54 protein-coding genes and 1 pseudogene (1 of these 55 cut by a window edge) are annotated in these 57,298 nt (G+C 53.6%); 43 read left to right on the top strand and 12 right to left on the bottom strand.

The window, feature by feature from the left end; all coding sequences use genetic code 11:
* Positions 1–1,705, top strand: the 3' portion of a protein-coding gene (hrpB, locus tag A6R74_RS07115) for an ATP-dependent helicase HrpB (RefSeq protein ID WP_064233809.1). The gene continues 749 nt to the left of window position 1, outside the view; only the last 1,705 of its 2,454 coding nucleotides appear in the window; its start codon lies off the left edge, out of view; its stop codon occupies positions 1,703–1,705.
* A gap of 41 nt (positions 1,706–1,746) precedes the next feature.
* Here the strand turns inward: hrpB and A6R74_RS07110 are convergent, their stop codons facing one another.
* Positions 1,747–1,962 (bottom strand): hypothetical protein, encoded by a 216-nt coding sequence (locus A6R74_RS07110; protein WP_064233806.1) that lies wholly within the window; start codon positions 1,960–1,962, stop codon positions 1,747–1,749.
* A gap of 204 nt (positions 1,963–2,166) precedes the next feature.
* Here A6R74_RS07110 and A6R74_RS22250 point away from each other — a divergent pair, with 204 nt between their 5' ends.
* The 5 genes from A6R74_RS22250 (at position 2,167) to A6R74_RS07090 (ending at position 6,811) form a co-directional block, all read left to right on the top strand.
* A complete protein-coding gene (locus tag A6R74_RS22250; protein ID WP_082906612.1) occupies positions 2,167–2,340 on the top strand; it encodes a DUF2970 domain-containing protein in 174 nt (57 codons plus the stop codon).
* A 124-nt stretch (positions 2,341–2,464) separates the two neighbouring features.
* Positions 2,465–3,580 (top strand): cytochrome c oxidase subunit II, encoded by a 1,116-nt coding sequence (gene coxB / locus A6R74_RS07105; protein ID WP_064233804.1) that lies wholly within the window; start codon positions 2,465–2,467, stop codon positions 3,578–3,580.
* A gap of 48 nt (positions 3,581–3,628) precedes the next feature.
* Positions 3,629–5,263: a cytochrome c oxidase subunit I gene (ctaD, locus tag A6R74_RS07100; protein WP_064233802.1), complete on the top strand. Its 1,635-nt coding sequence runs from the start codon at positions 3,629–3,631 to the stop codon at positions 5,261–5,263.
* A 40-nt stretch (positions 5,264–5,303) separates the two neighbouring features.
* Complete coding sequence (locus A6R74_RS07095) at positions 5,304–5,954, top strand: cytochrome c oxidase assembly protein (protein ID WP_064233799.1); 651 nt, start codon at positions 5,304–5,306, stop codon at positions 5,952–5,954.
* Positions 5,951–6,811: a cytochrome c oxidase subunit 3 gene (locus A6R74_RS07090; RefSeq protein WP_064233796.1), complete on the top strand. Its 861-nt coding sequence runs from the start codon at positions 5,951–5,953 to the stop codon at positions 6,809–6,811. Before A6R74_RS07095 ends, A6R74_RS07090 begins: the two co-directional genes overlap by 4 nt.
* A gap of 4 nt (positions 6,812–6,815) precedes the next feature.
* On the opposite strand, the gene A6R74_RS07085 is transcribed toward A6R74_RS07090, so the two are convergent.
* Positions 6,816–7,007 carry a DUF2909 domain-containing protein gene (locus A6R74_RS07085; protein ID WP_064233794.1) on the bottom strand — a complete coding sequence of 64 codons (192 nt, stop codon included), beginning with the start codon at positions 7,005–7,007 and terminating at the stop codon, positions 6,816–6,818.
* 40 nt (positions 7,008–7,047) lie between these two features.
* Here A6R74_RS07085 and A6R74_RS07080 point away from each other — a divergent pair, with 40 nt between their 5' ends.
* From A6R74_RS07080 to A6R74_RS07020, 13 genes are all read left to right on the top strand, one after another.
* A complete protein-coding gene (locus tag A6R74_RS07080; RefSeq protein ID WP_306460302.1) occupies positions 7,048–7,719 on the top strand; it encodes an SURF1 family protein in 672 nt (223 codons plus the stop codon).
* 10 nt (positions 7,720–7,729) lie between these two features.
* Entirely contained in the window at positions 7,730–8,329 is a 600-nt protein-coding gene (locus tag A6R74_RS07075; protein ID WP_064233790.1) for a hypothetical protein, read from the top strand.
* A gap of 34 nt (positions 8,330–8,363) precedes the next feature.
* Positions 8,364–9,416: a COX15/CtaA family protein gene (locus tag A6R74_RS07070; RefSeq protein ID WP_064233787.1), complete on the top strand. Its 1,053-nt coding sequence runs from the start codon at positions 8,364–8,366 to the stop codon at positions 9,414–9,416.
* 14 nt (positions 9,417–9,430) lie between these two features.
* Positions 9,431–10,348, top strand: coding sequence for a heme o synthase (cyoE, locus tag A6R74_RS07065; protein WP_064233785.1), 918 nt, complete (start codon positions 9,431–9,433; stop codon positions 10,346–10,348).
* Positions 10,349–10,480: 132 nt separating this feature from the next.
* Positions 10,481–10,948: a DUF2489 domain-containing protein gene (locus tag A6R74_RS07060; protein WP_064233783.1), complete on the top strand. Its 468-nt coding sequence runs from the start codon at positions 10,481–10,483 to the stop codon at positions 10,946–10,948.
* A 334-nt stretch (positions 10,949–11,282) separates the two neighbouring features.
* Complete coding sequence (locus tag A6R74_RS07055) at positions 11,283–12,152, top strand: OmpA family protein (protein ID WP_064233781.1); 870 nt, start codon at positions 11,283–11,285, stop codon at positions 12,150–12,152.
* A gap of 220 nt (positions 12,153–12,372) precedes the next feature.
* Entirely contained in the window at positions 12,373–14,295 is a 1,923-nt protein-coding gene (thrS, locus tag A6R74_RS07050) for a threonine--tRNA ligase (RefSeq protein ID WP_064233779.1), read from the top strand.
* A 60-nt stretch (positions 14,296–14,355) separates the two neighbouring features.
* Complete coding sequence (infC, locus tag A6R74_RS07045) at positions 14,356–14,847, top strand: translation initiation factor IF-3 (protein WP_009287797.1); 492 nt, start codon at positions 14,356–14,358, stop codon at positions 14,845–14,847.
* Positions 14,848–14,929: 82 nt separating this feature from the next.
* The gene (gene rpmI, locus A6R74_RS07040; RefSeq protein WP_027959586.1) at positions 14,930–15,124 is read left to right on the top strand and encodes a 50S ribosomal protein L35; all 195 of its coding nucleotides are present in this window, start codon (positions 14,930–14,932) and stop codon (positions 15,122–15,124) included.
* 64 nt (positions 15,125–15,188) lie between these two features.
* The gene (gene rplT / locus A6R74_RS07035; protein ID WP_007114344.1) at positions 15,189–15,542 is read left to right on the top strand and encodes a 50S ribosomal protein L20; all 354 of its coding nucleotides are present in this window, start codon (positions 15,189–15,191) and stop codon (positions 15,540–15,542) included.
* Between the two features lie 159 nt (positions 15,543–15,701).
* On the top strand, positions 15,702–16,721 hold the full coding sequence (gene pheS, locus A6R74_RS07030) for a phenylalanine--tRNA ligase subunit alpha (protein WP_064233776.1): 1,020 nt from the start codon (positions 15,702–15,704) through the stop codon (positions 16,719–16,721).
* Between the two features lie 26 nt (positions 16,722–16,747).
* Entirely contained in the window at positions 16,748–19,129 is a 2,382-nt protein-coding gene (gene pheT / locus A6R74_RS07025; RefSeq protein ID WP_064233773.1) for a phenylalanine--tRNA ligase subunit beta, read from the top strand.
* Positions 19,130–19,266: 137 nt separating this feature from the next.
* A complete protein-coding gene (locus A6R74_RS07020) occupies positions 19,267–19,566 on the top strand; it encodes an integration host factor subunit alpha (protein ID WP_035579533.1) in 300 nt (99 codons plus the stop codon).
* 184 nt (positions 19,567–19,750) lie between these two features.
* On the opposite strand, the gene A6R74_RS07015 is transcribed toward A6R74_RS07020, so the two are convergent.
* Positions 19,751–19,957: a DUF2788 domain-containing protein gene (locus tag A6R74_RS07015; protein ID WP_064233771.1), complete on the bottom strand. Its 207-nt coding sequence runs from the start codon at positions 19,955–19,957 to the stop codon at positions 19,751–19,753.
* Between the two features lie 143 nt (positions 19,958–20,100).
* On the opposite strand from A6R74_RS07015, the gene A6R74_RS07010 reads away from it, so the two are divergent.
* The 8 genes from A6R74_RS07010 to A6R74_RS06975 all read left to right on the top strand — a co-directional run bounded on the left by A6R74_RS07010 (position 20,101) and on the right by A6R74_RS06975 (position 29,791).
* Complete coding sequence (locus A6R74_RS07010; protein ID WP_064233769.1) at positions 20,101–20,565, top strand: flavodoxin; 465 nt, start codon at positions 20,101–20,103, stop codon at positions 20,563–20,565.
* A gap of 3 nt (positions 20,566–20,568) precedes the next feature.
* On the top strand, positions 20,569–20,946 hold the full coding sequence (locus A6R74_RS07005; protein ID WP_064233766.1) for a hypothetical protein: 378 nt from the start codon (positions 20,569–20,571) through the stop codon (positions 20,944–20,946).
* 278 nt (positions 20,947–21,224) lie between these two features.
* Complete coding sequence (gene tig, locus A6R74_RS07000; RefSeq protein WP_064233764.1) at positions 21,225–22,577, top strand: trigger factor; 1,353 nt, start codon at positions 21,225–21,227, stop codon at positions 22,575–22,577.
* A 68-nt stretch (positions 22,578–22,645) separates the two neighbouring features.
* The gene (gene clpP, locus A6R74_RS06995; RefSeq protein WP_007114336.1) at positions 22,646–23,263 is read left to right on the top strand and encodes an ATP-dependent Clp endopeptidase proteolytic subunit ClpP; all 618 of its coding nucleotides are present in this window, start codon (positions 22,646–22,648) and stop codon (positions 23,261–23,263) included.
* A 74-nt stretch (positions 23,264–23,337) separates the two neighbouring features.
* Positions 23,338–24,618 carry an ATP-dependent Clp protease ATP-binding subunit ClpX gene (gene clpX, locus A6R74_RS06990; protein WP_064233761.1) on the top strand — a complete coding sequence of 427 codons (1,281 nt, stop codon included), beginning with the start codon at positions 23,338–23,340 and terminating at the stop codon, positions 24,616–24,618.
* A gap of 347 nt (positions 24,619–24,965) precedes the next feature.
* Complete coding sequence (gene lon / locus A6R74_RS06985) at positions 24,966–27,377, top strand: endopeptidase La (protein ID WP_064233759.1); 2,412 nt, start codon at positions 24,966–24,968, stop codon at positions 27,375–27,377.
* A 194-nt stretch (positions 27,378–27,571) separates the two neighbouring features.
* The gene (locus tag A6R74_RS06980; RefSeq protein WP_035579518.1) at positions 27,572–27,844 is read left to right on the top strand and encodes an HU family DNA-binding protein; all 273 of its coding nucleotides are present in this window, start codon (positions 27,572–27,574) and stop codon (positions 27,842–27,844) included.
* Positions 27,845–27,970: 126 nt separating this feature from the next.
* Entirely contained in the window at positions 27,971–29,791 is a 1,821-nt protein-coding gene (locus tag A6R74_RS06975) for a SurA N-terminal domain-containing protein (protein ID WP_064233757.1), read from the top strand.
* Positions 29,792–29,885: 94 nt separating this feature from the next.
* On the opposite strand, the gene A6R74_RS06970 is transcribed toward A6R74_RS06975, so the two are convergent.
* On the bottom strand, positions 29,886–30,659 hold the full coding sequence (locus A6R74_RS06970; protein WP_064233755.1) for a UDP-2,3-diacylglucosamine diphosphatase: 774 nt from the start codon (positions 30,657–30,659) through the stop codon (positions 29,886–29,888).
* 13 nt (positions 30,660–30,672) lie between these two features.
* Positions 30,673–31,173 (bottom strand): peptidylprolyl isomerase, encoded by a 501-nt coding sequence (locus tag A6R74_RS06965; RefSeq protein WP_064233753.1) that lies wholly within the window; start codon positions 31,171–31,173, stop codon positions 30,673–30,675.
* 179 nt (positions 31,174–31,352) lie between these two features.
* On the opposite strand from A6R74_RS06965, the gene A6R74_RS06960 reads away from it, so the two are divergent.
* The 10 genes from A6R74_RS06960 (at position 31,353) to A6R74_RS06915 (ending at position 43,984) form a co-directional block, all read left to right on the top strand.
* On the top strand, positions 31,353–33,032 hold the full coding sequence (locus A6R74_RS06960; RefSeq protein WP_064233751.1) for a glutamine--tRNA ligase/YqeY domain fusion protein: 1,680 nt from the start codon (positions 31,353–31,355) through the stop codon (positions 33,030–33,032).
* A 12-nt stretch (positions 33,033–33,044) separates the two neighbouring features.
* A complete protein-coding gene (gene cysS, locus A6R74_RS06955) occupies positions 33,045–34,445 on the top strand; it encodes a cysteine--tRNA ligase (RefSeq protein ID WP_064233749.1) in 1,401 nt (466 codons plus the stop codon).
* A gap of 92 nt (positions 34,446–34,537) precedes the next feature.
* On the top strand, positions 34,538–35,464 hold the full coding sequence (gene osmF, locus A6R74_RS06950; protein WP_064233746.1) for a glycine betaine ABC transporter substrate-binding protein OsmF: 927 nt from the start codon (positions 34,538–34,540) through the stop codon (positions 35,462–35,464).
* 48 nt (positions 35,465–35,512) lie between these two features.
* On the top strand, positions 35,513–36,712 hold the full coding sequence (locus A6R74_RS06945; RefSeq protein WP_064233744.1) for an ABC transporter permease: 1,200 nt from the start codon (positions 35,513–35,515) through the stop codon (positions 36,710–36,712).
* On the top strand, positions 36,709–37,671 hold the full coding sequence (locus tag A6R74_RS06940) for an ABC transporter ATP-binding protein (protein ID WP_064233742.1): 963 nt from the start codon (positions 36,709–36,711) through the stop codon (positions 37,669–37,671). Before A6R74_RS06945 ends, A6R74_RS06940 begins: the two co-directional genes overlap by 4 nt.
* A complete protein-coding gene (locus A6R74_RS06935) occupies positions 37,652–38,437 on the top strand; it encodes an ABC transporter permease (RefSeq protein WP_064233740.1) in 786 nt (261 codons plus the stop codon). The genes A6R74_RS06940 and A6R74_RS06935 overlap by 20 nt, the downstream gene beginning before the upstream one ends.
* Before the next feature lie 196 nt (positions 38,438–38,633).
* Positions 38,634–39,836 carry a thiamine pyrophosphate-dependent dehydrogenase E1 component subunit alpha gene (locus A6R74_RS06930; RefSeq protein ID WP_064233737.1) on the top strand — a complete coding sequence of 401 codons (1,203 nt, stop codon included), beginning with the start codon at positions 38,634–38,636 and terminating at the stop codon, positions 39,834–39,836.
* Position 39,837: 1 nt separating this feature from the next.
* Positions 39,838–40,815: an alpha-ketoacid dehydrogenase subunit beta gene (locus A6R74_RS06925; RefSeq protein ID WP_007114321.1), complete on the top strand. Its 978-nt coding sequence runs from the start codon at positions 39,838–39,840 to the stop codon at positions 40,813–40,815.
* 38 nt (positions 40,816–40,853) lie between these two features.
* Entirely contained in the window at positions 40,854–42,095 is a 1,242-nt protein-coding gene (locus A6R74_RS06920; protein WP_064233735.1) for a 2-oxo acid dehydrogenase subunit E2, read from the top strand.
* A gap of 41 nt (positions 42,096–42,136) precedes the next feature.
* Complete coding sequence (locus tag A6R74_RS06915; protein WP_064233823.1) at positions 42,137–43,984, top strand: protein kinase domain-containing protein; 1,848 nt, start codon at positions 42,137–42,139, stop codon at positions 43,982–43,984.
* A 9-nt stretch (positions 43,985–43,993) separates the two neighbouring features.
* Here A6R74_RS06915 and A6R74_RS06910 read toward each other — a convergent pair whose 3' ends face one another.
* From A6R74_RS06910 to A6R74_RS06880, 7 genes are all read right to left on the bottom strand, one after another.
* Positions 43,994–44,638, bottom strand: a complete 645-nt coding sequence (locus tag A6R74_RS06910; RefSeq protein WP_064233733.1) for an ABC-type transport auxiliary lipoprotein family protein — start codon at positions 44,636–44,638, stop codon at positions 43,994–43,996.
* On the bottom strand, positions 44,635–45,576 hold the full coding sequence (locus A6R74_RS06905) for an MlaD family protein (protein ID WP_064233731.1): 942 nt from the start codon (positions 45,574–45,576) through the stop codon (positions 44,635–44,637). Before A6R74_RS06905 ends, A6R74_RS06910 begins: the two co-directional genes overlap by 4 nt.
* A gap of 6 nt (positions 45,577–45,582) precedes the next feature.
* Positions 45,583–46,410: an ABC transporter ATP-binding protein gene (locus A6R74_RS06900; protein ID WP_064233729.1), complete on the bottom strand. Its 828-nt coding sequence runs from the start codon at positions 46,408–46,410 to the stop codon at positions 45,583–45,585.
* Positions 46,407–47,525: an MlaE family ABC transporter permease gene (locus A6R74_RS06895; protein WP_064233727.1), complete on the bottom strand. Its 1,119-nt coding sequence runs from the start codon at positions 47,523–47,525 to the stop codon at positions 46,407–46,409. The genes A6R74_RS06900 and A6R74_RS06895 overlap by 4 nt, the downstream gene beginning before the upstream one ends.
* Positions 47,526–47,618: 93 nt before the next feature.
* Positions 47,619–48,440: an IclR family transcriptional regulator gene (locus A6R74_RS06890; RefSeq protein ID WP_064233724.1), complete on the bottom strand. Its 822-nt coding sequence runs from the start codon at positions 48,438–48,440 to the stop codon at positions 47,619–47,621.
* A 103-nt stretch (positions 48,441–48,543) separates the two neighbouring features.
* Positions 48,544–49,752, bottom strand: a complete 1,209-nt coding sequence (locus tag A6R74_RS06885; RefSeq protein ID WP_064233722.1) for a 3-oxoadipyl-CoA thiolase — start codon at positions 49,750–49,752, stop codon at positions 48,544–48,546.
* A gap of 30 nt (positions 49,753–49,782) precedes the next feature.
* A complete protein-coding gene (locus A6R74_RS06880; protein ID WP_064233720.1) occupies positions 49,783–51,306 on the bottom strand; it encodes a 3-hydroxyacyl-CoA dehydrogenase in 1,524 nt (507 codons plus the stop codon).
* A gap of 220 nt (positions 51,307–51,526) precedes the next feature.
* Between A6R74_RS06880 and A6R74_RS06875 the strand changes: the two genes are divergently transcribed.
* The 6 genes and pseudogenes from A6R74_RS06875 to A6R74_RS06850 all read left to right on the top strand — a co-directional run.
* Positions 51,527–52,678 (top strand): acyl-CoA dehydrogenase family protein, encoded by a 1,152-nt coding sequence (locus tag A6R74_RS06875; protein ID WP_064233717.1) that lies wholly within the window; start codon positions 51,527–51,529, stop codon positions 52,676–52,678.
* Positions 52,678–54,279: a class I adenylate-forming enzyme family protein gene (locus tag A6R74_RS06870; protein WP_064233715.1), complete on the top strand. Its 1,602-nt coding sequence runs from the start codon at positions 52,678–52,680 to the stop codon at positions 54,277–54,279. The genes A6R74_RS06875 and A6R74_RS06870 overlap by 1 nt, the downstream gene beginning before the upstream one ends.
* A complete protein-coding gene (locus A6R74_RS06865; protein WP_064233713.1) occupies positions 54,276–54,746 on the top strand; it encodes a PaaI family thioesterase in 471 nt (156 codons plus the stop codon). The genes A6R74_RS06870 and A6R74_RS06865 overlap by 4 nt, the downstream gene beginning before the upstream one ends.
* Entirely contained in the window at positions 54,743–56,131 is a 1,389-nt protein-coding gene (locus A6R74_RS06860; RefSeq protein ID WP_064233711.1) for a hypothetical protein, read from the top strand. The genes A6R74_RS06865 and A6R74_RS06860 overlap by 4 nt, the downstream gene beginning before the upstream one ends.
* Before the next feature lie 142 nt (positions 56,132–56,273).
* Positions 56,274–57,023, top strand: coding sequence for an electron transfer flavoprotein subunit beta/FixA family protein (locus A6R74_RS06855; protein WP_064233708.1), 750 nt, complete (start codon positions 56,274–56,276; stop codon positions 57,021–57,023).
* A gap of 29 nt (positions 57,024–57,052) precedes the next feature.
* A pseudogene (locus A6R74_RS06850) lies at positions 57,053–57,298 on the top strand (electron transfer flavoprotein subunit alpha/FixB family protein); the annotation flags it as partial.

The following is a 57,298-nucleotide window of genomic DNA, read 5'->3' as shown; positions in this document are numbered from 1 at the left end:
AATGAGCATCGCTGAGCAGCAGGCCGCCTTGGCGGCGAATACATCAAAACAACGCATTATTGTTTCCACCGCCATTACCGAATCGAGTATCACCGTTGATGGCGTAAATGTGGTGATTGACGGTGGCCTGGAGCGAGTGCCGCTTTTTCAATCGCGTACCGGGTTAACCCGATTAACGACCCGGCGAATTAATCGCGCCAGCGCTGATCAGCGGCGGGGGCGTGCAGGGCGTCAGCGGGAGGGCCGCTGTTTTCGGCTTTGGGCCCAGGAGCAGACCTTGGCGCCTTACGGTGAACCGGAAATCCAGCAGGCGGATCTCTCATCGCTAGTGCTCGAGCTAGCGTGCTGGGGCGTCGCAGCGCCACAAGCGCTAAGCTGGGTAACGCCGCCGCCGGAGGGCGCCTGGCGAAGTGGCCAAGCACTGCTGGTGCAACTGGGGGTATTAGACGAGCACCACAAGCTAACCCCTTTGGGCAGCCGATGTGCCCGTTGGCCAGTTGAGCCGAGAATTGCCGTGATGCTGGAGCGAGCGGCTAACTTCAATGCTGTGCCTTTGGCTTGCGGGGTCGCGGCTCTGCTAGAGGAGCGTGACAGCAATGAGCGCTCGCTGCACGATGCGTTAGCCCTGCGGCTTCGACAGCCAAAGCGGTTCCCCAGTTGGCAGCGCGAAGCGCTTAGGCTAGCAAAAAGAGCAGGGGTAGCGCTTAGTGACGCCGCGCTAGAACCGCTTGGGCCACTCTTAGCACTGGCTTACCCAGAACGCATTGGCCAGCAAGTAAGCCCTGGCAACTTTCGGCTTGCCAATGGCAAAACCGCTACTTTGCCGTTGAACGATACGCTGGCGCATCAGCCCTATTTAGTCGCCGTGGCGTTAAATATTACGGCGGGTGGGCAGGCACGTGTTACCGCAGGCGAGCCGCTGTCAATCGCGTCGCTGCTTTCGCTATACCCCAGTATTCAGCAATGGCAGCCGCGGGTAAGGTGGTCGCAAGAAGAGGGGCGTCTGGCCGGTGAAGAGGTACAGGCGCATGGTAGCCTCATCATTGCCAAACGGCCTTTAGCGGATATGCCGGAAAAGGCGGTAAAAGAGGCGCTATTGGGCGCCTTACGTCAGCAGCCTGAAAAGCTTTTCGGCGATAAGTTATTTGGCGAAAAGCTACAGCAGTTGCGTGGGCGAATGGCGCTGCTTCGTGAGTATCAGGGAGAGGCGTGGCCTGACTGGTCTGAGGAGGCATTGCTAGCCTCGTTAGATCATTGGCTAGCTCCCTACTTGATCGGGATCAGTCGGCTGAGCCAAATTGAGAAATTGCCCTTAGAGCGCTATCTGCTCAATTCACTGCACTGGGAGGCGCAACGTGAATTTGAGCAGTTAGCGCCACTAACGCTTGAGGTGCCGAGCGGCAAGCAGGTTGGCTTAGATTACCTGCCGTGTCTGTCTCAGCGCCCACCTGTTTTAGCCTTGAAACTGCAGGAGGCTTTCGGCTGGCGGATAACCCCTACCGTTGTGAATGGCGCTGTTGCTGTGATGATTCATCTGCTTTCACCTGCGCGTCGGCCGCTGCAAGTTACACAGGATTTAGTTAGCTTTTGGCAAAATGGCTACCCTGAAGTGCGCAAAGAGATGCGCGGTCGCTATCCCAAACACCCCTGGCCAGAAGACCCTCTAACGGCACCTGCCACTGCGCACACCAAGCGGAAGGTATGACTGTTTTGACACTCTTTGCGCATATACAAACTGCAGGATAGTTACTCGCTGCGCTTTTCCGGGATTTCGTCAGGAATGCGGTAGCGCACGCCGTCTATCCGCTCTTCTTCGTAGCGTTGATTCTCTTCCTCAGGCACAACGCCGATGACGGTTTCCTGAGAGCCGTCCGGCCATGTATAAGTCGTACAACCGGTTAACAGCAGCGGAACAATAACAAATAGCGCATTGATGGGTAATGCGAGGCGGCGCTTGAGCATAAGGCACTCCATTGGTTGGCGCTGATCCTGAGAATAAGTTGAGTATCTCACATTGAGAAACTTTAGGTAGTCATTTGCCTGACTGTAAATGCTTAGATTTCGTCTCTTTACCCTGACTTAATGCTTATGTATGCCTATGATAATAGTAGTTAACTCATTCAGGGCTGAATAAATGCGTGAGTGTCAATTCCCCTCGGAGGTTCTATGTGGTCGGTGGTGAAGTCAGTTTTGGCGGCCTTGATAGGCGTTCAGAGTAACCAAAAAAGGGAGGAGGACTTTAGCAGTGGCAGGCCAGCAGCCTATCTTGCCACCGGGGTAGTGGTTACATTGCTATTTGTTTTGCTGCTTATTTTTTTGGCCATGATGGCGGCCCGCTGAAAAGCGTTGATAGCGTTAAATAAGCAAAGCGTGACGAATCGCACATATTTTCTATACTGCTAATATCTCATTTAACCCTGTCCTAATCTAACGATAAGTAATAACAATAAAATTGGAGGTCTCTATGCGTTCACGGTGGTGGTGGCTAATAGCCATAGTCCTAGCTGCAAGTGAGTCTCAGGCTCAGTCCAACGGTTGGAACATGCCCGTTGGGGTAACAGATGTGAGCAGCGATATTTATGGCTTGCACATGACCATTTTTTGGATATGTGTCGTGATTGGCGTGGTGGTATTTGGGGCAATGTTCTACTCATTGTTTCGTTATCGCCACTCCAAAGGAGCAAAGGCAGCTCACTTTCACGAACATACCAGTGTGGAAGTGTTATGGACTGCCATCCCCATTCTTATCCTGGTCGGTATGGCAGTACCTGCTACCGCCACGTTAAAAAATATGTACGACTCATCAAACGCCGAGTTGGACGTCATGATTACTGGCCAGCAGTGGCGTTGGCGCTACGAGTATCTTGGTGAAGATGTAGCATTTACTTCCAATATGAGTACTCCGAGAGCACAAATCAGTGGCGAAGAAGCCCGCGGTGAGCATTACTTATTAGAGGTCGACGAACCACTGGTACTGCCAATTAACCGTAAAGTGCGTTTTCTAATGACCTCGGACGACGTTATTCACTCATGGTGGGTGCCGGACTTGGCGGTCAAGCAGGATACGATTCCCGGCTTTATTAATGAGAACTGGGTAAAAATCAATGAACCGGGGATTTATCGTGGTCAATGTGCGGAGCTGTGCGGTATCGATCATGGCTTTATGCCGGTGGTGGTGCATGCCGTAGAGGAAGAAGAGTTTGAAACTTGGTTGGCCGAGCGGAAAGAGGCCGCTGAACAGGAGGCAATGGGCGTTGATCGTGAATGGGAAATGGCGGAGCTACTAGAGCGCGGTGAATCCGTTTATCAAGCTATCTGCTCCTCTTGTCATCAAGCTGAAGGCCAGGGAGCGCCACCTGCGTTTCCGGCTCTGGCCAATAACGAACAGCTATTAAGCGATGTGGATTGGCACCTTGATAAGGTGATCAACGGTGTCTCGGGTGCGGCAATGCCCGCTTTTCGTAGCACCTTGAATCCGGTTGAATTGGCCGCTGTGGTCACCTATACGCGTAATGCTTGGGGTAATGAGACGGGAGATGTGGTGCAACCTTCTGAAGTGGCTGAATTAATTGCCCAATGATCCTAGTTTGCCACCAAATCGGACAACAACAATATTTCGGAGAGTCACATGGCACCAAAATTGCCCCCTCAGCCACCACTACAACATAGCTCTACAGCCGTCGCCGACGGGCAGTCGCATGGACATGCTGCGCCGCCCAAAGGTATTTTGCGTTGGTTATTGACCACCAACCATAAAGAGATCGGCTCTCTATACCTGATTTTTTCGCTGACGATGTTTTTTATCGGCGGAATATTTGCCCTAGTGGTCAGGGCCGAGCTTTTTCAGCCCGGCTTACAGTTGGTCGAACCTGAGTTTTTTAACCAGATGACCACCATGCATGGCTTGATAATGGTATTCGCCGCGGTAATGCCGGCTTTTACCGGTCTAGCCAACTGGATGATACCGCTGCAGATTGGCGCACCGGATATGGCGTTACCGCGGTTAAATAACTTCAGTTTTTGGCTGCTGCCGGTGGCTTTTACGTTGCTACTTTCAACACTGTTTATGCCCGGTGGCGGCCCTAACTTTGGCTGGACTTTTTATGCACCGCTGTCGACTACTTATGCACCGCCTTCTACGACCTTCTTTATTTTAGCGCTGCATATCGCGGGTATTAGCTCCATTCTCGGTGCCATCAACATTATCGCGACCATTCTAAATATGCGTGCGCCGGGTATGCGTTTAATGGATATGCCGTTATTTGTTTGGACATGGCTGATTACAGCCTTCCTGCTTATCGCGGTGATGCCGGTACTGGCTGGGGTTATCACCATGATGCTCATGGATATTAATTTTGGCACCAGTTTCTTTGACGCAGCAGGTGGTGGTGATCCGGTGTTGTTTCAGCATCTGTTCTGGTTTTTCGGTCATCCCGAAGTTTACATCATGATTCTGCCCGCCTTTGGGATTGTCTCGGCGATCATCCCTACCTTTGCGCGTAAGCCTCTATTTGGCTACGCATCCATGGTGTATGCCACGGCCGCCATTGCATTGCTGTCGTTTTTAGTCTGGGCTCACCATATGTTTATCGTGGGGCTTCCCCTGGTGGCAGAGCTGTTTTTTATGTACTCCACTATGCTGATCGCCGTGCCTACTGGGGTTAAGGTGTTTAACTGGGTGACTACACTGTTTCGCGGCTCAATCAGTTTTGAATCGCCGATGCTATTTTCCCTAGCCTTCGTGGTGCTATTTACCATCGGTGGCTTCTCCGGTCTGATGTTGGCTATCGCGCCAGCGGATTTTCAGTATCACGATACCTACTTCGTCGTAGCCCACTTCCACTATGTGCTAGTACCAGGGGCGATCTTCGCCATTATGGCGGGTGTGTATTACTGGCTACCGAAATGGACGGGGCACTATCCCAATGAGCGGCTGGCTCAATGGCATTTTTGGTTCTCGATTATTGGCGTCAACTTAACCTTCTTCCCCATGCACTTCGCTGGCTTGGCGGGGATGCCACGGCGAATCCCTGACTACGCTCTCCAGTTTGCTGATTTTAACTTGCTTTCAAGTATCGGTGCTTTCTTCTTCGGTGCGTCGCAACTGCTGTTTGTATTAGGCGTTATCCTATGCATACGTGGTGGTAAAAAAGCGCCCGCCAAAGCATGGGAAGGTGCGGTTGACCTGGAGTGGACGGTGCCTAGTCCAGCGCCACTGCATACATTTGAAACGCCGCCAGTGTTTCACCGCACGTCTCACTAAAAATACATAAACCACACGGGTCGCTGGCCTAAGAGGTGTTATGAATAGTCAAGAGCAGACGCAAGTGGGGGTGCGCCGCACGGTCATTAGGACAGTCGCCGTACTGGTCGGCATGTTTGGGTTTGCCTTTGCATTAGTGCCGCTTTATGACGTTTTTTGTCGGATCACGGGTCTTAACGGCAAAGTGGATGCCACTGCGCAAAGCATTGTGCATGAAGAGGTGGATGAATCGCGCTATATCAATGTGCAATTTATCACTCGTGGCAGCCCCGGGCTGCCGTGGCAAATGAGTGTTGAAATGCGCCAAATGAGCGTCCACCCCGGGCAAATGGCGGAAGTCGATTTTACCTTTACCAATAATAGCCATAGCGAAAGCTGGGGGAGAGCAGTGCCTAGTGTGTCTCCCTCTGCTGCTACGACGCATCTACGTAAAATCAGCTGCTTCTGCTTTCAAGAGCAACTGTTGAAGGGCGAGGAGCGACTAACCATACCGCTGGTATTCCAGCTGGCGCGTGACCTGCCTGCAGATATTAATACCATTACGCTGGTGTATACCTTGTATCCAGTAGAGCATGCGATTCGGAATGCTTCACTAAATAGCGCTAAAAGCGACCTAGAGAATGAGAACGACCCCAATAATAATCTGAGTATAGACCCCAAAAACAATAAAGCGGCGGGAGAAGCGATATGAGCAGTGGTAGCTATTATGTTCCGGCGAGTAGTCGGTGGCCTGTTCTAGGATCATTGGCTGTGGGCGCCATGATGGTTGGGGCCGGTATTAAACTCGTCTACGACACTGGATTGCCATTGGTGTTAATCGGGGTGTTGGGCGTTATTGCGGTGATGGGGCTCTGGTTCCGTGACGTGATTAGCGAGTCCCGGGGTGGGCTATATGATGCTCAAATGGATCGCTCATTTCGCTGGGGTATGGGCTGGTTTATTTTTTCGGAAGTGATGTTTTTCGCCGCCTTTTTTGGCGCATTGTTTTACGTACGTATGTTTGCTATCCCATGGTTAGGGGGGGAAGGGGCAAAAGGCGTTTCTGCACTGCTATGGCCTGACTTTGTAGCCACATGGCCGCTGCTGAACCCGCCAGACTCAGCTATCGCTGGCCCCCAACAAGTCTTTAGCCCTTGGCAACTGCCTCTCGTCAATACGCTGATTTTGATTACTTCTAGCATCACACTCACCGTTGCCCACGAAGCCTTAAAAGTGGGTGACCGTAAAACATGTCGCAACTGGCTGACGGGCACTGTGCTGTTAGGTTGTTGCTTTATCATGATTCAGGGCATTGAGTATTACGAGGCCTACGCCCATTACGGAATCACCTTAGAAGCTGGGATCTTTGGTGCAACGTTCTTTATTTTGACGGGTTTCCATGGGGTTCACGTCATTATCGGCACGCTGATTTTAGCCACCATGCTGGTGCGTATTTATAAGGGGCACTTCGCTGACGAAAACCATTTTGGTTTTGAGGCCTCTTGCTGGTATTGGCACTTTGTTGATGTGGTCTGGGTGGGGCTATTTATTTTTGTCTATGTCTTATAGGCCATTAGCCTAACTGGCCCGACCAATAGCCATAAATAATAAGGGCCATGAGCAGGCAGGCTAAGCCAATTCTCCATTTGAGCGAGAGCAGCAGGCGGCGTGAAGAGGCGTTATCACGCAGTAAGAAGCCTGCTCCCATGGCCAAGCTGATAACCATCGCAATAAATACGGCGGCAATGAGTAGTTGTAACCACATGATGAGAACCTCTCGGCAATGGCGTTTTTATAGTTGGTGTATGTTTTGGAGTTTGCTGGTCACGCTAGGCGCTTGTTTAGGACTATGGCAGTGGGAGAGGGCAGATGACAAGCGCTTAGCAATGGCCGTTCGCAATGCAGCCCCTGCTTTGGTGCAGCCTACTGAGCAGCCAGACCAAGGCGCCCAGGTGACGTTGCGGGGGGAGTACTTGACTGAGCATACACTTTATTTGGATAACCGAGTTGTGAGTGGAAAAGTGGGTGTGGCGGTGTTAACGCCACTGCGTGATGCTTACGGTCAGATTTGGCTTGTTCAGCGAGGGTTCTTAGCAACTGGGCCTCGTCGTGAGCCACCTCATGCAGCTACACCCAGTGGTATGGTTGAGTTAACCGGCGAGTGGCAGGAGGTTCAAGCGGGCGGGCCGCTATATGGAGAGAATAGAGAAGGTGTGAGGCTGCAACAGCTTAGCCTTGAACCCTGGCACGCTTCACTAGGTTCCTTTAGCTACCCAGGATGGCTACACGCTAATGAAGGCGATGGGGTTTTGATCCCTTGGTGGGAAGCGAATGTCATGCCTCCCAGTCGGCATATGGGTTATGCGTTTCAGTGGTGGGGTCTATCCCTGGCGGCCATGGTGGTCATGTTGATTGGTGGCCAAAGATTGCGTCGCGATAGTGCTCAACAAGAGCCTTTAGGTCATAAAAATAAATAGGGGTGAAAGTATGCAGGACGCCAAACATATACGCCGTCAGCGGCTCAAATTAATCCTTATTTTTGCAATATTTGCGGCGCCCATGGTGGCTGCTTGGGGAATGGTCGAGTTCCGCATAGGTATTCCAGACCAGCATACAGCTCACGGAAAGGTAGATTTGGAATTACCCGTTCTCAATGAATGGCCTTTAGCTCTGTCGAATGAACCTGGGTTAGATGGGCCTGAATTAAGTAGACTTGGGTTAAATGAACCTGGGTTAAATGAACTAGGCTCGACTGAAACTAGGTCGGCTGTTAATGGCCAGGAAGAGTGGATATTGGCGTTTGACTGCACCCAGCAGTGCGAACAGCGTAAGGATGAGTTTTGGAGGCTTCACCGCGCCCTAGGGCGCGAAGCACCGAGGTTAATCCGCCTGCGGATTGGTGGAGATTCAGAACCGCTACCGGGAGAAATGACTAGCGAATGGCGGCACTTTCCTCCATGGCGTGAAGATAACTCAGTGTGGTTGCTTGATCCTATGGGGCGCCCGGCATTGTCATTTGAGGCAAATGTTGCCACCAAGTACGTGCTTGATGATATCCGGCATTTACTGAAAGTGAATCCACAATAAAAAATGCGCTAACCCCTGCTGTTAAGGATACGCCATGCACAATTTATGTGAACGCCGCTTGCGATGGTTAGTGCGATTAACGCTGGCAGGTACTCTGTTTACCGCAGTGGTCATGTTGGTAGGCGCCTGGACACGTTTAGTCGATGCGGGTCTAGGCTGTCCCGATTGGCCTGGTTGCTACGGAAAGCTATTAGTCCCCGATAGTGAACTTGCTACGCTGCGCCATCCTGACGTCCCGTTAGAGCCCTTTAAAGCGTGGGTGGAAATGATTCATCGCTATATTGCGACGCTCTTGGGGCTGCTGGTGCTCAGCGTTGTAGCGTTAGGTTGGCCTTTGCGCCGTCGTCGGGATTATCCGTGGCACCTCAGCTTGATGCTACTCGTCGTTATTTTGCTCCAGGGCGCATTTGGTGCCTTCACTGTTACGCTCAAATTATGGCCTCAAGTCGTTACCCTTCATCTACTTGGCGGGTTGAGTGTATTGCTGTTGTTCTTTTGGTTGCATCTTCGCTTACGCCTCACCGCAACGCCAAAGCCAACAAGTGAGCCGCGGCGTGCTAATGCGTGGTGGGGTATTGCGGCATGTTTGCTGGTTGTGCAACTGGCGCTAGGCGGTTGGGTGTCGAGCAATTATGCCGGTATCGCTTGCCAGGGATTCCCCACTTGCAATGGTCAATGGATACCCGCGATGGACATTAGCGAAGGATTTCATCTTACCCAGACCGTAGGGCCCAATTACCTACATGGGCAGTTGCATGCTGACGCACGTACCGCGATCCAAGTGGCTCATCGCCTGGTAGCATTGTTGCTTGGTGTCGGGCTAATAGCGCTCTGGTGGCGTTATCGGCATTGGCAGAGTGTTGCAAGGCCGTTAGCAATAGTCGTCGGCTTGTATGCGCTGCAAGCCGCTTTGGGGATTGCCAATGTGGTGCTTTGGTTGCCGCTATGGCTGGCGCTACTGCACACAGCTGGTGCCATTGCATTGGCCGCTGGAATCGTTTGGGCATGGTGGCGTTGGCGCTACCAAGAGGCTGGCGTCTACTCAACGACTACTCATTCACCTTATAACAACGTTATCGCTCAATAAAAGGGAAGCATGCCATGCGAAATATAACAATGACGCTACCCACGGCACTGCCTTCTATGGTGTGGGGCTGGAAAGAGCTATTGGGCCTGTGCAAGATTAAAGTGGTGGCCGTTATGTTGGTATGTACGGCCGTAGGGATGGCATTAGCTATCCCGGGCCTACCACCGCTAACGAACGTAATCTTTGGTTTAGCCGGTATCGGCTTGGCCTCTTGCGGTGCGGCCGCTTTTAATCATGTCATTGACCGCCGCTTGGATGCGTTAATGACGCGAACTGCTCGCCGCCCTGTGGCAAGTAAGCGGCTACCTGTGGCGATTGCCTTGGTTTGGGCGTGCATGCTTTCTGCCGCAGGTGTTGCGCTATTGGCCTGGCAGGTTAACCATTTAACAGCTGCGCTAACCTTTGCTTCCCTGATTGGCTATGCGCTGATTTATACCGCTTTTTTAAAGCGGGCGACGCCACAAAATATCGTTATTGGTGGGGTGGCTGGCGCGGCGCCACCACTTTTAGGTTGGGTCGCTATCACCGGGCAAATAACCCCTGAACCGCTGCTGCTGATGCTGATTATTTTTGCCTGGACGCCGCCACATTTTTGGGCGCTGGCCATTCATAAGCGCGATGATTATGCGCGGGCAGGTATCCCTATGCTACCTGTTACTCACGGGATTCCTTTTACACGGCTGCAAATTTGGCTGTATGGGTGGTTAACCGTATTAACCACGTTATTGCCGGTGATGATAGGTATGAGTGGCGTACTCTACCTATTCATCGTGGCGTGTCTTAATGCACGCTTTATGGTCTGGAATTGGCGAGTGTGGCGTGGGCAGGATCCTGCTGCCCCGATTGGCGCATTCTGGTTCTCTATTCGCTATCTATTGGGGGTTTTTGGTGCGCTAATACTCGATCACTACGCTGTGGCACTGGTCTGGTAATGCAGCGCATAAAATGATCCTTGGGCTACTCATTCAGCTAGATGGAACACAAGTCTGGATGCCATTGGCCTAATGGTGGTATAAGGGTGTACAATTTTCGTCAAGTAATTTATTCGCTTAATGAGGAGTTTCATGAGCTCAACGGTAGCGCTGGTATTACTGGCCGTGGCGATTGCAGTGATTATAGGCCTATGCCTCTACGCATGGTCTTTACGTAAAGAAGTCAGTCGTCGAGAAGCTTACCGGCGCGATGAAGATGCTCGCGCTCAGCAAAACAGCTTAGAAAATCTAGATTATGTTGCAAGCGCGCTTGTTCAGGAGCAGGTTGATATTACTGAGGGTGCTTGGCGCTGCAAGGTACTTCTTGAAATCATTGACCCTAGCTTAACGGAACGAGCGGAATTTAAAGCATTTGCTGAGCATTATAGTCGCACTCAACATCTGAATACCCATTCAGCTCGTCAACAATTGTCCGCCCGAGAGCGCATGCAGGAGGACAAAGAACGGCTGATGGCAGAAAATGAGATGCGTGAAGACGTGTTGGAAGCCGCACAAGCAGTGTTAAAATGGCGCTCCAAAGGTAAAAATGCACTGCATTAATCTTGATTTTGAGCGGTTTGAGCCGACAAGATGTATAACAAACTAATTTTTAATGCCTATCGCGGCAATTTTGCTATGCTGAAGGATGTCGGTATTGGCAAGAAGTTGATATCTTGGCATTGTTGCCTTCTCGCGCTTAAGCGTTAATGATAGGCACACCGTTTTGTATTGATCGGGTTCTAGGTGATTAGTACGTTGCTATTTGTACTGGGAGCTTGGAGCGTTAACTGACGATGCAGGACAGGCGAAAAATGGATGCTCTCGCAAATAAGAAGCATTGGACAGATTTGGTCACTTATGACCATTTCAGCATTGGATCAAGAAGGAGTCTTGCATGAAAAAATCAACGACTGGTTTGCTAATCGGTTCTGCGCTGGTAGTTGGCCTCTCTGGCTGTGCCAGCTCGGCCTCTCAGCCTTCCGGCCAATCAAGCGCTAGCAGTGACCGTAGCTGGTACCAGCATCCTGCAGTGTGCGGTTTGGCGGGCGGCTTAATCGGTGGCAGCATTGGCTACGCCACCAGCAGCAGTTCTGATGAAGAGAGCGGTGCTGCTACTGGTGCCGCTGCTGGTGCTGCTATCGGCGGTTTGCTATGTGCTGACCGTACACCGGAGCCGGTTGCACCACAGTGCCCAAGCTACGGCGAAGTTCCTGCTGGTGTTGCTGTTGACGCCCAAGGTTGCCCGCTAGATTCTGATGGCGATGGCGTACCGGACTACCGTGATCAGTGCCCAGGCACACCTGCTGGCGTTGAAGTTAATGCCAACGGTTGCCCGCTTGACTCCGATAACGACGGCGTGCCGGACTACCGTGATCAGTGCCCGAATACCCCTGCTGGCGTAGAAGTTAACGCCCTGGGTTGCCCGGATAGCGTTGTTTTACAGGATGTTAACTTCGAGTTTGATTCTGCTCAGTTGACTTCTAACGCTCAGAATGTACTGAACGGTGTCGCTGAGCGTTTGGTTAGCAACCCTGATGTGCGCGTAAGCATCGAAGGTCACACTGATTCACGTGGTTCTGACGAGTACAACAAAAACTTGTCACAAGAGCGTGCTCAGTCTGTTGCAACTTACCTCGCTAGCCGCGGTGTAGCCTCTAACCGCATGCGTGCGGTTGGCTACGGTGAAGAGCGCCCGATCGCCTCTAACGAGACTGAAGAAGGTCGCTTCCAGAACCGTCGCGTTGAACTGGATGAGTGGAACTAAGTTCACTTGTCGTCTGAGGTTTGCTGATTGCCTTTAAACGGCTAACGGCATCCTACAGGTAAAGAAACGGGAGGCTCATGCCTCCCGTTTTTATTTTAAGCGGCAGGTAAGTCTGCTAGGCTTGCCGCTGTTTTATAGCGGTATATTTTGCACCTCCCAAGACCATTGATAGCGAAATGTGATCCTTGGTATGGATCACCACTGCGCTCAAGGAACCTGAATGCCTATTGTTACTCTGCCCGACGGCAGTCAAAGAACGTTCGAAGCACCACTGACCATTATGCAGCTTGCAGAATCCATTGGCCCTGGTTTGGCCAAGGCGTGCATTGCTGGGAAAATCGATGGTGTGCTGGTCGATGCCGCTGATCTGATTGAGCAAGACGCGAAAGTGGCCATTATTACAGCCCGTGACGAGGAGGGGCTGGAAATTATCCGTCACTCCTGTGCTCATCTCATTGGTCATGCGGTCAAACAGATGTACCCCGAGGCCAAAATGGCGATCGGGCCGGTCATTGATGACGGTTTTTACTACGATATTGAGTTCGGTCAATCTGTTACTCCAGAGGATCTGGAAGCGATAGAAAAGCGTATGCTGTCACTGATTGAGCGCGAGTACGACGTAGTACGCGAATACGTCAATCGCGATCAGGCAATGCTGACCTTCTTGCACCGTGATGAACCCTATAAGCAGGAAATCGTTCGCGACATTCCCGATGATGCGAAGATCCGGCTTTATCATCACGAAGAGTACACCGACATGTGCCGTGGGCCGCATGTGCCGAATACCCGCCATTTAAAGGCCTTCAAACTGACTAAGCTAGCCGGTGCCTATTGGCGTGGCGACGCTGCAAACACCATGCTAACGCGCATCTACGGCACCGCTTGGGGCGATAAAAAACAGCTTAAAGCGTATCTCAAGCGTCTTGAAGAAGCTGAAAAACGTGATCACCGTAAACTCGCCCGCAAAATGGACTTATTCCATATTCAGGAAGAAGCGCCGGGCATGGTGTTTTGGCATCCCAATGGCTGGACAATGTACCAGGCCTTGGAAGAGTACATGCGCAACATTCAGCGCGAACATGGCTACCAGGAAATCAAAACGCCCCAGGTGGTTGACCTCTCTTTGTGGAAAAAATCCGGGCACTGGGGGCATTACAGTGAGCTGATGTTTACCACCGAGTCTGAGAAGCGCGAATACGCGGTCAAGCCGATGAACTGCCCTTGCCATGTGCAAGTGTTTAACCAGGGCCTGAAAAGCTACCGTGACTTGCCGCTGCGTCTGGCCGAGTTCGGCAGTTGCCACCGTAATGAGCCTTCTGGTTCGCTGCATGGTCTGATGCGCGTGCGCGGCTTTACCCAAGATGATGCGCATATTTTCTGTACTGAAGGCCAGATCCAAGCTGAAGCGGAAGATTTTATAGCGCTCACGCTGCAAGTTTATAAGACGCTTGGTTTTGAAGATGTTGAACTGAAGCTTTCAACGCGCCCGGAAGACTTTTTAGGCGAGGCAGAAATGTGGGATCAGGCCGAGCAAGGGCTTGAGGCTGCATTGAATGCGACGGGCCTGGCGTGGGATCTCCAGCCGGGTGAGGGGGCTTTTTATGGCCCTAAAATTGAATTTGCTCTACGCGATTGTCTGAATCGTGTCTGGCAGTGTGGTACGCTACAGCTCGATTTTAACTTGCCAGGGCGTTTAGGGGCTCAGTACGTTGATGAAGATGGCGTACGGAAGACCCCGGTGATGCTTCACCGCGCGATTTTAGGCTCCTTCGAGCGTTTCTTGGGGATTCTGATTGAGCATTATGCGGGCGCTATGCCATTATGGCTGTCGCCACAGCAGGCGGTTGTCATGACTATCACCGATTCACAGCGCGAATATGCGCTTGATTTGGAGAAACGCCTGCAAAAAAGTGGCTTGCGTGTTAAAGCGGACTTGAGGAACGAGAAGATCGGCTTTAAAATTCGTGAGCATACGTTACAGAAAGTTCCCTATCTCCTTGTGGTGGGAGATAAGGAAGTCGAAGCTGACTCACTGGCCGTGCGAACACGCAGCGGCGAAAACCTCGGTACAATGACGGTCAATGAATTTATTGAACGCCATACTGCCGAGAGAGCAGCCCTGGCGACATCGTCAATTGCCTAAGGAGACGGAACGATCAAGAGAAGCAACCAGCGCGGGCGTCCAGCAGACAAACGCCCACCAATGAACGAGCGAATTGTCGAAGAAGAAGTACGTCTTATTGGTAGCGACGGTGAGCAGTTGGGTGTTGTGCCCACCACCGAAGCGCTAGAGCGTGCTGAATCTGAGAGCTTAGATCTCGTGCAAATTTCGAATGCCGACCCCATTGTCTGTAAGATCATGGACTACGGCAAGTTCGTTTTTGAGACCAAGAAGCAGAAAGCGGCTCAAAAGAAGAAGCAGAAGCAAATCCAGGTTAAGGAAGTTAAATTCCGTCCTGGCACCGATGAGGGCGATTATCAGGTCAAGCTTAAAAACCTGACGCGCTTTTTGGAAGGTGGTGACAAGGGCAAAGTCACACTGCGCTTCCGTGGTCGTGAAATGGCGCACCAAGATATCGGCCGAAAACTGATGGAAAGGATCGCGGCAGACCTGGAAGAGATCGGAGTGGTAGAGGCCTTTCCGAAAATGGAAGGCCGCCAGATGATCATGATTATTGCCCCGAAGAAGAAGTGATCCAATGGCGATGTCAACGGGCCACCGTTAAACCGGTGGTCGGCCCTGGGTTTTCTAAAAAATATCGAGCGGAGTTTTCCTCATGCCGAAAATCAAAAGCAACAGCGGCGCTGCCAAGCGCTTCAAGAAGACTGCTAATGGCTTTAAGCACAAGCAGTCTCACCGTAGCCACATCTTGACCAAGAAATCGACCAAGCGTAAGCGTCAACTGCGTGGAATGAAGCAGATCCACGCGTCTGATAAAGCGCTCATCCAGCGTATGCTGCCGAATCTATAAGTCGGGTTTTCGTTTTTCTGAGTGCACAATTTTTTTGCCTCAGCCTTAAAGTCAGGAGTGTGTTATGACTCGAGTTAAACGTGGCGTAGTAGCGCGTCGTCGCCATAAAAAAGTATTGAAGCTTGCCAAAGGTTACTACGGTGCCCGTTCGCGTGTTTTCCGCGTTGCCAAGCAAGCCGTTATCAAAGCGGGCCAGTACGCCTACCGTGACCGTCGCAACCGTAAGCGCCAGTTCCGCGCGCTTTGGATCCAGCGTATTAACGCTGGTGCGCGCGTAAACGGCATGTCTTACAGCCGTTTTGTAGGCGGTCTTAAGAAAGCCGGTATTGAAATCGACCGTAAAGTATTGGCCGATTTGGCGGTACACGAGAAGGCTGCATTTGCTGCCATCGTGGAAAAAGCCAAGGCTGCCCAATAAGGTAGTTTGTACTGGGCTTTTGCCCGTGCAACGTGCCTGAGGTCATTTCAGAGTGACCCATCCAGGGGAAGAGCAGCCGCTCTTCCCCTGTTTTTTTGTCACCTTCAACGTGCCACGCCATCTTCACGGATGGACACCGCTTAATTCGGAGTGAAACGGATGGATCACCTTCCTACTCTGGTCTCTGAGGCGCGCGACGCCATTCAGGCAGCGCAGAGTGTCGCCGCACTAGACGAGTTACGAGTACGCTACTTAGGTAAGAAAGGTGAGGTAACTGCCTTGCTGAAAGGCCTGGGTAAGCTGTCAGCTGAAGAGCGCCCGGCGGCAGGCGAGCGTATTAACCAAGCCAAGCAAACGCTGGCCGACGAAATTGATGCCAAGCGTCAGCAGCTTGAGAGCGCTGCGCTGAATGCCCGTTTGGCCGCTGAAAGTATCGATGTCACCTTGCCGGGGCGTGGCCAGGCCAGTGGAGGGTTGCATCCTGTAACGCGTACTCTCGAACGTATAGAGGGCCTGTTTACACGTATTGGTTATGACGTGGCGGTAGGGCCTGAAATTGAAGACGACTATCACAATTTTGAAGCCCTCAATATTCCCGCGCACCATCCTGCGCGTGGCATGGCCGATACCTTCTATTTTGACGCCACACGCTTGCTACGTACTCACACCTCGCCGGTGCAAGTGCGCACCATGAAAACCAGCGAGCCGCCCATTCGTATCGTCTGCCCTGGGCGTGTCTATCGCAGCGACTCCGATTTGACCCACACGCCGATGTTCCATCAAGTGGAGGGCTTGTTGGTGGATGAAGGGGTTAGTTTTGCTGACCTTAAAGGAACCATTGAAGACTTCTTGCAGGCATTTTTTGAGCGCGACGATCTTTCGGTGCGTTTTCGCCCCTCCTACTTCCCATTCACTGAGCCTTCCGCCGAAGTGGATATTCAGTGCGTGATGTGTAGCGGGGCAGGCTGTCGCGTCTGTTCCCATAGCGGCTGGTTGGAAGTGATGGGCTGCGGCATGGTGCACCCTGAGGTATTTCGTTATTCGGGCATTGATACCGAGCGCTATACCGGATTTGCCTTCGGCATGGGGGCTGAGCGTTTGGCAATGCTGCGCTACGGCGTTAATGATTTGCGCCTGTTCTTTGAAAACGATCTGCGTTTTTTACGTCAATTCGCTTAAGACCGCCGCCGAATACAGGATCAACCATGAAATTTTCAGAACAGTGGCTGCGTGAGTGGGTTTCCCCGCAGCTTGAAACGCAGGCAATGGCCGACCAGATCACCATGGCGGGCTTGGAAGTCGACGCTGTTGAGGCGGTAGCCGCCGCCTTTAGCGGCGTGGTGGTAGCTGAGGTGCTGAGTAAAGAGAAGCACCCTGATGCAGACAAGCTCAATGTCTGCACCGTTAATGACGGTAGTGGCGAACCGGTTCAGGTTGTTTGCGGGGCGCCCAATGTCGATGTTGGCCAGAAAGTACCCTTTGCCCAGGTGGGTGGTGTGCTGCCGGGTGACTTCAAGATCAAAAAAGCCAAGCTGCGCGGCGTTGAATCGCGGGGGATGATCTGTTCAGCCTCCGAGTTGGGGCTTGAAGAGGAGACATCGCCGGGCATTCTGGTGCTGTCGGCTTCAGCGCCAGTGGGGGTCGATTTCCGAGAGTTCATGCACCTTAATGACATGACCATTGAGGTCGATCTGACGCCTAATCGTGGCGATTGCCTAAGTATTGCAGGGATGGCGCGTGAAGTCGGTGTGCTCAACCGTTTGCCGGTTAATGGGCCGGCAATAGCGCCGGTGGAGGCTACCATTGAGGATAGCTTCACGGTTAGTATTGAGGCGCCCGAGCAGTGCCCTCGCTATATTGGCCGCGTAATCAAGGGTGTCAATGTTAAGGCCGAAACACCGCTGTGGATGGTAGAGCGCTTGCGCCGCAGTGGCGTGCGCTCTATTGACCCAGTCGTGGATATTACCAACTACGTCATGCTGGAATTAGGCCAGCCGATGCACGCCTTTGATCGTGACAACCTGCAAGGGGGCATGGTTGTGCGCATGGCCAAGCCAGGCGAGAAGCTAACGCTGCTTGATGGTAATGACGTGGCGCTGCGTCCTGAGACGCTGGTGATCGCCGATCATTCCGGTCCGCTAGCCATGGCAGGGGTGATGGGGGGGGAAAACTCCGGCGTTAATCAAAATACCCAGACTATTTTCCTTGAATCAGCCTTCTTTACCCCGCTTGCCATTGCTGGTCAAGCGCGTTCCTACGGGTTGCACACTGATGCATCACACCGTTTTGAGCGCGGTGTTGATCCGCAGTTGACGCCAGTTGCCGTCGAGCGGGCCACGCAGCTTTTGATTGAGATCTGTGGCGGTCAGGCTGGGCCTGTTGTTGAAACACAAAGTGTTGAGCATATGCCCGCAGAGCGCGCGATTCTCTTGCGCAGTGCGCGTTTAGAACAGGCGCTATCAAAAGCACTCGATAGCGATGATGTGACCGATATCTTGCAGCGCCTAGGGCTTGATGTCCGCGTGCAGGATACCGGTTGGGCAGTCACCGCGCCAAGCTGGCGTTTTGATCTAGCTATCGAAGAGGATCTTATCGAAGAAGTGGCGCGTATCCATGGCTACAATAATTTACCGGTACGACGTCCTGCGGCGCGCTTAGCACTGCGCTCCGCAGACGAGGCAACGCTCACTCAGGCACGGCTGCGCCGTCAGATGGTTGCGCGCGGTTTTCAGGAAGCGATTACCTACAGTTTTGTGGCGCCCGAGCTACAGGCGGCCATTTTGCCTGATGCCGTAAGCCCTGCGCTCGCTAACCCGATCTCGGCTGATCTATCGGTGATGCGCGCTAGCCTGTTTCCCGGCTTGGTACGTGCCATGGAGTACAACCTTAACCGCCAGCAAACCCGTGTGCGACTGTTTGAAACCGGTCTGGTCTTTAACGGTGAGCTGGATGCGCTGTCACAAGTGCCGATGCTCGGCGCCCTGGTATGTGGCCCACGGGAAGCCGAGGGCTGGAGTGATGCGAAAGATCGGGTAGATTTCTATGACCTAAAAGGCGATTTGGAAAGCCTCCTGGTCTTGGGTGGTAACGCTGACGCATGGCGTTTTGAGCCTGCTGAGCATACAGCGCTTCATCCTGGTCAAAGTGCGCAGCTGCTGCACCATGGAGAGCCTGCGGGTTGGATCGGGACTTTGCACCCGCAGGTACGTGCAACGCTCGGCTTAAAAATGGATGCCGTATTGTTTGAAGTGCGCCTGGATGCGCTCAGCAAAGGCCGGATTCCCGCTTTTGAACCACTATCACGTTTTCCTGAGGTGCGGCGTGATTTGGCGTTTATACTCAAGGAAGCGACACCGGTGCAGGCGCTACTAGATTGTGCCAAGCAGCAAGCGGGCGAATACCTGCAAGATATTAAGCTTTTTGATGCCTATGCCGGTAAAGGTGTCGCCGAAGGGTGCAAGAGTATTGCATTGGGCTTGACCTGGCAGCATCCATCGCGCACGCTAAACGACGAGGAAATCAATCAGTTGGTCGATTCAATTGTGACACAAGTGCGTGTCAAGCTCGATGCGGAGCTGCGCGGCTAGGTAAGTAGCTTTAATAGGTACCTACGTACCTGGGCCACGTCACGATGCTTATCACGTTCTTGGCAATGCGTTTGCCACTGTAAGTTTGCTACAGGGCGTTTGTTGCTGTGTTTGCTGCAAGGATAAGGAGAAGCCTTATGGGTGCGTTGACCAAAGCAGAGCTAGCTGAACATTTGCATGCGGAGCTAGCGTTGTCTAAACGAGAAGCGAAGGCCATGGTCGAAGCTTTTTTTGAAGAGATTCGAGCCTGCCTGCGTGAAAACGAACAGGTTAAACTGTCGGGGTTTGGTAACTTTGATCTGCGTGATAAGCGCGAGCGACCAGGAAGGAACCCCAAAACCGGGGAAGAAATTCCTATTTCTGCTCGTCGAGTCGTGACGTTTCGCCCGGGCCAAAAGCTCAAACAGCAGGTTGAGCACTATGTAGGTGGTGAGTAGTCTTTTGGTCTATGTGGGGATCTACTCTGAAGGGCTTGGCTGCGTTCGTAGGCTCTAAATCTCAAGCTTAATAAGACGTATGTCCTTTAAAAGGAGTGCCTTCGGGCGCTCCTTTCCTATTTGTGGTCGGCGTTACGGTGGGGGATGATGAAGACGCCTTTGTAATGATCGGCTGCGGTGCCTATTAAATGCCACCGCCTTCAATCAGCCAAGTAATCACCACTTTAATGACGTAGCCCAGCATGCCAGCGCCTAGCACCACAAACAGCATGATGGTGCCAAATTTGCCTGCGTTCGATTTTTTGGCCAAGTCCCAGATAATAAAGCACATAAAGATGATAAGACCGCCAATCATTAGTGGGGTGATCCAGGTCTCGAAGGTTTGCTGCATAGCCACTCCTGTGTGCTGTATGTGAATCACCCGTTGCAGGTGATGTGTCTCATTCTAACCAGTCATGTTAATATTTGAGCAAATTCATCGGGTATTTGTCGACTTGACGGTTGGCACTGTGACACTTTGACAGGGGAGTGACGATGCCGAAGCTGAATATTTTGGTGGGTACTATGTATGGCGGTGCCCTAGACGTGGCAGAACAGGTGAAGCCACTATTTGAACAGGCAGGTTACGCTGTAACTATTCATGAGCAGCCCTCTGTCGATGATATTGTCGGTGGTGATGCTGATTTGGTGCTATTTTGTGTGTCGACCACGGGCAGCGGTGATTTTCCCGGCAGTTTTGTACCCTTTGTGCGTAATTTGCGCGAGAAAAGCCCCACGCTTACTTCGCTTCGTTATGGGCTCATCGCGCTGGGTGACAGCTCTTACGGCGATACCTTTTGTGGCGCAGGCCGGGCGCTTGATGAATTGTTGGTGGATCATGGCGCGACTCGATTAGGCGAGCGCCTAGAGGTTGATGCCATGGAAACCTTTATGGCCGACGATGCTGCTGTTCCCTGGGTGGAAGAGTGGATCGTTGCCCAGCAATTAGAGGTGGCCTAAGCGATGCAGCGAGCGCCTACCTCGCCTGAGCGCATTAGTGTTGCGCTAGGCTTATGTATCGTTATGTTGGCAACGCTGCCACGCTATATGGCGGGTGGATATGAAACCCGCCAGACGCTAATTATCTTCGCTTTAGCGCTGGTGGCTTTCGCGGCCGTAGTGCAGTGGCGCTTGCTGGCGGTCGAGGCACGTCGCAGACTGCCGCAGTTGTGCAAGCGGTTAGTTATCATGCTGTTATTAGGAATGGCTGTGATGGGCGGCTGGCACGCGCTGTTTACAGACTGGATCAGTTGGCAGGTGTTTATCTCGCATGGTGCAACCCTTGGTGTGTTGCTTCATGCGATAAGCCTTTGGTGGTCAGGTGAGCGTCAAGCCAACTAGTGTTTTACTACAGTGATTGAAAAAGTCGCTGCAAGACGTACAAAGCAGTAGAATGGTACAAATTGCGCAGCGTGGAGCTAATAATTAAGCCGAACACGCCATAAAGCGGTTAATTGCTCGCATATTCCCTTGTTTTTCAAAATCACTGCCCCCATGTTGCGAGCATGGCGCTTGCCACTATGCGTTGGGGTTCTTAAAATTGCCCCTTTGATCTTTTTAGATGCAATCAGCACAATTACATGCAATCAACACAACGCCCAGCCGTTAGAGGACAATTCATGCAAGTTTCTGTCGAGACGACCTCCCAGATCGAACGCCGCATTACCATCCAAGTGCCGGCTGCCGAAATTGACGGGGCCGTAAGTGCTCGCTTGAAAGACACCGCGAAGAACGTTCGCTTGAATGGTTTTCGCCAGGGCCGGGTGCCAATGGCAGTAGTTCAGCAGCGCTACGGTCAAGACGTCCGTAACGAGGTGGTAAGCGAAGTAATGCGCGAGCGCTATGTGCGCGCTATTACCGAAGAAGGCCTGAACCCGGCTGGCTTCCCGCAAATTGAACCATCGGTCAATGAGTCGGGTAAAGATTTAGAGTTCGTTGCGGTAATGGAAATTTACCCGCAGGTTGAGCTGACCTCTATCGAAGGGACAGAGGTTGAGCGTCCGGTGGTTTCCGTCAGCGATGCTGATGTCGACGAAATGATCGATACCTTGCGCAAGCAAAACGCCGCCTGGGAAGAAGTAGACGCTGCTGCCGCCGACGGTGACCAAGTCACTATCGACTTCCAGGGTTACATTGGTGATGAGCCATTTGAAGGCGGTAGCGCCGAAGGTCACTCGCTGGTCATTGGCTCCAATAGCTTTATTCCTGGCTTTGAAGAGCAGTTAATTGGCGCTAAAGCGGGTGAAGAGAAGACGCTGAATGTCACCTTCCCAGAAGATTATCAGGCCGAACATTTGGCTGGCAAAGAAGCCACCTTTAAGGTGACAGTGCATAAAGTCAGCAGCCAGAAATTGCCCGAAGTAGACGCTGAGTTTATCGAGCGCTTTGGCGTTGAAGGCGGCGACCAGGAAAAATTCCGCGCTGAAATCAAGAAGAACATGACCCGTGAAGCGTCGCAAGCCGTTGATAACCGGGTTAAGCAGCAAGTACTTGATGCGCTGAAAAAAGTTAACGAAATTCCTGTGCCTAGCGCACTGGTTCAGCAAGAGACTGACGGCATGAAGCGCCAAGCGGCGCAGCAGTTTGGTCTAGGCGAAGACTTTGATGTCAGTCAGCTACCTAACGAATTGTTCGAAGAGCAGGCCAAGGGTCGCGTTCAGGTCGGTTTGTTGCTAGCGGAGGTGATCAAGGCTAACGAACTTGACGCTGACGATGACGCTATCAAAGCAAAAGTGGCCGAGCTTGCTGAGCAGTATCAAGATCCTGATGAAGTGGTTAGCTACTACATGGGTAATGAGCAACTGAAAACCCAGGTAAAATCTGCCATTCTCGAAGAGAAAGCGGTTGCTAAGCTGCTTGAGCAAACGAAAATTAAAGACGTTGAAATGTCTTACCAACAAGCCCTTGCTGCTGCGCAACAGCAGGCAGAGCAAGATGAGGGTGCTGAAGAAGGCGAGCAAGCTAGCGCCTAACACCCTGGAACGTGGCGCACCTTTATGTCGGTGCGCCTTTCCCTTCCCGGACGCAAGGAATCACCTGAATGAGTGAGTTTGATATTCAAAACGCCGGCGGTTTAGTGCCCATGGTGGTTGAGCAGAGCGCCAAAGGGGAAAGAGCCTACGACATTTACTCACGCCTTTTGAAAGAGCGCGTGATCTTTTTGGTAGGCCCTGTAGAAGACTACATGGCTAATCTGGTTGTCGCCCAGCTGTTGTTCCTGGAATCAGAAAATCCCGATAAAGACATTCACCTGTATATCAACTCGCCAGGTGGTTCTGTCACCGCGGGTATGTCGATTTACGACACTATGCAGTTTGTGAAGCCAGATGTATCTACAGTTTGTATTGGTCAGGCGGCTAGCATGGGCGCACTATTGTTGACAGCAGGCGCTGCTGGCAAACGTTACTGCTTGCCTAACTCGCGGGTGATGATTCATCAGCCGCTGGGTGGTTATCAGGGCCAAGCGTCTGACATTGAAATTCATACCCGTGAAATTTTGGGTATTCGCGAAAAGCTAAATCAAATTCTTGCCCATCATACGGGTCAGGATATTGAAGCAGTCTCGCGTGATACCGACCGGGATAATTTCATGAGCGCCAATACAGCCAAAGAGTATGGTTTGATTGATGCAGTGCTGGATAAGCGGCCTACATCCTGATAGCGTGATAGGATTCTGCTTTTCTAACGAGCTTTTCCGGCGGCGAAAGCCGCCGCAGTGATAGAGGTATGCGAATGGCCGACGGCAAAGGCAAGGACGAAGGTGGCAAACTGCTCTACTGCTCGTTTTGTGGAAAAAATCAAAATGAAGTGCGTAAGCTGATTGCGGGCCCGTCCGTTTATATCTGCGATGAGTGTGTCGACTTATGTAATGACATCATTCGCGAGGAAGTTCTCGAAGCCGATGCCGAGAGCGATGAGGAGCGTTTACCTACGCCTCGCGAAATACGTCATACGCTTGATGACTACGTCATTGGACAGGATCGTGCCAAAATGGTGCTTTCCGTAGCGGTGTATAACCACTACAAGCGTCTGAAAACAGATGTACGTGACGGCGATGTAGAACTAGGTAAATCAAACATACTGCTGATTGGTCCCACTGGTAGTGGTAAAACGCTGCTAGCAGAGACTATGGCGCGGTTACTGAATGTACCTTTTACCATTGCGGATGCAACCACGCTGACGGAAGCCGGCTATGTCGGTGAAGATGTTGAAAACATCATCCAAAAGCTGTTGCAGAAGTGCGATTACGACGTCGAAAAAGCCGAGCGCGGTATTGTTTATATCGATGAAATCGACAAGATTTCACGCAAATCGGATAACCCTTCGATCACTCGCGATGTCTCCGGTGAGGGCGTTCAGCAAGCATTGCTGAAGCTTATTGAAGGAACGACGGCTTCTGTGCCGCCTCAAGGCGGACGCAAACACCCCCAGCAGGAGTTTGTCCAGGTTAACACGGGCAATATTCTGTTTATCGTCGGCGGTGCTTTTGCAGGGCTGGATAAAGTTATTCGTGATCGCGCGGAGAAGGGCGGTATCGGCTTCAATGCGGCGGTGAAGAGCAAGGAGTCCTCCCGTGGGGTGGGTGAGTTGCTGGCCGATGTAGAGCCTGATGACCTGGTTAAATTTGGCTTGATTCCAGAGTTTGTGGGCCGTCTACCGATTATCGCGACACTGATGGAACTCACTGAAGATGCATTAGTGCAGATTCTAACAGAGCCTAAGAATTCGCTGGTCAAGCAGTACGCTAAGCTGTTTGAAATGGAAGATGTGACGCTTGAGTTTAGAGATGAAGCATTACGTGCTGTGGCTGAAAAAGCCATGGAGAGAAAGACTGGTGCACGCGGGCTGCGCTCTATTTTAGAGTCAGTGTTGCTGGATACCATGTACGAAATCCCATCGCTTGAAGGCGTCAGCAAAGTCGTCATCGATGGCTCGGTGATTGCTGGTGAGAGTGAACCTCTGCTGATCTACTCTCAGCAGGAAGAAACACGTGTCGACGGCACTGATGGTTAGTGGTTAGTCGAGTATCGCGGCCCAGCTTCAACCCGCTTGCGCTAAACCAAGGGGTCGCCTAGGCGACCCCTTGTTATTGCAGAGAGCTATTGCAGAGAGCTATTACAGAGAGTTATTACACAGAGTCATTATAGAGAGTTCCTGTAGAGCTCTGTTGTAGAGTGCTCTTATAAAGCGTGTTGTGAAGCCTAGTTATTTAGCTAGAGAGCTACAAAGCCTAATTCGTGAAGTGTTACTGCATAGCGGATTCAATGCTAACGTCTTAAACGCAAGCATCTTGAAAAGTGTGCAGTACTATTCCAAGTACTCTTTTAAGTACTCATCCGATTTGTCGAGGAACGTCTGCGATGCAGCAGAACGCCGAACAGACACAATGTCTACCCCTTTTGCCATTGCGCGATGTGGTTGTTTATCCGCAAATGGTTATCCCTCTTTTTGTAGGTCGTGAAAAGTCTATCCTGGCGCTCGAAGCGGCGATGGAGGCTGATAAGCGTGTGCTACTAGTGGCTCAGCGTGAAGCGTCTCAAGATGAGCCTGACAACGCGGATCTCTACGCTATGGGCACCGTGGCAGACATCATGCAACTGCTTAAGTTGCCCGATGGCACGGTGAAAGTGCTCATTGAGGGTAATTTCCGAGCGGATGTTCTAAATGTCGAAGAGAACGCCGCAGGCTATACTCAAGCGCATTTAACGCCCCGTGAGAGTGAGCCGCTTACCAGCCGTGAGCAAGAAGCACTGGTGCGTGTGCTGCTCAACCAGTTCGAACAGTACGTTAAGCTCTCCAAAAAAGTCCCCAACGAAGTGCTTAACTCACTGTCAGGGATAGAAGATCCAAGCCGCTTGGTGGACACTATTTGTGCCCACTTGTCACTTAAAATTGGTGACAAACAAGAGTTGCTGGAGATGGATCGGGTGCGTGATCGTATTGAGCATCTGATGGCGCTGATTGAGTCTGAAATCGATCTGCTTCAAGTAGAGAAACGCATCCGCTCGCGGGTCAAAGAGCAGATGGAGAAGACCCAGCGCGAGTACTACCTCAACGAACAGATGAAAGCTATCCAGAAAGAGATGGGTGAGCTGGATAATGTGCCCAATGAGGCCGAGAAGTACGAGCTGGCGATTCAAGAGTCTGGTATGCCGAAGGAGGCGTCTGAGAAAGCCACACAAGAGCTCAATAAGCTCAAAATGATGGCCTCAAACTCTGCCGAAGCGACTGTGGTGCGTTCCTACTTGGATTGGTTAGTCGCTGTTCCATGGAAAAAACGTACGCGCGTCAAGCATGATCTCATCAAAGCGCAACAAGTGCTGGATGAAGATCATTACGGCCTGGAAGAGGTCAAAGCGCGTATCCTGGAATATCTTGCCGTACAGAAGCGCGTGCGCAAGATGAAGGGCCCGGTGCTGTGCCTCGTCGGGCCGCCTGGGGTGGGCAAAACGTCGCTTGGCCAGTCCATCGCTCGTGCCACGAATCGAAAGTATGTTCGCTTGGCGCTGGGTGGTGTCCGCGATGAATCGGAAATTCGTGGTCATCGGCGCACCTATATTGGCTCGTTGCCGGGTAAGTTGATGCAGCGGATGAGCAGAGCCGGGGTTAAAAACCCGTTGTTCTTGCTGGATGAGGTCGACAAGCTAGGTATGGATCATCGCGGTGACCCGGCTTCTGCGTTGCTCGAAGTGCTTGATCCTGAACAGAACAATAGCTTTAGTGATCACTATTTGGAGCTCGACTACGATCTCTCTGAGACGTTGTTCATCTGTACCGCTAACTCGATGAATATTCCCAGTGCACTGCTTGACCGCATGGAGATTATTCGTTTGCCGGGTTACACCGAAGATGAGAAGCTGGCTATCGCTAAACGCTACTTATTGCCCAAGCAGCTAGCCGCAAACGGTTTAAAAGGCGATGAGTTAACGCTGGAAGATAGCGCACTTTTAGAGCTTATTCGCTACTACACGCGAGAAGCCGGTGTGCGTGAGTTAGAGCGTCAGATTGCCAAGGTGTCGCGCAAAGTATTGCGTGAACGGCTTGAACAAGAACGTGACCCGCAAGCCGTCCAAGCGGGGCAGAGCTTAACAGCTGAGCAAATTGAGCACTACGCGGGCGTGCGCCGCTACAGTTATGGCTTAGCGGAGCAGGACGACCAGATCGGCCGAGTCACAGGGCTTGCCTGGACATCGGTGGGTGGTGAGCTGCTAAATATCGAGTCAGTGGTGACGCCGGGTAAAGGACGAATTAATAAGACCGGCTCACTTGGCGATGTGATGAAAGAGTCGGTGAGTGCCGCCCACACAGTCGTGCGTGCGAGGGCAGAAGCGTATGGAATTGATCCTGAGCGGTTCGAAAAAGAGGATCTGCATATCCACGTTCCTGAAGGGGCAACACCTAAAGATGGGCCCAGTGCGGGTATTGCCATGGTGACGGCGATTGTTTCCGCTTACACCCAGCGTGCGGTACGCTGCGACGTGGCAATGACCGGTGAAGTCAATCTACGCGGAGAAGTATTGCCGATAGGCGGACTGAAGGAGAAATTGCTGGCAGCCCGCCGCGGTGGTATAAAGACAGTGCTAATTCCTGAAGAAAACCGCCGTGATCTCAAGGAAGTACCTGACAATATCAAAGGTGCATTGGATATTCGTCCGGTACGCTGGATAGATGATGTCTTAGCCGTAGCGCTAGCTGATAAGGTAGAAGACGGTGCGCCATTGAAAAGCACCGAAGCATCGTTTAGTAATAACGTCGTTGCTAGCACTCATTAAGCTGTTAAAGTCCTCGTTGGTCTTTAATTTTACTTAATATTTGCCCGCTGCTTGTGTGGCGGGTATCTCGCGGCATGGTTGCTTGACAGATGTTTCAAGGCATTGCTATAAAACGCAGCTATGCTTTGATCGTCGTATCCATCGGTGACCATGCCGTTCAGAGCCATTTTTTTGAAACAGTCAAGGGGTGAAGAGTGAATAAGTCCGAGCTGATTGAAGCCATTGCCGCGTCTGCAGATATTCCTAAAGCAGCGGCAACCCGCGCATTGGATGCCATGGTGGAGTCTGTCACCGATAGCCTTAAAAAAGGCGAAAGCGTATCTCTGGTAGGTTTTGGTACCTTCGCGATCAAAGAGCGTGCCGCTCGTACTGGCCGTAACCCACAAACGGGTGAGCCAATCCAGATCAGCGCCGCCAAAGTACCCAGCTTCAAAGCAGGTAAAGCGCTGAAAGACGCCGTCAACTAATTTGACCGCGTTTGCTGTAACCTAATGGGCGCATCGCATTGGCGATGCGCCCATGTTATTTTCTAACCCACTATTTTTGTCGGGTTAGCGGGCCGATCTGTTTGGCTGTGACTATCTGAGGCTAGCATGCTGCAAAGTATTCGAGATGGCTCCAGGAGCTGGGGTGCCAAAATTATTATTGGTGTTATGGTCGCGGCCATGGCACTTTTCGGGATTGAGTCACTGTTTGGACTTTTTGGCGATGATCCAAACGAAGTCGCGAGCGTCAATGGTCAGCCGATTATGCGCCAACAGCTTGAGCTGGAAGTTCAGCGCGCGCTACGTTCTGGTCAAGTGCCGCCGGAGCAAGAGCGCGCTCTGCGCCGCGATATGCTCGATCAGTTGATTACTCAGAAGCTACTATCCCAGTATGCTGAGGAGGGTGGTTTTGCCGTTTCTGAACAGCAATTAGATCAGTTAATTGTCAGCCTGCCGGAATTTCACGATCAGGATGGTCGCTTCTCCGCAGAGGTGTTCCGCAACCGTCTCGCCAGTGCGGGCTATACGCCGGTTGCATTCCGTGAAGAGTTACGTGTCGATATTCAGCGTCAGCATTTACAGCAGGGCCTAGCCTTCAGTGATTTTAGCCTGCCGAACGAACAAGAGCGCCTCGCTGAGCTACAGCGCCAGCAGCGTAGTTTCCGATATCTGATCCTGGATAGCGATGACGTCGAGGCTGATGTCGATGTTAGCGAGGACGATCTCCAAGCCTATTATGATGCTCACCAGGAGCGCTATGAGCGCCCCGAGCAGGTGCGCCTTGAGTATGTGTTGATTGATCGCCAATCCATGGCAGAAGGCCGTGACGTAGACGAACAGGCACTGCGTGACGCATGGCGCGAGCAAAATCGCTATGCCGATCGCCGAGTATCCCATATCATGATCACCTTTGGTGATGAGCGCAGCCGGGATGAGGCGCAGCAATTGGCTGAGACTGCCCGGGAAGCGCTAGACAGCGGTGAGACGTTTGCAGATACCGCCTTGCGCTACTCTGATGATACCGCCAGCGCAGAAGAGGGTGGCGATCTGGGGGTCATTAGCCGTGGCTTCTTTGGCGACAGCTTTGATGAAGCGGCCTTTGGCCTCGAAGAGGGCGATGTTTCCCAACCGGTTGAGTTGGATAACGCTTTCCACATCATTCAGGTGACGGATATTCAGGGCCCCACTTTTGAACAGCAGCGTGATGAGTTGGCGCGTGAAGTCGCATTACGTGATGTTGGCGATGAGTTTAACCAACGTGTCCAACAGCTGATTGATGAGAGCTTCGCAGCGGATGACCTGCAGAGCGTTGCCGATGATCTTGATCTGACCCTGCAGGAGAGCGATTGGCTCGCCCGTGATGATGAGGCTGACGGGGTGCTGTCTGAGCCTGGCGTGATCTCTGTGGCGTTTAGTGGCGATGTGCTTGAAGAGGGCTACAACAGCGAAGTGATTGAGTTGGATCAGGATCGACGCTTGGTACTTCGCGTAGCCGAGCACCGCGATGCGACGCTGCTGCCACTTGATGAAGTGCGCGATGAGGTTGAAGTCTCGGTAGCCGCCGAGCAGCAGCAACAGGCGCTGCGTGAAGAAGCGCAGGCGCTGGTCGACAACCTGCGGGAAAGTCAGCAGGTGGATGTTGATTGGCTCGAGGTCAATAACGTAAGCCGTCAAGCCGATACCACTGTGCCTCAATTGGTTGTTCAAGAAGCTTTCCGTATACCACGCCCGGCAGAGGGCGAAAGCGTCTATCGCACGGTTGAGTTGCCGCAAGGCGTTGCTGTGGTAGCGCTAGATAGCGTAAGCGTAGGTGAGGTTGACGAACAAATGGAGACGTTTGTTGCCCAAATGGCCGAGCAGTTGCGTGCACAATCGGTGTTGCAAGGGTTAATTGATGACTTGCGCAGCGATGCTGATATAGAGCGGTAGAATCGTCTAAGTTCTGAGTTGGAAACAGCAAGACAAAAAAGCCGATCTCACGATCGGCTTTTTAATGCGTAAAGGGTTAACGCTTAAAGCACTCTTAGGCATCAGGCAACTGCGTTAATGAAAACTGACGCAGTCGAGGCGCCGTGTGGTCACTGCGCTCGATAATAATATCCCAGCCATGCTGGGCATCCCAGTCGCCCAGCACATAACGTTTAGCCGGCACATCTTCTACCGTTAAGTCATGGACGTGGGGACGGTGGGTATGGCCATGAATCATGGTGGACACGCCGTGGCGCTCCATAACATGGATGACCTCCTGATGAGTGACATCCATGATCGCTTCAGTCTTATTAGCGTTAGCTTCGCCCGATTGCGCGCGCAAACTCTGGGCAAGTGCTACGCGCTGCTCCAAAGGTAGCGCCAGCATCTGTGACTGCCATTCAGGGTTACGCGACTGCTGGCGAAAAGCCATATAGGCTTCATCCCGAGTACACATGCTGTCGCCGTGCAATAGCACAACCGGTACGCCCTGAATCTCCACTTCCTCAATATCCGGCAGTAGAAAGGCCTGACAGGCATTAATAAAGCGCTCGCCGAGCAGAAAATCACGATTGCCATGCATTAAGTATACAGCGGTGCCATCGCTGCTAAGCTTGCGTAAACGCTTGATAACCTCTTGGGCAACGCCGCAAAGCGGGTGCGTATTGGCGTCGAGTAGATCATCGCCAATCCAGGCATCAAAAAGATCACCCAGAATATACAGCGCGTCGGCTCCTGGAGCGGTGTGCTCCAAATAACGATAAAACCCCTGGTTGATCGCTGGGGTATCGCTGCTCAGATGAAGATCGGCAACAAGCAGTGTGCGCATAAGGCTCCCCGCGTTATTCCGCGTCTTTAACGTACGCGCGCTCGATAATGACATCTTCAGAGGGTACGTCGGCGTGCATGCCGCGGCGGGTCGTCGCTACATTTTTAATTTCGTTGACCACATCCATGCCGTCAACGACTTCGCCAAATACCGCATAGCCCCAGCCCTGCAAACTTTTACCGCTGTGATCAAGAAAACTATTATCGCCCACATTGATAAAAAACTGGGCAGTCGCCGAGTGTGGGTCTTGGGTGCGAGCCATTGCCAGCGTGCCAATGGTGTTTTTCAAGCCGTTATCGGCTTCGTTGTCGATAGGGTCGCGGGTCGGTTTTTGCTCGAAGTCTTTATCGAAACCGCCGCCTTGCACCATAAAACCGTCAATTACCCGGTGAAACAGGGTGCCGTCGTAAAATCCGTCGCGAACATACTGCTCAAAATTCGCTGCGCTAATCGGCGCTTTCTCGTGGTTAAGGGCGATGGTGATGTCACCATGGTTGGTCTGTAATACGATCATAGATAAATTCCTGTTCAATAAAGGCGTTCGCCTTGGCGCTGTGCATCGGCGTCACGCTATAATAGCGGTTTTGCCCTGCACCGCGAAGGGCCATAGGCGTATCCTATGTTTTTACAGCGTTTTCACAGCATGTCTTCACGGCTCAGTACGCCATTCACCACGAGGTTATCAACACCATCATGACCAACGAGACCACCCCAGCGCCGAACTTCATTCGCAACCAAGTACGCGACGAAATCGAGGGCGGCCAGGTCACTAAAATCGTGACGCGCTTCCCCCCGGAGCCCAATGGCTTCCTGCATATCGGCCATGCGAAGTCGATCTGTCTAAATTTCGGGTTGGCGGAGCAACTGGGTGGCGAGTGTCATCTACGTTTTGACGACACCAACCCGGCCAAGGAAGAGCAGGCTTACATTGATGCGATCAAAGAAGACGTCAGTTGGCTAGGCTTTGAGTGGGCAGGCCCTGTGCGCTTTGCCTCCGACTATTTTGATCAGCTCTACGCCTGGGCGCAGCACTTAATGCGTGAAGGCAAAGCTTATGTCGACGACCTGTCACCGGATGAAATCCGTGAGTATCGCGGCACCCTGACGGCGCCGGGTAAGCCCAGCCCCTACCGTGAGCGCAGCGTCGAAGAGAACCTGGATTTGCTGGCGCGCATGCGTGAAGGTGAGTTTGGTGAAAGCAAAAAAGTGGTGCGCGCGAAGATTGATATGGCCTCACCCAATATCAATTTACGCGACCCGATTATCTATCGCATTCGCCACGCCAGCCATCACCAAACCGGTGATAAGTGGAAAATTTACCCCTCTTACGACTTTACCCATGGTCAGTCCGATGCCCTTGAGGGGATTACCCACTCCATCTGCACCCTGGAGTTTGAAGATCACCGCCCGCTCTATGAGTGGTTTTTAAATAATTTGCCGGTACCTGCGAAACCGCGCCAAATTGAGTTCGCGCGGCTGAATCTCGATTACACCCTGACTTCCAAGCGTAAGTTGAAGCTGCTGGTTGACGAGCAAATCGTAAATGGTTGGGATGATCCGCGTATGCCAACGATCTCCGGCATGCGTCGCCGTGGCTACACGCCAGCGTCAATTCGCAAGTTCTGCGAGATGATTGGGGTTACTCGCGCCGACGGTGGCCTGGTAGATATCGCCATGTTGACTCATGCGATTCGCTCGGATCTTGAAGACAATGCCCCGCGCGCCATGTGTGTTTTAAAACCACTGAAAGTAGTGCTCACTAACGTGCCGGAAGACCACGAAGAGGTGTACGAAGTGCCGGGGCACCCCGCCCGCGACGATATGACCATGCGTAAAGTGCCGTTTAGCCGCGAGCTGTATATTGATCAAGACGACTTTATGGAAGACGCGCCCAAAAAGTTCTTCCGCCTGGCCCCAGGTAAAGAAGTACGCCTGCGCAACAGCTACGTGATTCGCTGTGACGAAGTGATCAAAGACGCTGCCGGCGAAATCAGCGAACTGCACTGCTCGGTGGATTTCGATACCTTGGGTAAGAACCCCGAAGGGCGTAAGGTCAAAGGCGTTATTCACTGGGTTAGCGCTAGCCACGGAGTGCCGATGGAGGTGCGTCTGTACGACAACCTGTTCACCGTTGAACAGCCTGATCGCGATAAAGACGTCGACTTTCTGGAGCACCTGAATCCGCAGTCTTTGGTGGTCTGCCAGGCCATCGGTGAGCCAAGTCTTGCCGAGGCAACGCCGGAGTCGCGCTTCCAGTTCGAGCGCGTCGGTTACTTCTGTGCGGATCGCCATGACACAACGCCAGAGCATTTGGTGTTTAACCGTACCGTAGGCTTAAAAGATAGCTGGGCGAAAATCAAACAGAAGGGTTAAGGAAAACGTCATATGCATATTTACAATACGCTGACGCGTCGCAAAGAACCTTTCACCCCGTTAGTGGCGGGAAAAGTGAGCATGTATGTCTGCGGCATGACGGTGTATGACTACTGCCACCTGGGGCACGCCCGGGTCATGGTCGCCTTTGACGTTATCACTCGTTATTTTCGAGAGCGCGGCTATGACGTGAACTACGTGCGCAACATTACCGATATTGACGACAAGATCCTCAAGCGCGCCGACGAGAATGGTGAAAGTATCACTGCGCTGACTGAGCGCATGATCGATGCCATGCACGAAGACGAGCAGCGCCTGTTTGTTTTGCCGCCCAGTCATGAGCCCCGCGCTACCGGCCATATCGACGATATTGTAGCGATGATTGAAACGCTGATTGAGAAAGGTTTTGCCTACGCGGCAGATAACGGCGACGTCTACTACCGGGTTCGTAAATTTGCTGATTACGGCAAACTCAATAATCGTCAGCTCGACGATATGCGTGCAGGAAGCCGGGTCGATGTTGATGCGCATAAAGAAGACCCGCTCGATTTTGTGCTCTGGAAAGCGGCTAAACCAGGGGAGGCGCACTGGCCGTCCCCCTGGGGGGACGGGCGTCCAGGCTGGCACATTGAGTGCTCAGCAATGTCGACCTGCTGCTTGGGCGACACCTTCGATATTCATGGTGGCGGGCCAGATTTAACCTTTCCACACCATGAAAATGAGATCGCTCAATCAGAGGCGGCTACGGGGAAGACTTACGTCAACACCTGGATGCACGCAGGCGCCGTGCGGGTCAACCAGGAGAAAATGTCCAAGTCTTTGGGCAACTTCTTCACCATTCGGGACGTGCTGGCCGAGCACGACCCGGAAGTGGTGCGCTTTCTGCTGGTCGCCAGCCATTATCGTAGCCCGATTAACTACTCGGTTGACTCACTGACGGAGGCTAGAAAATCACTAACTAGGCTGTATACGTCGCTGGAAGGTCTTGAACTAAGCGCTTTAAATGATGTGAGCGGTGACGCATCGGCTTACCGTGAGCGCTTTACCCAGGTAATGGACGATGACTTCAATACTCCCGAAGCCCTGGCGGTGATGTTTGAGCTTGCTCGGGAGGTTAACCGCGCTAAACAGGAGCAGCCTGATGAAGCGGCCAAGCTCGCGGGCGAGTTAAAGCGGCTAGGCGCTATTTTGGGGCTGCTTCAGCAAACGCCGCAAACGTTCTTAAAAGGCACCCAGCAGCAGGGGATGCCGCTAACAGAGAGCGAGATCGAAGCCAAAATTGCTCATCGTGTAGCGGCTAAAGCCAATAAGGATTTTGCCCAGGCGGACGCGATCCGTGATGAGCTTGCTGCAATGGGAATTATTTTGAAAGACTCCCGGGAAGGTACGTCGTGGGTGTTTGAGGCTCCCTGAACGTTGAAGGCTTTTGTAGTGAAAAAGCTGAAGGCTCTTATACTGGTTAAGAGCCTCAGTGTTAAAAAGCCTACTTCAAAAGGAACTCCAAGATGCGCTTTTCAGCGAATGCTTTTACCGCCAAGTCCCTGCTCACTGCTTGCACCCTATCCGTTGCTGCTTTTTCTCAGGCCAGTGCCAATGAGCCTGTCGTAGTGTCATCCAAAATCGACACGGAAGGTTCGGTATTGGGCGAGCTGATTATTCAAACCCTAGAACGCCACGATATTGCCACGGAAAACCGTTTACAGCTGGGCGGCACTAGCGTTGTCCGCACGGCTTTAGAAGCCGGTGAGATCGACCTTTACCCAGAATACACCGGTAATGGTGCGTTCTTTTTCGATATGGCCGATAGCCCTGTATGGAATAATGCTGATAAGGCTTATGAAACCGTACGTGATCGTGATGCGAAGCAAGGCTTGATATGGCTGCAGCCTGCCAGTGCGAATAACACCTGGGCAATGAGCATCCGGGAAGATGTCGCCACTGAAAATGAGCTGGTGAGCCTAGACGATCTCGCCGCCTACTTGGCCGATGGCGGTGAATTCAAATTTGCTGCAAGTGCTGAATTTGTCGAGTCTGCCCAAGCACTGCCCGCGTTCCAGGAAGCCTACGGTTTTGAGCTCAGCAACGATCAACTGTTGGTGCTCTCCGGTGGCAATACCGCCGCTACTATGCAGGCCGCCGCCCAGCAGACCAGTGGTGTTAATGGCGCCATGACCTACGGCACGGACGGTGGCTTAAATGCGCTGGGGTTGGTGGTACTGGAAGACACTAAGGGTGTGCAGCCAGTGTATCAGCCTGCTCCCGTAGTGCGTGAAAGCGTACTGGAAACGTACCCAGAAATTGAAGCGCTGCTCAATGAGGTGTTTACCACTCTCGATTTAGTCACCCTGCAAACGCTCAATGCCGACGTCGCTGTTAACGGGCTGTCGCCATCCCAAGTGGCTAGCGACTACCTTGATACGCTTAATGATTAATGCCTGGTAATCTTATAAATTAACGCTAATGCTCGGGATAACTAATTAATGTCGTTAATGGATGCACTGCCTACCCCGCGTCTTCGTTGGGAGGGGCGGCACCCTAACATTGTGCTCGTTAGCTTTAGCTGTATCATGCTGGCCGCATTTTGGGCTTTTGACGTGGTTAGCATGGCCCCCAATCGGATTGTGTTGGGCACGGGACATGGCGCACTGGAGGCTTTTGGCTGGCCCGGCGCGCTATTGGTGACCCTGCTACTTTCTTGCATCGGTATTCTCGCTTGGCAACCGAGCCATCACCACTACCGGGCACTACTCGCGGCGGTAGTGGTCATACTGGCGCTGATGCCGGTGGGGTTGATGGCGAGCAGCTACTTATTGATTGACCCTGAGCTGCCTCAGGCGCGTCTAGGCTTAGGCGCGGCGTATTGGGTCGTGCTTTTTGTGCTGCTGCTGTGCTTAGTAGAACTGCGTTTGCGTTTAAACCTTGCGCGAATATGGCCCACGCTGTTGCTATGTGGTGTCGCGCTGGTGTGGTGGCTATTCGCGGCTTTTGGACTTGGGACACTCGCGCTCGTTCAAGAGTTTAGAGCGCGTGATCAACAATTTCTGAACGCCGTCGTCCAGCACATTAAGCTGGTAAGCCTCGCCGTTAGCGTCAGTATTGTGCTTGGGATGGCGCTCGCCATGTTGATGCGCCGCTATGCCCGGCTACAAAAAGGTACTTTTGCGCTACTCAATTTTCTCCAGACGATTCCCAGCCTGGCGCTATTCGGACTACTACTGGCGCCGCTGGCCTGGCTTGCCGCCAACGTGCCTGGGTTAGGCCAACTTGGCGTTAGCGGTATTGGCACAACGCCTGCCTTAATCGCATTGATCGCCTACAGCCTGCTACCCATTGTACGTAATACCTATACTGCGCTTGAACAAGTGAGTCCCGATACCCTCGAAGCCGCCAAAGGAATGGGCATGCGCGCCGGACAGCGGTTTTGGCAGGTGCGCTTGCCGCTGGCGTTGCCGGTGCTGTTGGAAGGGGTGCGGATTACCACTGTCCAGGCGATTGGGCTCACCGCTGTTGCCGCCCTGATCGGTGCAGGCGGGCTGGGCACCTTTATTTTTCAAGGCTTAGGTCAGGCCGCCATGGATATGGTGTTACTTGGCGCACTGCCGATTTTAATGCTGGCTCTGGTGGTGGATGCGGGCTTAGGTGCCTTGTCAGAAGCGCTGCGCCCCGGAGGAATAAGATGATTGAGCTGTCCCATGTATCCAAGCGGTTTGGAGATGAAGCTGCGGTGGACGATATTTCTCTAAGGGTGCCGAAGGGTAAATTCTGCGCCTTGGTGGGTACCTCGGGCTGTGGTAAATCGACCACGCTACGCATGATCAATCGCTTAATTGAGCACAGTGAAGGCGACATCATCCTTGATGGGCAGGCGATTGACGCCTATGACCCGGTGAAGCTGCGCCGTCGCATTGGCTATGTGATTCAACACACCGGGCTTTTTCCTCACTGGAACGTTGCGCGCAACATTGGCCTGGTGCCGCGGTTATTGAAGTGGTCAGCAGCCGATGTCCAGTCGCGGGTGGCGGAGTTAATGCATTTATTGGGTTTGCCGGTTGATGAGTTAGCGCATAAATATCCCCATCAGCTTTCCGGCGGGCAGGCGCAGCGGGTGGGGGTCGCGCGTGCCTTGGCGGCAGACCCGGATATTCTGTTGATGGATGAACCCTTCGGTGCGCTTGATCCTATCACCCGTGAAAAGCTGCAGGATGAGCTGGCCAAGATACAGGCGCGGTTGCACAAAACCGTGGTATTTGTGACCCACGATATGGATGAAGCGCTTAAGCTGGCGGATCACTTAGTCGTGATGCGTGAAGGTCGAATCGTGCAGCAAGGTTCCCCGCTGGCGCTCCTACAAAACCCCGCCGACCCGTTTGTCGAGTCGCTGTTGGGTGGTCTGGAAAGGGGGCTTAAACAAGCGGCGTTAACTCGGGTGAAAGATCACATGACCTCCATGGGGCCTACCTTGCCAGCGCATTCGCGCATCTCTGGGGTATTCTCACTGCGTCAGGCGCTCTCCATGATGCTGCGCGACCATACCGACCGGCTGACCGTCGTCGACCAGCACGATGTGCCGGTCGGCGAGCTGTCGTTGCGTAGAATTATCAAGGAGGCTCAACTGGATAATGGAAACCCCCGTGAGTAACTCCCTAAGCGTTGCCCAGCCCCACAAAAAAGCCCCGCAATGGCTGTGGCCATTGCTGTGGGGTGCGTTGCTACTGATTAGCATTATGGGCATGTCTGCTGCTGAACCGCTGTTTCGCTGGATAGAGCCCGAAGCACGCCACGTTATTTACGACCGCGCCGAGTTTTATGTTCTGCTAGGCCGTCATCTTTTCGTGGTCGGTATCGCCGCGGTCGTGACCATTATTGTGGGCGTAGCCGCTGGCATAGCGGTTACCCGCAGGTGGGGCAGTGATTTTCTACCGCTTGTGGCCCAACTGGCATCGCTGGGACAAACGTTTCCGCCAGTGGCTGTTTTAGCGCTGGCGGTACCCGTGCTGGGTTTTGGCACCTTACCTATTATTGTCGCCTTAATGCTCTACGGGCTACTGCCTATCGTGCGCAATACCCTTGCCGGTCTGCAGGGAGTGGAGGGCGATATTAAAATGGCTGCCCATGCCATGGGCATGACGCCAGCGCAAATCCTACGCCAAGTCGAACTGCCGCTGGCAGCACCGGTCATTTTTGCGGGCATCCGTACGTCGGTGACGATTAATATTGCTACCGCAGCGCTCGGCGCGACCGTAGGCGCCAGTAACCTCGGCGACCCGATTATCTCCGGCATCGTCAACGGCAATATGGCCTATGTGGTTCAGGGGGCGCTGTCCATTGCACTGTTGGCCCTGACGATCGATAGCCTGTTTGAACTGCTGCAGCGTCAACTACGTTCGCGTATCTCTGATTGCTAATCTCCGTGTTTTAACGTCTTCGTGTTTTAACGTCTCTGCGTCTTAAGTAGCATCCCTAAAGTTCTTGTGCTGCGGTACTGTTCCAAATGTTGTAGCAGCTAGATGTTGCGTTGGCTTATGACAGATAAATCCACTGGCATAAACGGTCAATACCAACAACACTGCCCTCAAAAGGGGTAAAACAAGGACAATAATGATGACACAGTACGTACACCAGCCGGACTTCATGACCGGCGATGAATTTTCGATTCCCACCTTTAGCCTGCTTAACCCCGAAGGTGAGCTGCATAGCGGCGCCGTTGAGCCTAAGCTTGAACGTGATCACGCCAGACGTATCTATCAGGCGATGCTGGCCACGCGTATTCTTGATGAACGCATGATGGCGGCTCAGCGCCAGGGGCGGTTGAGCTTTTACATGCAGTGTACCGGCGAAGAAGCCGCTGTGGTGGGCGCCACCGCCGCACTTAATGACGCCGATATGATCATGGCGCAGTACCGTGAGCAGGGCGCTTTGATGTATCGCGGCTTCTCCATCGACGAATTTATGAATCAGCTGTTTGGCAACGAGCTCGACTACGGCAAAGGCCGCCAAATGCCGATCCACTATGGGTCGCGTAAGCTGCACTACATGACCATCTCGTCTCCCTTGGCTACCCAAATTCCCCAGGCGACCGGGTATGCCTATGGGCAAAAGCTCGCAGGTCAAGGCCACTGCACGTTAACCTTTTTTGGTGAAGGCGCGGCCTCCGAGGGTGATTTTCACGCCGCGCTGAATATGGCCTCGGTACACCAAGTGCCGGTGATTTTTTTCTGCCGTAACAATGGCTACGCCATTTCTACACCCTCTTCCGAGCAGTTTGCAGCGGATGGTATCGCCCCGCGCGCCTTTGGCTACCATATGCACGTGATTCGGGTAGACGGTAACGACGTACTGGCAGTCTATGAAGCGACCCGCCAGGCACGCAAAATTGCCGTTGAGCAAAATCAGCCGGTATTGATTGAGGCCATGAGCTATCGCCTTGCCGCGCACTCATCTTCCGACGATCCTTCTGGCTATCGCTCGAAAGATGAGGAGGAGGTGTGGCGCGCGAAAGATCCACTGCTGCGGCTGCAAAAATGGTTGTTGAAAAAGCAGTGGTGGAGCGAAGAGGAGGAGGCGTCCCAGCAGGAAACCCTGCGCCGTGAAGTGCTGGAAACCATGAAGCGTGCAGAAAAGCGCTCATCGCCGCCGCTAGAGAGTCTGATCAGCGATGTATATGCCGATATCACCCCAGCGTTGCAGCGCCAATTCGATCAGTTAAAACAGCATATTCGCCGCTATCCTGAGGCTTACCCCCGTGGGGCAAAGTCGTTGGACTTGGATGTAGGTACCGACACTGATACCCAGGGAGAGGCGTAACATGGCCACAATGAATATGCTCCAGGCGATCAATAACGCGCTGGATATCGCCATGGCAGAGGATGAAAAAGTTATCTGCTTCGGGGAAGACGTGGGTATTTTTGGTGGCGTATTTCGGGCCACCAGTCACTTGCAAGAGAAGTACGGCAAAGCGCGCTGTTTTAATACACCGCTGGTTGAGCAGGGCATTATCGGTTTTGCCAATGGCTTGGCGGCGCAAGGTTCGGTGCCCGTGGCCGAGATTCAATTCGCCGACTATATCTTTCCGGCCTTTGACCAAATCGTTAATGAAACCGCCAAATTTCGCTATCGCTCCGGGGATCTGTTTAATGTCGGCGGGCTGACTATTCGTACCCCTTACGGTGGCGGTATTGCTGGCGGCCTTTATCACTCCCAATCTCCAGAGGCCTATTTTACCCATACGCCGGGCCTGAAAGTTGTAGTGCCACGCAACCCCTATCAGGCCAAAGGGCTGCTGCTCGCAGCTATTCGCGACCCGGATCCGGTGCTGTTTCTGGAGCCCAAACGCCTCTACCGCGCTGCGGTAGGCGAGGTGCCCGAAGAGGATTACCAGCTACCCATTGGTGAAGCTGAAATCACCAAAGAGGGCACGGATATCACCGTGGTGGGATGGGGCGCCCAGATGGAGGTGATCGGCAAAGCGGTTGAGTTAGCCGAAGAGCAGGGCATTGCCTGTGAAGTGATCGACCTGCGCTCGCTGCTGCCCTGGGATGCGGATACGGTGGCTGAGTCGGTGCTGAAAACCGGTCGGCTGGTGGTGAGCCATGAAGCCCCCTTAACTGGCGGCTTTGCCGGTGAAATTGCGGCCACTATTCAAGAGCGTTGTTTTCTCTACCTGGAATCGCCCATTGCCCGGGTGACGGGGCTGGATACGCCTTTTCCGTTGGTGCTGGAAAAAGAGTATCTGCCTGATCACCTGAAGATTTTTGAAGCGATTCGCGAAAGCGTCAACTTTTAGAGGCCATTAATGCCTAAGTGCGTATGGGGAGAAAAACAATGAGCGATTTTTTACTGCCGGATATTGGCGAAGGCATTGTCGAGTGCGAAGTAGTCGAGTGGCGCGTCGCTGAGGGCGATCACATTGAAGAAGACCAGCCTATCGTTGAAGTCATGACCGATAAGGCGCTAGTCGAGATTACCGCACCTGAAACCGGTGTTGTGACCAAGCTGTATGTGGCCCAGGGGCAAATTGCCAAAGTGCATGCGCCGCTGTATGCCTACCGGGTAGAGGGGGAGAACCAGGCCGCGTCAGAAGCTGAAGAATCGGCTGCCAGCGAAAAGCCGAATGAGAGGGAGGCAGAACTGCCCACCGCTAAAGGCACTGCGGATGCTGGCCTAATATATGACAAGGTTCCCGCCAGCCCTGCCGTTAGGCGCCTAGTGCGTGAACACTCTTTGCAGCTCACGGAGATCGCGGGTAGTGGTAAAGATGGTCGGGTGCTGAAAGAGGATGTGCTAACGCATCTTGATCAAGCTTCGCAAGCAACGATCCCATCCAGCCAAGCAGCGAATAAACGCCAAGCCGAAGACAGCGCGCCCAGGGTAGAACCACTGCGCGGCATACGCGCGGTGATGGCCAAACGCATGGTGGAAGCGGCGAGCACGATTCCCCATTTCCACTATGGCGAAGAGATCGACGTGACCGCACTGCTGGCGCTGCGGGAACGCCTAAAGCCATTGGCCGAGGCCCAGGGCGAGCGGCTGACGCTTATGCCGTTCTTTATGAAAGCCATGGCATTAGCGGTAGCGAAAGAGCCTATCGTTAACGCCCAGCTAAATGCGGCGGGCAATGAACTGCTCTACTACCCACAGTGTAATATTGGCATGGCGGTGGATAGCAAAGCGGGCTTGATGGTGCCCAATGTTAAAAACGTTGAGCGCTTAACGCTGCTAGAGATTGCCCGAGAGGTCGGGCGATTAACCACGTTGGCACGGGAAGGGCGAGTTGATCAGGCGGATCTGAAAGGCGGCACCATCAGCATTTCTAATATTGGCGCGCTGGGCGGTACCTACGCTGCGCCGATCATTAATGCCCCGGAAGCGGCCATTGTGGCGATTGGTAAAACCCAGTGGCTGCCACGCTTTGATGAACAAGGTGCTGTGCAGAGGCGCGCTATCATGACGATCACCTGGGCGGGCGATCATCGCTTTATCGACGGCGGCACCATCGCACGCTTTTGCAATACCTGGAAAGGCTTTCTAGAGGCGCCGGACAGCATGCTGCTCCATTTGGCATAGCCCTTGAAAAAGCCCTTGAAAAAGCCCTTGGAAACTAAATGATCTCTCAGGCGCCGCTTCAGCAGTTCTATATACCCGAAGAGCAGTCGGTCTACCTGCTGAGTCATCACGATGCCCGCAAGCTGAAAGACTGGGTGGCGCTGTGTCAGGCGCAGCTCACCCAGTTGGGTTATCAAGGCATTGAGTTAATTGGCAAGGGCGCTTACGGCTTTGTATTTGCCGGAAGCACCGTCCACCATGGCGCTACCGCCCACTACGTGTTTAAGTTCTCGCGCATTACCCTACCTACCCATTTACAGGAGCGCCTCGAAGAGGAGGCGTTTATGCTCGATCAGGTATCGCACCCGCGCATACCTGGCCTGATCGCCTACCAGCGCTCCCGGGGCCAATCCATTTTAGTCATGGAGCGTGCTCCCGGCTGGAATTTAGAGCAGGTATCGCTTAAGCAGGGGCGCTTATCGCCTCGGCTAATCGTGCGTATCGCCGCCCAGCTGGCTGATATTCTGGCCGCTCTTAGGCGTGAGTCGGGGCCCCAGGCTCGTCCAGTCGTGCATGGTGATATCAAGCCTTCAAACTTAGTGTATGACAGCGAACACGAATCTATTGCGCTAATCGACTGGGGCTCATCGGTATTTGCTCAGCTAGATGCGCAGTTGCAGTTTGTGGGCGCCAATGTGATGGAGCTGATGTCCGATAATCTGCAGCAGACCAATGCCCGCCTGGGCGATGTTTATTTTATCGGCGAAGAGCAGTTAAACGGCGCACTATCGTCGCCCCGGTTTGATGAGCAGGGCGTAGCCGGGACACTGTATGCGCTGGCGTCGGCCCAATCCTGTCGCTTTGGTCATCGGGCCATCCCTGCTACCTCGCTGGGCTTGCCCATGGAGTTTGCCCGCACCTTGGATGGCATGCTCGACCCCGATCCACAGGTAAGGCGCAAAGCGGGGGACTACTTTGTGCAAAGCATGTCGCGTATGGCCAGGGTGGTGATGATTGATCTGCCCTCTGGTGTGCATGTGCCCTTAGTGCCGGTCTGGGGTCGACCTGCTGAGCAGGAGATTGATACGGTCGTGTATAGCTCACGCAAAGCCTTTCTGCGTGAGGCGAATGCTCAAGAAACCCTAAATGACGTTAATGATGTGCAACTAGACCGCTACTACAAGCAGTTTATGCAGGGGATGGGGGAAACCGAAAAAGCCTTTTTGGCGTCGGTAAGCCGACTGGGGAAATATCCGGTGGTGGGCGGCCTGGCGGTTCGCTGGGAGCGGGAAGGGGTATATATTGACTCGTCGTTAAACTTGCACGACCCGGCACTCAAGCCTGCTTTTATCGAGGCGGTGAATAATATGGTGCACCTGGCGCGGGCGATTCATCGTCAGGGCGTGTTTAAAAGCTGCCTGTTTAATGCCCGCCAAACACTGCACTTAGAGCGTGCTTCAGTGGATGACGCCTTTGTCAGCGAGCCGAATATGGCGATCAGCTACGAGTTGAGCGCAGTACCGGAGCTTGAAGATCGCACCCGTCAGCACAGCTACTTCGAAGATGGCCCCGACCCAGAAGAACTATTGGTGCTGCCCGAGGCGATTATGCATGTGCTGCAGCAGCTCAATGACATTCACCATACCGGCATGATCATTTTTGAGGCGTTGCCCCAGCACCTTAAAATACATAGCTACTACCGCCTGCTGGATCCTGATCGAGAGAACGAATTTCGCACGCTGCTGGCGAGTATTCTCGCCTCAGTAGACCAAATAGAGGGCCTAGGCGTTTCGGGCTACATGAAAATGCCCTACAAGGACACCCGCTACTTTACCCACCTGGCAAGCCAGCCAGAGCGCTACTACCCCCGCGACCCACGAGAGTATGCGAAAAAATTAACAGAACAGTAAAAGCACCCTCTATTTCTGCTCTGAGCTGTTAATCGCATCCGCCTGATCCGTCAACCACGCTGTCAGCTGTTCAGTGAGCTCGTCGCTGGCGCTGCCAAACGCATCCACCACGTTGTCAATAGCGACGCTGCTCGCTTGAGCGCTGGTGGTGAAGGTTTGAGTGGCAATAGACGTGCGGTTTTGGGCGCTGACGAGCTGTACATCGAGCTGTACTTTCACCGTGGGCGGCTGGGTCACATAATCGCTCTGGAAGTGGCGTAGTTCGCTGAGTAGTAGAAGCTCAGAAGGCAGGCTGTCGCTTCCCACACTGGCAAAGAGGCGACTCTGCTGTAACCCTGAGATCAAGCGCGTCTGGAGTAAGTCGGGGGCATTCTCCTGCCAGCGGGCGCCTTCATACACATTAACGGTATTGCCCTCGGGGTAGACCACAATGCGGTTGCTGCTGAGTAAATGGCCCGCTTGTGGGGCAGCCACCGCGAGACGTTGTCTGATCGTCAGCGAATTGGATGAGGGGGTAACTGGCTGTATATCGGCGCTGGGCAAACGATACAGCGTCGCTGGCTCACTTTCGGGCAATATTGAACAGCCACTACTCATTAGCAGTACGGCAGTAACGCAGACAACAGAAACGAAAGCAGCGGGGCGTAACTTCATGGGCTGAACTCCTCTACCTGATCACGACCGAGGAAAAAGTCTGTTGGGCTCTCCTCTAGCTGGCGGGTGATACGATCCAGTGTTGCGAGCGTGGATCGCAGGGACGCGAGCGCCGGGGCAATATCTTGCGCACCCTTTAAGCTGCCTTCGATGGCCCCAGCGTTAGTCTCCACTAACTGCTCGATGCGCTGTGCCGCACGTGCCACATCGCTGCTCGCATCGGCAGCGCGCTGCATCACTATTTGGCCATCCTGACGCAGCAACTGTGTTGCTTCCTGGCTAAGTGCATCGATGCTGCTAAGCGTAGTCGTCGCCTGGCGAGTCGCCTCGCCGAAAAGCGCCATATTTTGGTCTAGAGCATCCTGCTGGGTAGCAATCATTTCAGTGATCTGAGCAATATTGGTTAAAATACTGCCTGCCTGCTCACGGTTATTTTCATCAAACAGTTCGTTAACGTTTTGCAGAATTGAATTGATGTTTTCGATCATATCTTCGCCCTCATCAAACAGCGTGGCGATGGGCGAAGGGTCTGCGTTTATAAACGGCGCTTCGGTATCGGATTGGTCAATGAGTAGTGGGGCTTCAGGGGTACCCCCGTGGAGCTGAACGGACATGCTCCCGGTGATGCTAGCAAAGGCGAGCTTTGCTCGGGTGTCTGTTTTAATTGGCGCGTCATCGTAGACGCGAATATTGGCAATCACTTGCCGAGGATCGTCGGGATTGAGGTTGAGCTCGGTGACGTCCCCCACCTCAATACCGTTATATTGCACACGGCTGCCGACAGATAAACCGCTCACGCTGCGCTCAAATAGAATACGGTAAGGCTGATAACTACGTTCGCCTGCTGCATAGCTCATCCATAGCGCAAACAGCAGTGCCGCAGCGGCGGTGCTCAGCGTGAATAAACCGATTAACACGTGATGCGCGCGGGTTTCCATCTACCCTCACTCCTGTCTGTAAGCATTCGTTGAAGAGGCAGTATTAGCACTTTGCGCGGCTCGACCACGCGGCCCGTGAAAGTAATCTTGAACCCATTCATCATTGGTTTCCGCAACCTTGTCGATGGTATCCACCACCAACACATGCTGCTGCGAGAGTACGGCTACCCGGTCGCAGGCGGCGTAAAGTGTATCCAGGTCGTGGGTGACCAGAAAAACGCTGAAACCCAGCGCATCGCGAAGCGTGACCAGCAACTGATCGAAGGCTGCTGCGCCGATCGGGTCAAGTCCCGCCGTGGGTTCATCAAGAAATAGAATGTCGGGATCAAGGGCTAAAGCCCGGGCTAGCGCCGCGCGTTTAACCATGCCGCCAGATAGCGATTCAGGAAACTGCAGCGCCGCCTGAGGTGGTAAACCGACCAGCGAGAGCTTTATTCTGGCCAGATGTTCAGCATCTTCGCGGGGTAGCTTGGCATGCTCAATCAGCGTTAAGGCAATATTTTCTTGCAGGTTCAGCGAACTAAACAGGGCTCCGCGCTGAAACAGCACACCAAAACGCCGCTCTATTTGACTGCGCTGTTTGTCGTTTAGCTCATTAAGCGTATGGCCAAGTACCTCGACCGTGCCGCCATTGGGGCGCTTCAAACCAACGATACTGCGCAAAAGCACTGATTTACCGGTACCTGAACCACCTACAACGCCGAGAATTTCCCCGCGGTTAAGGGTTAGATCCAAATTGTCGTGAACGACAACGGAGCCGAAACGGTTAATCAGTCCCCTCACTTTAATGACCGGTTGGGTGGTTTGCTTGATTGGTTTATCTGAATCGCTCACCAGCCCATCTCCATAAAGAACAGCGCGGCGACCGCATCGATCAGAATCACCATAAAAATCGACTGAACGACGCTCGAAGTGGTGTGTTCGCCCACCGACTGCGCACTGCCGCTGACCTTAAAACCTTCAAGACAACCAATAACGGCGATCACAAAGGCAAACACCGGTGCTTTGCTAAGTCCTACTAAAAAATGCGTCACCGACACATCTTTTTGCAGCGTGATCATAAACTGGGTAAGTGAAATATCCAGTGACAGGGAAGTGACCATAGCGCCACCGGCCAAGCCGCTGAGCATCCCCACAAAGGCGAGCATGGGCAGGCTAATTAACATCGCCATTACCCGTGGAAGCACCAAAAGCTCGATAGGGTCTAGCCCTTGAGCCTGGAGGGCATCGATCTCTTCGTTGGATTTCATGGCGCCAATTTGAGCGGTAAAGGCGCTGGCGGTTCGCCCCGCTAATAGAATCGCGGCCAGCAGAACGCCGAACTCGCGTAAGAATGAGAACGCTACAAGATCTATGGTATAAATCGTCGCGCCAAAGTCTTGCAACACAGTGGCCCCAAGGAAGGCGACGACGGCACCCACCATAAAGGTAAGAAGGGCGACGATAGGTACTGCATTAAGGCCGCTCTGCTGAATGTGGGCGACAGTGGCCGTTAAGCGCCAGCGGCGAGGCCGCAATGCCAGATGGAAGAGGGTAGCAATGACCAAGCCAATAAACGCAAGCAGTTGGCGCTGTTGAGACCAAAGCCCCACCATTTGCAGACCAACGCTGGCAAGTGCTTGATTAATCCGTGAGTGGGAGGGTTGAGCTACGTCGAGCGGCGCGTTCATGGCCTCAGCAATGCGGATCAGTAACGCTTGCTGCTCTTTCGGCAGTTCGGCTGCCCATTCGGCGACCGATGTGGCTTTTTCAACACCAATCAGTTCAATAATCAGTACGGCACCCGCTGTATCTAGCCGAGTGATCGCGTCTAAGGAAACAGTTTCATGTGTTAACTGGCCAATATCACTCTGGGCAAGCGCTGATTTAATATCGCGATAATGGGCAAGCGTCCACTCGCCTTGCAGCGCTACTGTTTGATCGTGACGCGCTATCCATTCGCTTGGCATCCTAGCTCCTTGGCGCTCTTGGTATCGATGCGCTTGTTAAGCAGCCTATGATGCATTCAAACGGGCGTTAGTTAAAGACCTCCTAGGTCTAAGCTATTGAGCAGAATGGCTCCTGGGTGCCAACTCTTGCTTGATCTGGTTAGCAACGTCTTTGAGCCTTGGGCCTAGATTGTTGACCAAGCGGTCATGATCCAAACGTAGGCTGGAGCCACCGCAGTTAATGGCCATGACCTCGGCGCCATCTTCCAAAATTAGTGGCATGGCTACCGCACTAATATCGCGCTGCCAATCCTGTTCTGAAAGGCAAAAACCATACTGCGCATAGTCTTTAAGGCTCTGTTGAATGCCCGCTTCATATTGAGGCCAGTCGTCACCGTACTCGCTGGCCAATTCCTGAAGCACCTGCTGACGTCGTTCATCGGACAAGCCGCATAGCCAGGCGCGACCAATGGCGGAGGTGACGATTGGTAGTCGTGAACCGGTGTCCAGGCGAATAATGAGTGGGCCATGGCCGTGACAAGTTTCAAGATAGACCATATCGCTGCGGTCAGCGCCGCCTAAACTAACGTTGCAGTCGGTGGCATCGGCGAATTTCTGCAGGTGCGGGCGGGCAATTTCACGAATGCCCATATTGGCGAGAAAGCGGTAACCCAACGCCAAAACGCCGGGGCCTAGGCGATACTTCTCTAAATGCGTGTTGTGCTGCAAATAGCCAAGCTGGGTAAGGGTGTAGGTCAACCGTGAGACCGTTGGGCGGGGGATATTGGTACGATTGGAGAGCTCGGCATTGCCTAAATACTCTTCACCCGTGCCAAAGGCGCGCAGCAATTCTAAACCGCGCGCTAGCGCGGTCACAAAGTTACGATCTTTCCCTGGCAACTGCGGGTCGTCAGCATCAGTGTCGGTGGGGTGCATTTAGTATCCCAACAGTAAGTGGCTTATAGCGCCTAGTATCGCATATCTACTTAGGCGCAGCTTTCATACCTATCAACGAAAAGGTGTTGATTATAAAACTATCTTATCCATCTAGACGCTCAATAATCGTGGCAATGCCCTGACCGACGCCGATGCACATGGTGACCAGCGCGTAGCGTCCACCGGTGGCTTCAAGCTGGCGTAGGGCGGTCAACGCCAATCGCGCCCCTGAAGCCCCTAGTGGATGGCCAATAGCGATTGCACCGCCGTTGGCGTTTAAGCGAGGATCGTCGACGGAAAGCCCCAACTGCTGCACACAGCCGAGTACCTGAACGGCAAACGCCTCGTTAATTTCGATCACATCCATTTGTTCAAGCGTGAGCCCAGCACGGGCAAGGGCCTTTTGCGAAGCGGGTACTGGGCCCAGGCCCATCACGCGCGGGGCCACGCCGGCAACGGCGCTGGCGACAATGCGTGCACGCGGCGTTAGGCCAACCCGTTCACCGGCAGCTTTAGTGCCTACAATTAGGGCGGCGGCGCCGTCGTTAAGGCCTGAGGCGTTGCCTGCGGTCACCACGCCGTTCTCAAATAATGCGCCTAACTTGGCCAGCTTATCTTCCGTACTTTGTGGGCGTGGATGCTCGTCTTTATCTACCAATAGCGGTGGCTGCTTGCGCCCTTGAGGAACCTCTACGCCAAACATCTCGCCGTCGTAGAAACCGGCGGCAAGCGATTTCGCATAGCGCGCCTGGGAGCGGGCGGCAAATGCATCGCTGGCATCGCGGCCAATATTCAGGTCGTGGGCAATGTTATCGGCGGTTTCCGGCATGCTGTGGCTGCCGTACTCTTTGGCAATCCAGGGGTTGGGAAAGCGTGAGCCGATCACCGTATCGTACATTGGTTGGTTACGAGCGTAGGGGGTGTCTGCCTTGCCAAGTACATAGGGCGCACGGGACATAGACTCTACGCCACCGGCTAGAAATAGCTCGCCTTCGCCGAGTCGAGCTGCCCGTGCGGCGTCCATCATCGCCGCTAAGCCGCTGCCACACAGACGGTTGATGGTTTGCCCGGCGACTTCAATAGGAAGGCCTGCTAACAGCGCACCGTGGCGGGCCACGTTACGGGAGTCTTCGCCTGCCTGGTTGGTGCAGCCTGCTAATACCTCTTCATAGCTTTCCGGCGCAAAGGGGTTGCGGGCTACCAGCGCTTTAAGCGTTAGGCCCAACAGTTCATCAGGGCGGATAGCCGCCAAGCTGCCGCCGTGGCGGCTAAAAGGGGTGCGTAAACCGTCGTAAATATAGGCGTCTGGCATGATTGTTTTCCTGTTGTTGTTAAGTTGTAGTTAAGCAGTCGTTAGCGATATTTGCAGGGCGGCATGGCGGCGTAGCCATGGGCTAGGGCGGTAACGTGGGTCACCGGTGGCCTCAAGCAGGTTGCTCAGTATCGTCATAATGCGCGTGGCGCCGTAGTGATCACCCATGCACAGCGGGCCGAAGGGGTATCCCAAACCTAGCTCAACTGCGCGGTCGATAGTGGCGGGTTCCGCGACGCTTTGCTGGGCAATATCGGCCCCTACGTTGACGATGCAGGCAATCACCCGCTGGAGAACGAAGCCGTTGCTGTCTTGAAGCGTGCTCACCGGGGTGCCGTCATGGTTGAGTAGACTTTGCGCGGATTGAATAAAAGTGTGCTGAGTTATCGGCGTGGCCATCAGGCTGCGGCGTTTATCTAGCCCAGCGAGCATATCTACAGCCACGCACTGTTTGGCGTCTAACCCCTGGCGCAGTGCGCAGCTGGTAGCGTCTTCGCCAAAAGGCGTTAGCAGGCAGAGCGCTTGCCCAGTGGGATGTGTACCGCTCTCTAATGGCCAGCCCGCCGTGTTGACCAATTCAACGAGCGCTGCGGCGGACTCGGGGTCGTCTTGGCTGATCCACACCGGGCAAGGAGACACCGCAGCAATATCCGGCTCATCCGGCATTTGTTGCTTGCCTTCCACATAACGGTAAAAGCCTTCGCCGGTTTTACGACCCAGCAAACCTGCAGCCAAACGTTGCCGGGTCAGTGGGGATGGGCGAAAACGCGCCTCTTCATAATACTGATGATAAACCGACTCCATCACGGCGTGGGAGACATCGAGCCCGGTCAGATCCAACAGGGTGAAGGGCCCCATTTTGAACCCACCTTGATCAACCATAATGCGATCAATGGTGGCTGGATCAGCAACGCTTTCGCCTAAAATTCGCAGCGCTTCGGTGCCGAAGGCGCGTCCGGCATGATTGACCAGAAATCCCGGAGTATCGGTGGCCTGAGCGGTAAAGTGGCCCATGGCGTTGCCCAGAGCACTGACCCGATGGGTAACCTCATCAGCGGTTCGTAAACCAGGAATAACCTCGGCGATCTTCATCAACGGCACGGGGTTAAAAAAGTGGAAACCAATCACTCGCTCAGGGTGTTGGCAGCTAGCGGCAATGGCGGTCACCGAAAGCGATGAAGTATTGGTCGCTAGCACCGTCTGCTGGCTGACGATCGCTTCTAAATCGCTGAACAGGCTCTGCTTAGCCTCAAGCTTCTCAATAATCGCTTCGACTACGATATCACAAGGGGCGAGGGCGGCTAGCTCGCTCGCCTCAATCAACCGCTCACTATACTGCTGCGCCTGTTCCGTAGTAATTCGCTGCTTTTCAGAGCTGCGTTGCCACAGGCCGTTAATAAACGTTTTGGCTTCTGTTACAGCACCCTCCTTTACATCGAACAGCATGACCTTTAGGCCTGCCTGGGCAGCCAACTGAGCAATGCCACGACCCATGGCGCCCGTGCCGACAATGCCAAGCGTAGTGAAGGGGGAAGGTGTTGATTCGCTAGCCATACGCCAAATCCTCTCTGCAAGTGAGTGCTTTATAGATTTTGATTCTGCATTGCAGAATAGTGTTTCAATTATTGACTGCCATCCTAGGCTATGCAAAAGTGCCTGACAAGAATAGTGGACAATAGTTTTGCTATGCAAAACGAGTACATTGTCCAGGCTAGCGCTACCTCATAATGATAAAACGCTAACGATAAAAACTACGTTGCCACCAGGAGCCGTCATGATCCGCGATCCCGAACTGATCAACCAGCTTGTCGATACGATTGCCCGCTTTGTCCGCGAGCGCCTAATTCCAAATGAAGCGCGTCTGGCAGAGGAAGATGCGGTGCCCCCGGAAATTCTCGCGGAAATGAAAGAGATGGGGCTATTTGGGTTATCGATTCCTGAAGAGTACGGCGGTCTGGGGCTAACCATGGAAGAAGAGGCGTTAGTGGCGATGGAAATTGGTAAAACGTCGCCCGCCTTTCGCTCGGTGTTTGGTACCAACAACGGTATTGGTGCCCAGGGTATTTTGATTGATGGCACTGACGAGCAGAAGGCCAAGTATGTTCCGCGGCTGGCCACGGGTGAGATTCTTAGCTCGTTCTGCTTAACCGAGCCGGATTCAGGCTCTGACGCGGCCAGCCTGCGCACGACCGCGGTGCGCGACGGCGACCACTATATTTTGAACGGCACCAAACGCTATATCACCAACGGCCCAGAAGCTGACCTGTTTACCGTAATGGCGCGCACTGATCCGAATAATAAAGGTGCGGGGGGTATTTCTGCGTTTATTGTTGAAGGCGACACCCCCGGTTTAGTGCGCGGTGCAGCGGATAACAAAATGGGCCAAAAGGGCGCTCACACCTGCGATATAATTTTTGATAACTGCCGGGTGCCCGCCGAAAATATCATTGGCGGCAAAGAGGGCCAAGGCTTTAAAACCGCTATGAAGGTTTTAGACCGCGGGCGGCTGCATATCTCCGCTGTCTGCGTCGGCGTGGCTGAGCGCTTAGTGGAAGAGTCATTGCGCTACACCATGGAGCGTAAGCAGTTTGGTGCTGCCCTTGCCGAGCACCAGTTGATTCAAGCCATGCTGGCCGATAGCAAAACCGAGGCCTATGCAGGCAAAACCATGGTGATGGATGCCGCAAGACGCAAAGACGACGGTGAAAATGTCTCGACGCTGGCTTCCTGCTGCAAACTGTTCTGCGCTGAGATGGTGGGGCGCGTGGCTGACCGTGCAGTGCAGGTTCACGGCGGCGCGGGCTATATGTCTGAGTACGCGGTGGAGCGCTTCTACCGTGATGTACGGCTATTCCGCATTTACGAAGGCACTACCCAAATTCAGCAAATCGTGATTGCCCGGAATATGGTGCGGGAGGCGTCCTAATGGCTTTGTCGGTACCTTACCAAGCGCCGGACGAGAATATTTTTGGCCGTCTCGCCAGCGAACTCGTGGCTGAGCTCCCCGAGCGGCTTAGCACCCGCGTGATTGAAAACGCTAAGCGCCTTGGCGACCAACCCGCCATTGTTGATGGCAGTGTGCGTTGGAACTATGTGGAACTGGCTGAAGAAATACACGCCGCCTGTGACTGGTTAAGTACGTTGGATATTCGCCCCGGTGACCGGATTATGACGGTAAGCGAAAACTGTCGGGCACTGGTTGTGCTGCTGCTGGCCGCCAGCGAGATGGATGTCTGGGTGGCGATTGTGAATTCACGTCTCTCAGCCCAGGAAGTCGATCTGATCCAGGGCAACTGCCTTCCCCGGCGGGTGTTCTATACCTGCGATGCGTCACCGGAAGCGTGCCACCACGCCGAGCGACATGCCGCCGACCGCTATCAGCACCCCCAACTGGGCGGGCTGGCGATTTCACCGCTGTACGAAACTGAGCCCGAGCCGGTTTGCGCCAGCGGTGCCGAGCAGGTGGCCGCAATGATTTATACCTCGGGCACCACAGGCACGCCTAAAGGCGTCATGCTGACCCATCGTGGCATTCTCTATATCGCCTCGATCTCCGGGGGCATGCGCCACCTGAGCGAAGGTCAGCGAGTATATGGCGTACTGCCCATGTCTCATGTGTTTGGCCTCTCTTCTGTATGTATGGGATCGCTGTATAACGGTGCCTGCCTATATACCGTGCCGCGTTTTGATGCCGGGCATATGCTGGATACATTAAAGCAGGAGCGTATTACCGTGCTCCAGGGCGTGCCTGCGATGTATGCCCGGGCGTTAGAGTTTTTAAAACGCGAGCAGCGCACCCTGGAAGCGCCTGAGCTGATTTACATGTCTGCGGGTGGTTCGCCGTTAGACAGCGACACCAAGGTGCGGGTGGAAGCAGCCTTCGGCCTTACGCTACACAATGGCTACGGATTAACCGAGGCGAGTCCCACCATCAGCCAAACGCGCATTGATGATCGCCACGCCAATAGTACCGTTGGCCGAGTGCTCCCCCTGTTGGAGTATCGTCTGGAGCCGCTGAGTGATAGCGGTACTTCCGACCAGCCCGGTGATGAAGTAGGTGAGCTATGGGTGCGCGGTCCCAATATTATGAAAGGCTACTTTCGCCAACCGGAAGCTACCCGTATCACCCTGACCGAAGATGGTTGGCTTAATACCGGTGACATTGCCAAGCTCGATCACGATGATCAACTGTATATCGTTGGGCGTAGTAAAGAACTGATAATCCGCTCGGGCTTCAATATCTACCCACCTGACGTGGAAGCGGTGATCAACGAGCACCCGGCAGTCACGCTAACCGCTGTGGTAGGACGTCAAATTGCCGGAAACGAAGAAGTCGTGGCCTTTGTGCAGTGCGAGCCAGGCATTGAGGTTGATCTGGCGGAGCTCAAAGCGTTTATCGCCGAGCGCCTGGCGCCTTACAAACGGCCCACGCAAATTGTTCTGATGGATACGCTGCCTTCCACTGCCAGTGGCAAAATTCTCAAGGGACGGTTGCGTGACTTGGCGCAGCAGGAGAGCGCCTCATGAACTCTTCGCAAATACATACGCCAGATACGTCTCAACAAGCCCTCATGGGCTATCACGAATTGCTGGGAATGCAGGTGGTTGAATGGCAGCAAGACCGTGCCGTGGTTGAACTCACCATCGAGCCCAAGCACCTTAACCGCAGTGGCAATGTGCATGGCGGCGTATTAGCCTCGATGTTGGATAGCGCTCTAAGCTTGGCAGGCCTGCACTGTGATGTGCCGGGCAATATTCGCCGTGGGATGACGCTGTCTCTGACCACCACCTTTGTGGGGCCCGCCCGGCAGGGCGTGCTAAGGGCAACGGGCAGCGTGCGCGGTGGCGGTCAAAAGACGTATATGAGCAGCGGCGAAATCGTTGATGAGCAGGGTAATCTTGTGGCGATGGGGGAAGGTTCATTTCGACGTCGCAGTGGCAGCGAATCGCCTGAGGGCTTTGCGGAGAACAACCCCGAGGATTCTTCTGAGTGAACCCAGCACGCCTACGGGTCTCGCTACTGTTGCTAGTCACCCTGGCAACGCTGTTCCATTTGGTGGTCGGCAACCTGTTTTGGCAGGCGGTTGGCATTGTCGCACTGCTGCTCTATTTAGCAACGCTTGCGGGTCAGCTTACCCGTATGGCCAAAGGGTTACTGCTGGCGGCGGGCCTGTTGACGCTGCTCGCGCTTTGGCGTTCGCCGAATCCTGCCCAACTGCTGTTTGAGGCCAGTGGTCGCTTTGCTTTTTTTGCCACCTTTGTAGTGGCGCTGAGTATGCTACGTTTACCTGCCTATCGATCCCGTTTGGTTCGCCGCTGTGGGCAGAGCATGCTGCTTCAACCGCCCAGCCGCCGTTACCCTATTCTGTCTTCAGGCTCTGCGCTATTCGGCATTATTCTCAATATCGGCGTGCTTAACCTGTTCGCCGCCATGATTGAAAAGAGCAACACCCTGAGTGCTGCCCAAGGGCGGGCATGGGTTCGCGAAGCCCGCCAGCGGCGCATGATGCTGGCGCTGCTGCGTGGATTTTCCCTGGCGCCGCTTATTTCGCCCATGGGTATTGGGGTGGCGGTGGTGTTATCCAGTCTTCCTCAAGTCACCTGGCTTGAGCTGTCACCGTATATTTTGGGTGCCGCTGCGCTGATTTTTCTAGCTGGTTGGGTGGTGGATTTTTTAACCGGCCCGCATCCCCCGGCGAGTAAAGCTCAGCTAGCTACTCCTTCGTTACGCCCGTTGGGTCAGTTCAGTGTGCTACTGATGGGCATTGTGGCACTGGTGTTTAGTCTTGCCTGGCTGTTAGAACTGCGTTTACCCATCGCCGCGCTGCTAGGCGCGCCCTCAGCGGCGTTGATTTGGCTTGCTTGGCAGCGGCGAAGACTTGGTTATGGCGGGCTGCCAGCCGCCGCTAGCGCGGTACATCGCCAGTTACCCTGGTTACTTTCCCCCAGCGCCAATGAAATTGTGGTGCTTGGGGCGGCGGGCTATTTGGGCCACTTATGCGTTGGGTTAGTGGATACCCAGCAATTGGCACCGCTATTAACCGTGTTAAACCAGTGGGGCGCCTTTAACGCCGTGCTGGCTATGCTAATGGTGGTGGGGCTTGCCCAGGTAGGCGTTAACCCGATTGTAACAGTGACGCTGTTAGTGGGGCTGTTGCCGCAATTGGGCATTGAAGGACTTACGCCACCGCTCATTGGTGCTTCGCTGATGGTAGGCTGGGCGCTGGCGCTAATGTCATCACCGATGACGGCATCGATGCTAATCCTATCGCGGTTTACTGGTGTGCCCGCCACGCGCATTGGCTACCGTTGGAACGGCCGATTTCTGGTAACCTCGATTCCACTGTTAGCGGCGTGGTTTGTCTGGTCACCTTTTTAGGGGAGCCGCAATAAAGAAGCGCTTGACCTTTGTTCGGCGTTTTTTTATCGTTCTTGTTATAAAGTGAAATAATATTCTGCTATGCGAAACTGTATGTTTGTTAATCGCATGAAGTATTTATTAATCGCCTGGAGCACGCCTTATGAAAATTCTTGTCGCGGTGAAACGCGTCATCGACTACAACGTCAAAATCCGCGTTAAAGCGGATCACTCTGATGTTGATCTCACTAACGTCAAAATGGCCATGAACCCCTTCTGCGAAATTGCCGTGGAAGAGGCGGTGCGCCTGAAAGAGAAGGGCGTTGCCACGGAAGTCGTGGCGGTAACGGTGGGCCCCAAGGCCGCCCAAGAGCAGCTGCGCACTGCGCTGGCGCTGGGCGCGGATCGCGCCATTCATATCGAAACCGACGAGCGCGCCGAATCTCTGGCTGTGGCTAAACTGCTGGCTAAAGTGGTTGAAGAAGAGCAGCCCGGCCTGGTCGTTCTTGGCAAGCAGGCCATCGATACCGATAACAACCAGACCGGCCAAATGCTCGCCGCGTTGACCGGCCTGCCCCAGGGCACCTTTGCCTCGGAAGTGGCGGTGGATGGCGACAAGGTCAACGTCACCCGTGAAATCGATGGCGGTCTGCAAACCATCGCCCTGACGCTGCCCGCGATTGTGACCACCGACCTGCGTTTGAATGAGCCGCGCTACGCCAAGCTCCCCGATATTATGAAGGCCAAGAAAAAACCCCTGGATGTCAAAACCCCTGCCGACTACGGCGTCGAGGTGGCCTCCAAGGTGAGTCTGCTAAAAGTCGAATCGCCAGCGGAGCGCAAAGGTGGCGTTAAAGTCGCCTCGGTAGACGAGCTGATCGACAAACTCAAAAACGAAGCCAAAGTACTTTGAACAAGGTGCTTTAAAGAGGAGCTGATTCCATGAGCATTCTGGTACTTGCTGATCTGCACGAAGGCCAGCTGGCTGGCGCCACTGCCCACGTGGTGGCGGCCGCCCAAGCCATCGGTGGCGATATTGACATTCTGGTTGCCGGTGAAGGCATTCAAGCCGCGGCCGACGCGGCTGCCAAACTCGACGGCGTGAGCAAAGTGCGCGTCGCCGATAACGCCGTTTACGCCCATCAACTGGCCGAGCCCATGGGCGCGCTGCTGGTCGAACTGGCGGGT

This window comes from Halomonas sp. ALS9, assembly GCF_001651035.1.
In the GTDB taxonomy this organism is placed as follows: domain Bacteria; phylum Pseudomonadota; class Gammaproteobacteria; order Pseudomonadales; family Halomonadaceae; genus Vreelandella.
The sequence above is the reverse complement of the archived record's forward strand: the minus strand, read 5'-3'. Positions and strand labels throughout refer to the sequence as shown.

Coding starts and splice junctions, on each gene's coding strand:
- A6R74_RS07110 (WP_064233806.1), bottom strand. CDS start 1,962: ATGCTCAAGCGCCGCCTCGCATTACCCATCAATGCGCTATTTGTTATT.
- A6R74_RS22250 (WP_082906612.1), top strand. CDS start 2,167: ATGTGGTCGGTGGTGAAGTCAGTTTTGGCGGCCTTGATAGGCGTTCAG.
- coxB (WP_064233804.1), top strand. CDS start 2,465: ATGCGTTCACGGTGGTGGTGGCTAATAGCCATAGTCCTAGCTGCAAGT.
- ctaD (WP_064233802.1), top strand. CDS start 3,629: ATGGCACCAAAATTGCCCCCTCAGCCACCACTACAACATAGCTCTACA.
- A6R74_RS07095 (WP_064233799.1), top strand. CDS start 5,304: ATGAATAGTCAAGAGCAGACGCAAGTGGGGGTGCGCCGCACGGTCATT.
- A6R74_RS07090 (WP_064233796.1), top strand. CDS start 5,951: ATGAGCAGTGGTAGCTATTATGTTCCGGCGAGTAGTCGGTGGCCTGTT.
- A6R74_RS07085 (WP_064233794.1), bottom strand. CDS start 7,007: ATGTGGTTACAACTACTCATTGCCGCCGTATTTATTGCGATGGTTATC.
- A6R74_RS07080 (WP_306460302.1), top strand. CDS start 7,048: ATGTTTTGGAGTTTGCTGGTCACGCTAGGCGCTTGTTTAGGACTATGG.
- A6R74_RS07075 (WP_064233790.1), top strand. CDS start 7,730: ATGCAGGACGCCAAACATATACGCCGTCAGCGGCTCAAATTAATCCTT.
- A6R74_RS07070 (WP_064233787.1), top strand. CDS start 8,364: ATGCACAATTTATGTGAACGCCGCTTGCGATGGTTAGTGCGATTAACG.
- cyoE (WP_064233785.1), top strand. CDS start 9,431: ATGCGAAATATAACAATGACGCTACCCACGGCACTGCCTTCTATGGTG.
- A6R74_RS07060 (WP_064233783.1), top strand. CDS start 10,481: ATGAGCTCAACGGTAGCGCTGGTATTACTGGCCGTGGCGATTGCAGTG.
- A6R74_RS07055 (WP_064233781.1), top strand. CDS start 11,283: ATGAAAAAATCAACGACTGGTTTGCTAATCGGTTCTGCGCTGGTAGTT.
- thrS (WP_064233779.1), top strand. CDS start 12,373: ATGCCTATTGTTACTCTGCCCGACGGCAGTCAAAGAACGTTCGAAGCA.
- infC (WP_009287797.1), top strand. CDS start 14,356: ATGAACGAGCGAATTGTCGAAGAAGAAGTACGTCTTATTGGTAGCGAC.
- rpmI (WP_027959586.1), top strand. CDS start 14,930: ATGCCGAAAATCAAAAGCAACAGCGGCGCTGCCAAGCGCTTCAAGAAG.
- rplT (WP_007114344.1), top strand. CDS start 15,189: ATGACTCGAGTTAAACGTGGCGTAGTAGCGCGTCGTCGCCATAAAAAA.
- pheS (WP_064233776.1), top strand. CDS start 15,702: ATGGATCACCTTCCTACTCTGGTCTCTGAGGCGCGCGACGCCATTCAG.
- pheT (WP_064233773.1), top strand. CDS start 16,748: ATGAAATTTTCAGAACAGTGGCTGCGTGAGTGGGTTTCCCCGCAGCTT.
- A6R74_RS07020 (WP_035579533.1), top strand. CDS start 19,267: ATGGGTGCGTTGACCAAAGCAGAGCTAGCTGAACATTTGCATGCGGAG.
- A6R74_RS07015 (WP_064233771.1), bottom strand. CDS start 19,957: ATGCAGCAAACCTTCGAGACCTGGATCACCCCACTAATGATTGGCGGT.
- A6R74_RS07010 (WP_064233769.1), top strand. CDS start 20,101: ATGCCGAAGCTGAATATTTTGGTGGGTACTATGTATGGCGGTGCCCTA.
- A6R74_RS07005 (WP_064233766.1), top strand. CDS start 20,569: ATGCAGCGAGCGCCTACCTCGCCTGAGCGCATTAGTGTTGCGCTAGGC.
- tig (WP_064233764.1), top strand. CDS start 21,225: ATGCAAGTTTCTGTCGAGACGACCTCCCAGATCGAACGCCGCATTACC.
- clpP (WP_007114336.1), top strand. CDS start 22,646: ATGAGTGAGTTTGATATTCAAAACGCCGGCGGTTTAGTGCCCATGGTG.
- clpX (WP_064233761.1), top strand. CDS start 23,338: ATGGCCGACGGCAAAGGCAAGGACGAAGGTGGCAAACTGCTCTACTGC.
- lon (WP_064233759.1), top strand. CDS start 24,966: ATGCAGCAGAACGCCGAACAGACACAATGTCTACCCCTTTTGCCATTG.
- A6R74_RS06975 (WP_064233757.1), top strand. CDS start 27,971: ATGCTGCAAAGTATTCGAGATGGCTCCAGGAGCTGGGGTGCCAAAATT.
- A6R74_RS06970 (WP_064233755.1), bottom strand. CDS start 30,659: ATGCGCACACTGCTTGTTGCCGATCTTCATCTGAGCAGCGATACCCCA.
- A6R74_RS06965 (WP_064233753.1), bottom strand. CDS start 31,173: ATGATCGTATTACAGACCAACCATGGTGACATCACCATCGCCCTTAAC.
- A6R74_RS06960 (WP_064233751.1), top strand. CDS start 31,353: ATGACCAACGAGACCACCCCAGCGCCGAACTTCATTCGCAACCAAGTA.
- cysS (WP_064233749.1), top strand. CDS start 33,045: ATGCATATTTACAATACGCTGACGCGTCGCAAAGAACCTTTCACCCCG.
- osmF (WP_064233746.1), top strand. CDS start 34,538: ATGCGCTTTTCAGCGAATGCTTTTACCGCCAAGTCCCTGCTCACTGCT.
- A6R74_RS06945 (WP_064233744.1), top strand. CDS start 35,513: ATGTCGTTAATGGATGCACTGCCTACCCCGCGTCTTCGTTGGGAGGGG.
- A6R74_RS06940 (WP_064233742.1), top strand. CDS start 36,709: ATGATTGAGCTGTCCCATGTATCCAAGCGGTTTGGAGATGAAGCTGCG.
- A6R74_RS06935 (WP_064233740.1), top strand. CDS start 37,652: ATGGAAACCCCCGTGAGTAACTCCCTAAGCGTTGCCCAGCCCCACAAA.
- A6R74_RS06930 (WP_064233737.1), top strand. CDS start 38,634: ATGACACAGTACGTACACCAGCCGGACTTCATGACCGGCGATGAATTT.
- A6R74_RS06925 (WP_007114321.1), top strand. CDS start 39,838: ATGGCCACAATGAATATGCTCCAGGCGATCAATAACGCGCTGGATATC.
- A6R74_RS06920 (WP_064233735.1), top strand. CDS start 40,854: ATGAGCGATTTTTTACTGCCGGATATTGGCGAAGGCATTGTCGAGTGC.
- A6R74_RS06910 (WP_064233733.1), bottom strand. CDS start 44,638: ATGAAGTTACGCCCCGCTGCTTTCGTTTCTGTTGTCTGCGTTACTGCC.
- A6R74_RS06905 (WP_064233731.1), bottom strand. CDS start 45,576: ATGGAAACCCGCGCGCATCACGTGTTAATCGGTTTATTCACGCTGAGC.
- A6R74_RS06895 (WP_064233727.1), bottom strand. CDS start 47,525: ATGCCAAGCGAATGGATAGCGCGTCACGATCAAACAGTAGCGCTGCAA.
- A6R74_RS06890 (WP_064233724.1), bottom strand. CDS start 48,440: ATGCACCCCACCGACACTGATGCTGACGACCCGCAGTTGCCAGGGAAA.
- A6R74_RS06885 (WP_064233722.1), bottom strand. CDS start 49,752: ATGCCAGACGCCTATATTTACGACGGTTTACGCACCCCTTTTAGCCGC.
- A6R74_RS06880 (WP_064233720.1), bottom strand. CDS start 51,306: ATGGCTAGCGAATCAACACCTTCCCCCTTCACTACGCTTGGCATTGTC.
- A6R74_RS06875 (WP_064233717.1), top strand. CDS start 51,527: ATGATCCGCGATCCCGAACTGATCAACCAGCTTGTCGATACGATTGCC.
- A6R74_RS06870 (WP_064233715.1), top strand. CDS start 52,678: ATGGCTTTGTCGGTACCTTACCAAGCGCCGGACGAGAATATTTTTGGC.
- A6R74_RS06865 (WP_064233713.1), top strand. CDS start 54,276: ATGAACTCTTCGCAAATACATACGCCAGATACGTCTCAACAAGCCCTC.
- A6R74_RS06855 (WP_064233708.1), top strand. CDS start 56,274: ATGAAAATTCTTGTCGCGGTGAAACGCGTCATCGACTACAACGTCAAA.